Annotated in this window: 54 protein-coding genes (2 of these 54 only partly in view); 34 read left to right on the top strand and 20 right to left on the bottom strand. The window is 65.5% G+C overall.

Features of this window, described 5'->3' with window-relative positions; genetic code table 11:
• From AC1DP9_RS18915 to AC1DP9_RS18890, 6 genes are all read right to left on the bottom strand, one after another.
• On the bottom strand, positions 1-574 hold the 5' portion of the coding sequence (locus AC1DP9_RS18915; protein WP_441593495.1) for a glycerol-3-phosphate responsive antiterminator. 11 nt of this gene lie to the left of the window's left edge; the window shows 574 of its 585 coding nt (coding positions 1-574); its start codon is at positions 572-574; its stop codon lies beyond the left edge, outside the window.
• A gap of 4 nt (positions 575-578) precedes the next feature.
• Positions 579-2,129 carry an FAD-binding oxidoreductase gene (locus AC1DP9_RS18910; protein ID WP_477108194.1) on the bottom strand — a complete coding sequence of 517 codons (1,551 nt, stop codon included), beginning with the start codon at positions 2,127-2,129 and terminating at the stop codon, positions 579-581.
• Complete coding sequence (locus tag AC1DP9_RS18905; protein ID WP_477108193.1) at positions 2,126-3,805, bottom strand: glycerol-3-phosphate dehydrogenase/oxidase; 1,680 nt, start codon at positions 3,803-3,805, stop codon at positions 2,126-2,128. Before AC1DP9_RS18905 ends, AC1DP9_RS18910 begins: the two co-directional genes overlap by 4 nt.
• Before the next feature lie 18 nt (positions 3,806-3,823).
• The gene (locus AC1DP9_RS18900) at positions 3,824-5,347 is read right to left on the bottom strand and encodes an FGGY family carbohydrate kinase (protein WP_477108192.1); all 1,524 of its coding nucleotides are present in this window, start codon (positions 5,345-5,347) and stop codon (positions 3,824-3,826) included.
• Positions 5,344-6,807 (bottom strand): MFS transporter, encoded by a 1,464-nt coding sequence (locus AC1DP9_RS18895; protein ID WP_477108191.1) that lies wholly within the window; start codon positions 6,805-6,807, stop codon positions 5,344-5,346. The genes AC1DP9_RS18900 and AC1DP9_RS18895 overlap by 4 nt, the downstream gene beginning before the upstream one ends.
• A gap of 165 nt (positions 6,808-6,972) precedes the next feature.
• Positions 6,973-7,785: a thioesterase family protein gene (locus AC1DP9_RS18890; RefSeq protein WP_177219996.1), complete on the bottom strand. Its 813-nt coding sequence runs from the start codon at positions 7,783-7,785 to the stop codon at positions 6,973-6,975.
• Between the two features lie 374 nt (positions 7,786-8,159).
• Between AC1DP9_RS18890 and AC1DP9_RS18885 the strand changes: the two genes are divergently transcribed.
• The 5 genes from AC1DP9_RS18885 to pcaD are packed head-to-tail and all read left to right on the top strand — an operon-like array spanning position 8,160 to position 12,011.
• The gene (locus AC1DP9_RS18885) at positions 8,160-9,500 is read left to right on the top strand and encodes a short-chain fatty acid transporter (RefSeq protein WP_441593491.1); all 1,341 of its coding nucleotides are present in this window, start codon (positions 8,160-8,162) and stop codon (positions 9,498-9,500) included.
• A gap of 34 nt (positions 9,501-9,534) precedes the next feature.
• A complete protein-coding gene (locus tag AC1DP9_RS18880; RefSeq protein ID WP_477108190.1) occupies positions 9,535-9,831 on the top strand; it encodes a YciI family protein in 297 nt (98 codons plus the stop codon).
• Between the two features lie 14 nt (positions 9,832-9,845).
• Positions 9,846-10,904: a cyclase family protein gene (locus tag AC1DP9_RS18875; protein WP_477108189.1), complete on the top strand. Its 1,059-nt coding sequence runs from the start codon at positions 9,846-9,848 to the stop codon at positions 10,902-10,904.
• 27 nt (positions 10,905-10,931) lie between these two features.
• A complete protein-coding gene (gene catC / locus AC1DP9_RS18870; protein ID WP_092299568.1) occupies positions 10,932-11,216 on the top strand; it encodes a muconolactone Delta-isomerase in 285 nt (94 codons plus the stop codon).
• A gap of 15 nt (positions 11,217-11,231) precedes the next feature.
• Positions 11,232-12,011: a 3-oxoadipate enol-lactonase gene (gene pcaD, locus AC1DP9_RS18865; RefSeq protein ID WP_477108188.1), complete on the top strand. Its 780-nt coding sequence runs from the start codon at positions 11,232-11,234 to the stop codon at positions 12,009-12,011.
• Positions 12,012-12,067: 56 nt separating this feature from the next.
• Here the strand turns inward: pcaD and AC1DP9_RS18860 are convergent, their stop codons facing one another.
• Positions 12,068-12,565, bottom strand: a complete 498-nt coding sequence (locus tag AC1DP9_RS18860) for a hypothetical protein (RefSeq protein ID WP_092299574.1) — start codon at positions 12,563-12,565, stop codon at positions 12,068-12,070.
• Between the two features lie 214 nt (positions 12,566-12,779).
• On the opposite strand from AC1DP9_RS18860, the gene AC1DP9_RS18855 reads away from it, so the two are divergent.
• From AC1DP9_RS18855 to AC1DP9_RS18835, 5 genes are all read left to right on the top strand, one after another.
• Positions 12,780-13,136: a hypothetical protein gene (locus AC1DP9_RS18855; protein ID WP_092299577.1), complete on the top strand. Its 357-nt coding sequence runs from the start codon at positions 12,780-12,782 to the stop codon at positions 13,134-13,136.
• Positions 13,137-13,403: 267 nt separating this feature from the next.
• Complete coding sequence (locus AC1DP9_RS18850) at positions 13,404-13,607, top strand: cold-shock protein (RefSeq protein ID WP_092299580.1); 204 nt, start codon at positions 13,404-13,406, stop codon at positions 13,605-13,607.
• Positions 13,608-13,780: 173 nt separating this feature from the next.
• Entirely contained in the window at positions 13,781-14,158 is a 378-nt protein-coding gene (locus tag AC1DP9_RS18845) for a hypothetical protein (protein WP_092299583.1), read from the top strand.
• A 96-nt stretch (positions 14,159-14,254) separates the two neighbouring features.
• Positions 14,255-14,389 carry a hypothetical protein gene (locus AC1DP9_RS18840; protein ID WP_255370945.1) on the top strand — a complete coding sequence of 45 codons (135 nt, stop codon included), beginning with the start codon at positions 14,255-14,257 and terminating at the stop codon, positions 14,387-14,389.
• Between the two features lie 34 nt (positions 14,390-14,423).
• Entirely contained in the window at positions 14,424-14,741 is a 318-nt protein-coding gene (locus AC1DP9_RS18835; RefSeq protein WP_441593489.1) for a hypothetical protein, read from the top strand.
• Positions 14,742-14,748: 7 nt separating this feature from the next.
• On the opposite strand, the gene AC1DP9_RS18830 is transcribed toward AC1DP9_RS18835, so the two are convergent.
• The gene (locus tag AC1DP9_RS18830) at positions 14,749-15,609 is read right to left on the bottom strand and encodes a transglutaminase-like domain-containing protein (RefSeq protein WP_477108187.1); all 861 of its coding nucleotides are present in this window, start codon (positions 15,607-15,609) and stop codon (positions 14,749-14,751) included.
• Between the two features lie 197 nt (positions 15,610-15,806).
• On the opposite strand from AC1DP9_RS18830, the gene AC1DP9_RS18825 reads away from it, so the two are divergent.
• A complete protein-coding gene (locus tag AC1DP9_RS18825; RefSeq protein ID WP_477108186.1) occupies positions 15,807-16,316 on the top strand; it encodes a hypothetical protein in 510 nt (169 codons plus the stop codon).
• 31 nt (positions 16,317-16,347) lie between these two features.
• Here the strand turns inward: AC1DP9_RS18825 and AC1DP9_RS18820 are convergent, their stop codons facing one another.
• Complete coding sequence (locus AC1DP9_RS18820; protein WP_441593488.1) at positions 16,348-16,755, bottom strand: hypothetical protein; 408 nt, start codon at positions 16,753-16,755, stop codon at positions 16,348-16,350.
• A gap of 127 nt (positions 16,756-16,882) precedes the next feature.
• Here AC1DP9_RS18820 and AC1DP9_RS18815 point away from each other — a divergent pair, with 127 nt between their 5' ends.
• Complete coding sequence (locus AC1DP9_RS18815; protein WP_477108185.1) at positions 16,883-25,504, top strand: glycoside hydrolase family 94 protein; 8,622 nt, start codon at positions 16,883-16,885, stop codon at positions 25,502-25,504.
• Here the strand turns inward: AC1DP9_RS18815 and AC1DP9_RS18810 are convergent.
• A complete protein-coding gene (locus tag AC1DP9_RS18810; RefSeq protein ID WP_477108184.1) occupies positions 25,456-25,686 on the bottom strand; it encodes a hypothetical protein in 231 nt (76 codons plus the stop codon). The two genes, AC1DP9_RS18815 and AC1DP9_RS18810, sit on opposite strands and share 49 nt — an antisense overlap.
• Positions 25,687-26,171: 485 nt before the next feature.
• Between AC1DP9_RS18810 and AC1DP9_RS18805 the strand changes: the two genes are divergently transcribed.
• The 4 genes from AC1DP9_RS18805 to AC1DP9_RS18790 all read left to right on the top strand — a co-directional run bounded on the left by AC1DP9_RS18805 (position 26,172) and on the right by AC1DP9_RS18790 (position 30,188).
• A complete protein-coding gene (locus AC1DP9_RS18805) occupies positions 26,172-27,017 on the top strand; it encodes a TauD/TfdA dioxygenase family protein (protein WP_477108183.1) in 846 nt (281 codons plus the stop codon).
• 34 nt (positions 27,018-27,051) lie between these two features.
• A complete protein-coding gene (locus AC1DP9_RS18800; RefSeq protein WP_477108182.1) occupies positions 27,052-28,110 on the top strand; it encodes a beta-keto acid cleavage family enzyme in 1,059 nt (352 codons plus the stop codon).
• Positions 28,111-28,146: 36 nt separating this feature from the next.
• Positions 28,147-29,136 carry a Bug family tripartite tricarboxylate transporter substrate binding protein gene (locus AC1DP9_RS18795; protein ID WP_477108181.1) on the top strand — a complete coding sequence of 330 codons (990 nt, stop codon included), beginning with the start codon at positions 28,147-28,149 and terminating at the stop codon, positions 29,134-29,136.
• 77 nt (positions 29,137-29,213) lie between these two features.
• The gene (locus AC1DP9_RS18790; protein ID WP_477108180.1) at positions 29,214-30,188 is read left to right on the top strand and encodes a quinone oxidoreductase family protein; all 975 of its coding nucleotides are present in this window, start codon (positions 29,214-29,216) and stop codon (positions 30,186-30,188) included.
• Here AC1DP9_RS18790 and AC1DP9_RS18785 read toward each other — a convergent pair.
• A complete protein-coding gene (locus AC1DP9_RS18785; protein ID WP_477108179.1) occupies positions 30,175-31,248 on the bottom strand; it encodes an AraC family transcriptional regulator in 1,074 nt (357 codons plus the stop codon). The two genes, AC1DP9_RS18790 and AC1DP9_RS18785, sit on opposite strands and share 14 nt — an antisense overlap.
• 243 nt (positions 31,249-31,491) lie before the next feature.
• On the opposite strand from AC1DP9_RS18785, the gene AC1DP9_RS18780 reads away from it, so the two are divergent.
• The 9 genes from AC1DP9_RS18780 to AC1DP9_RS18740 all read left to right on the top strand — a co-directional run bounded on the left by AC1DP9_RS18780 (position 31,492) and on the right by AC1DP9_RS18740 (position 39,991).
• Positions 31,492-32,496 (top strand): hypothetical protein, encoded by a 1,005-nt coding sequence (locus AC1DP9_RS18780; RefSeq protein ID WP_477108178.1) that lies wholly within the window; start codon positions 31,492-31,494, stop codon positions 32,494-32,496.
• A gap of 194 nt (positions 32,497-32,690) precedes the next feature.
• On the top strand, positions 32,691-33,629 hold the full coding sequence (locus AC1DP9_RS18775) for an intradiol ring-cleavage dioxygenase (RefSeq protein WP_477108177.1): 939 nt from the start codon (positions 32,691-32,693) through the stop codon (positions 33,627-33,629).
• A 33-nt stretch (positions 33,630-33,662) separates the two neighbouring features.
• The gene (locus tag AC1DP9_RS18770) at positions 33,663-34,412 is read left to right on the top strand and encodes an SDR family NAD(P)-dependent oxidoreductase (RefSeq protein ID WP_477108176.1); all 750 of its coding nucleotides are present in this window, start codon (positions 33,663-33,665) and stop codon (positions 34,410-34,412) included.
• A 33-nt stretch (positions 34,413-34,445) separates the two neighbouring features.
• Positions 34,446-35,330 carry a beta-keto acid cleavage family enzyme gene (locus AC1DP9_RS18765; protein WP_092299616.1) on the top strand — a complete coding sequence of 295 codons (885 nt, stop codon included), beginning with the start codon at positions 34,446-34,448 and terminating at the stop codon, positions 35,328-35,330.
• 36 nt (positions 35,331-35,366) lie between these two features.
• The gene (locus tag AC1DP9_RS18760) at positions 35,367-36,344 is read left to right on the top strand and encodes a quinone oxidoreductase family protein (RefSeq protein WP_454757743.1); all 978 of its coding nucleotides are present in this window, start codon (positions 35,367-35,369) and stop codon (positions 36,342-36,344) included.
• The gene (locus AC1DP9_RS18755) at positions 36,341-36,697 is read left to right on the top strand and encodes a cupin domain-containing protein (RefSeq protein ID WP_092299623.1); all 357 of its coding nucleotides are present in this window, start codon (positions 36,341-36,343) and stop codon (positions 36,695-36,697) included. Before AC1DP9_RS18760 ends, AC1DP9_RS18755 begins: the two co-directional genes overlap by 4 nt.
• 109 nt (positions 36,698-36,806) lie before the next feature.
• Positions 36,807-37,871 (top strand): porin, encoded by a 1,065-nt coding sequence (locus AC1DP9_RS18750; protein ID WP_477108208.1) that lies wholly within the window; start codon positions 36,807-36,809, stop codon positions 37,869-37,871.
• 75 nt (positions 37,872-37,946) lie between these two features.
• A complete protein-coding gene (locus AC1DP9_RS18745; protein ID WP_477108207.1) occupies positions 37,947-38,891 on the top strand; it encodes a tripartite tricarboxylate transporter substrate binding protein in 945 nt (314 codons plus the stop codon).
• A 26-nt stretch (positions 38,892-38,917) separates the two neighbouring features.
• A complete protein-coding gene (locus AC1DP9_RS18740) occupies positions 38,918-39,991 on the top strand; it encodes a LacI family DNA-binding transcriptional regulator (RefSeq protein ID WP_477108175.1) in 1,074 nt (357 codons plus the stop codon).
• 4 nt (positions 39,992-39,995) lie between these two features.
• Here the strand turns inward: AC1DP9_RS18740 and AC1DP9_RS18735 are convergent, their stop codons facing one another.
• Both AC1DP9_RS18735 and AC1DP9_RS18730 read right to left on the bottom strand, forming a co-directional pair.
• On the bottom strand, positions 39,996-41,090 hold the full coding sequence (locus AC1DP9_RS18735; protein ID WP_477108174.1) for a maleylacetate reductase: 1,095 nt from the start codon (positions 41,088-41,090) through the stop codon (positions 39,996-39,998).
• Positions 41,091-41,101: 11 nt separating this feature from the next.
• Positions 41,102-42,100: a tripartite tricarboxylate transporter substrate binding protein gene (locus AC1DP9_RS18730; protein ID WP_092299637.1), complete on the bottom strand. Its 999-nt coding sequence runs from the start codon at positions 42,098-42,100 to the stop codon at positions 41,102-41,104.
• A gap of 165 nt (positions 42,101-42,265) precedes the next feature.
• Between AC1DP9_RS18730 and AC1DP9_RS18725 the strand changes: the two genes are divergently transcribed.
• From AC1DP9_RS18725 to AC1DP9_RS18705, 5 genes are all read left to right on the top strand, one after another.
• Complete coding sequence (locus tag AC1DP9_RS18725; RefSeq protein WP_477108173.1) at positions 42,266-43,222, top strand: LysR family transcriptional regulator; 957 nt, start codon at positions 42,266-42,268, stop codon at positions 43,220-43,222.
• Between the two features lie 257 nt (positions 43,223-43,479).
• Positions 43,480-44,160, top strand: a complete 681-nt coding sequence (locus AC1DP9_RS18720; protein ID WP_477108172.1) for a CsgG/HfaB family protein — start codon at positions 43,480-43,482, stop codon at positions 44,158-44,160.
• A 36-nt stretch (positions 44,161-44,196) separates the two neighbouring features.
• Complete coding sequence (locus AC1DP9_RS18715) at positions 44,197-44,619, top strand: DUF4810 domain-containing protein (protein ID WP_477108171.1); 423 nt, start codon at positions 44,197-44,199, stop codon at positions 44,617-44,619.
• Complete coding sequence (locus AC1DP9_RS18710) at positions 44,616-45,272, top strand: DUF799 domain-containing protein (RefSeq protein ID WP_477108170.1); 657 nt, start codon at positions 44,616-44,618, stop codon at positions 45,270-45,272. Before AC1DP9_RS18715 ends, AC1DP9_RS18710 begins: the two co-directional genes overlap by 4 nt.
• Before the next feature lie 298 nt (positions 45,273-45,570).
• Positions 45,571-46,188 carry a nitroreductase family protein gene (locus AC1DP9_RS18705; protein ID WP_477108169.1) on the top strand — a complete coding sequence of 206 codons (618 nt, stop codon included), beginning with the start codon at positions 45,571-45,573 and terminating at the stop codon, positions 46,186-46,188.
• Positions 46,189-46,416: 228 nt separating this feature from the next.
• Here the strand turns inward: AC1DP9_RS18705 and AC1DP9_RS18700 are convergent, their stop codons facing one another.
• Together AC1DP9_RS18700 and AC1DP9_RS18695 are read right to left on the bottom strand one after the other, a co-directional pair.
• Positions 46,417-47,991: an MFS transporter gene (locus AC1DP9_RS18700; RefSeq protein WP_477108206.1), complete on the bottom strand. Its 1,575-nt coding sequence runs from the start codon at positions 47,989-47,991 to the stop codon at positions 46,417-46,419.
• A gap of 106 nt (positions 47,992-48,097) precedes the next feature.
• A complete protein-coding gene (locus AC1DP9_RS18695; RefSeq protein ID WP_477108168.1) occupies positions 48,098-48,526 on the bottom strand; it encodes a RidA family protein in 429 nt (142 codons plus the stop codon).
• Between the two features lie 166 nt (positions 48,527-48,692).
• Between AC1DP9_RS18695 and soxR the strand changes: the two genes are divergently transcribed.
• The gene (gene soxR, locus AC1DP9_RS18690) at positions 48,693-49,145 is read left to right on the top strand and encodes a redox-sensitive transcriptional activator SoxR (protein WP_143093934.1); all 453 of its coding nucleotides are present in this window, start codon (positions 48,693-48,695) and stop codon (positions 49,143-49,145) included.
• A 272-nt stretch (positions 49,146-49,417) separates the two neighbouring features.
• Here soxR and AC1DP9_RS18685 read toward each other — a convergent pair whose 3' ends face one another.
• Positions 49,418-50,341, bottom strand: a complete 924-nt coding sequence (locus tag AC1DP9_RS18685; protein WP_092299665.1) for a LysR family transcriptional regulator — start codon at positions 50,339-50,341, stop codon at positions 49,418-49,420.
• Between the two features lie 107 nt (positions 50,342-50,448).
• On the opposite strand from AC1DP9_RS18685, the gene AC1DP9_RS18680 reads away from it, so the two are divergent.
• Positions 50,449-51,198 (top strand): SDR family oxidoreductase, encoded by a 750-nt coding sequence (locus AC1DP9_RS18680; protein ID WP_441593476.1) that lies wholly within the window; start codon positions 50,449-50,451, stop codon positions 51,196-51,198.
• 75 nt (positions 51,199-51,273) lie between these two features.
• Positions 51,274-51,705 (top strand): MarR family winged helix-turn-helix transcriptional regulator, encoded by a 432-nt coding sequence (locus AC1DP9_RS18675; RefSeq protein ID WP_092299953.1) that lies wholly within the window; start codon positions 51,274-51,276, stop codon positions 51,703-51,705.
• 33 nt (positions 51,706-51,738) lie between these two features.
• Here the strand turns inward: AC1DP9_RS18675 and AC1DP9_RS18670 are convergent, their stop codons facing one another.
• On the bottom strand, positions 51,739-52,518 hold the full coding sequence (locus tag AC1DP9_RS18670; RefSeq protein ID WP_477105882.1) for an enoyl-CoA hydratase: 780 nt from the start codon (positions 52,516-52,518) through the stop codon (positions 51,739-51,741).
• Between the two features lie 180 nt (positions 52,519-52,698).
• On the opposite strand from AC1DP9_RS18670, the gene AC1DP9_RS18665 reads away from it, so the two are divergent.
• Complete coding sequence (locus AC1DP9_RS18665) at positions 52,699-53,313, top strand: HD domain-containing protein (RefSeq protein WP_441593474.1); 615 nt, start codon at positions 52,699-52,701, stop codon at positions 53,311-53,313.
• Here AC1DP9_RS18665 and AC1DP9_RS18660 read toward each other — a convergent pair.
• The 3 genes from AC1DP9_RS18660 to AC1DP9_RS18650 form a co-directional block, all read right to left on the bottom strand.
• A complete protein-coding gene (locus tag AC1DP9_RS18660; protein WP_477105884.1) occupies positions 53,310-54,143 on the bottom strand; it encodes a class II aldolase/adducin family protein in 834 nt (277 codons plus the stop codon). The genes AC1DP9_RS18665 and AC1DP9_RS18660 overlap by 4 nt on opposite strands.
• A 73-nt stretch (positions 54,144-54,216) precedes the next feature.
• A complete protein-coding gene (locus tag AC1DP9_RS18655) occupies positions 54,217-54,978 on the bottom strand; it encodes a MetQ/NlpA family ABC transporter substrate-binding protein (RefSeq protein WP_477108205.1) in 762 nt (253 codons plus the stop codon).
• Between the two features lie 98 nt (positions 54,979-55,076).
• Positions 55,077-56,326 carry the 3' portion of an acyl-CoA dehydrogenase family protein gene (locus AC1DP9_RS18650; RefSeq protein ID WP_477108167.1) on the bottom strand. The gene runs 1 nt beyond the window's last position, so the window shows 1,250 of its 1,251 coding nt (coding positions 2-1,251); only part of the start codon is in view: it crosses the right edge, with 2 bases visible at positions 56,325-56,326; it ends in the stop codon at positions 55,077-55,079.

Here is a 56,326-nt window from a genome sequence, read left to right as displayed (position 1 = left end):
GCTTTTTCCCTTCCAGATTCCAGAGCTTGCGGTCGCTGGTCGAGACCGCCACCGCGCCATGCGCGAGCGCGCTGCGGATATCGGCCTCGTTGCAGACAAAGCCGGAAGTGACGATGGGCGGCAGCGCCTTGCGGTCCGCCTCGGGCAGGTGGGACAGCATTGGCGCCGGCATCAGCTGCACCAGGTTGGGGTCGCTCTGCTCCAGTGCCTTCACGCTGCGTGGCCACGTCGAGCGGTCGGTCACGAAGACCTTCTGCATCGTCACCATGCCGGCGCGGTTGGCGCGCTGGATGGTGGCCACGCGCGTGGACACCAGACTGGTCACCCCGATGTCCGCCAGGTAATCCACGCCACCCTTGTCCTGCGACAGCCCTTCGCAGCTATCGATGTTGACGATGACGTACTTGCCGGCGCGGGTCAGCGTGGCAATCACGGGCTGCAGCTTGCGCAGCTCCACGTTGGCCACGATCGAGACTTCGGCCTCGCTGTCGACAAACGCATCGACCTGCTCCGCGCCGTAGAGCGTGGCGATGACCGGGTGGCGCGTCAGGCGGGCGCCGAGGGACCTGTCCATGGGGTTACTTCGCTTCGTGGGAAAGCACGTCGCTCAGGCCGAGCTTCCCGGGGTTGAGGATGTTCTGCGGATCCAGCGCCTGCTTGACCGCCACCAGCACCGGGAACGCGGTGTCCAGCGACGGTGCCATATACGGCGCGCGCAGCAGCCCGATGCCGTGATGGTGGCTGAGGGCCGCATTGTATTGGATCAGCACCGCGTTGGCGGCATCCCAGGCGGCGCGATACCACGTCTGGCGGTCTTCCACCGCAACCTCGCCCCGCAGCGAGAAGTACAGGCAGGCGCCGTCCACGTAGGCGTGCGACTGGTGCGCGGAGCCGGCCAGCGTTCCCGGCACCGCGTTGATGGCGGCCACCACGTCGTCGTAGATCGCGGGCAGGTCGGCCCACGGCCCGGACATCTCGAGCGTATCGGCCACGAAGCCGGGGCTGCGCTTGAAGCCTTCGGCGCTCTTGCCGGTCAGGTAGCGCGTATCGAGCCAGCGTTCGAAGATGGCCTTGTCATCGAGCTTGTCGCCCAATTCCACGCAGACCCGCTCGCTGATCGCCATCACGGCATCGACCATATCCTGGGCGCCTTCGTCGGCCACCAGCAGCACGTTGGTGTCGGGCAGGCCGAACTGCACGCCGCTCTCCAGGGCGTCATAGAGCCGCAGCGCCGCCGGGTTGGCGCCGCGCTGCATGATCTCGCGGCACGCCTCCAGGCCGATGGCGAAGGTCTTGAAGCCATAGGCGATGGCTCGGCCGTAGTCGGGCAGGCGGTGCAGCTTCAGCCGCACGCGCACGATCACGCCCAGCGTGCCTTCCGAACCGATAAAGAGTTGCTGCAGGTCCGGCCCCAGCGCCGCGCGCGAGTAGCCGCCCACGGTGATGAGGCGGCCATCGGCCAGCACCACGTCCATGCCGAACACCATGTCCTCGATCTTGCCGTAGCGCGTGGAGAGCTGGCCCGCGCCCCGGCAGGCGACCCAGCCGCCCACGGTGCTGATGGCGTACGACGACGGCCAGTGGCCCATCGTCATGCCGTATTCCTGCTGGATGGTCTGCTCGAAGATGTCGCCGAACATGCCGGCCTCGACTTCCACGATCTGGCTGTTCTTGTCGAAGCCGAGCAGCTTGTTCAGCTCGCAGACGTCGAGCACGATGCCGCCGCGTACCGGCAGTGCGGCGCCGGTCACGTTGCTGCGACCGGCGGACACCGTGACCGGCACGGCGCTGGCGTGGGCGATGCGCATCACGGCCTGCACCTGCTCGACGGTGGACACGCGCACGATCACGCCGCGCGGCGTGGCGGGCTTGCCGCCGGTCTCGGTCATCATCGAGCCCGCCCACCAGTCGCGCGTCCACGTCACCACATCGCCGGTGCTGGTCAGGACGGCATCGGCCACCAGGCGCAGCGCCGCCAGCGTGGCGTCGCTGAGCGGCACGGCGTCGCGCTGCAGGCCGGAGGCGTCCGGGGTCTCGGTGATGGTGGCTGCGTAGCCCGGCGGCGTATGCGCGCCCACGACGTAGTTGCCACGGTTGTAACCGCGCTTGATGGCTTCCTTGCTGATCATGCTGCTTCTCCCATGAGGACGGATTTTTCGAGAGCCACGGCGGCCAGGTAGTCGCTGACCTGCCGGGCGACGGCCGACTCGGACAACCCGAGTTCGGCCTGGAGGATCTGGCCCACGCGCGGCGCGGCGTGGGCGGAGGCATCGCGCGCCATCAGGCGGGCACGCATGCGGCGCGACAGCACGTCATCCACGGTGCCGGCCAGCTCGTGGCGCACCGCGTAGACGACTTCCGCTTCGGTGTGGGGCAGGCCATCGACAATGGGCCGCGCGAGCGTGGCATCGGCCTGGAGGATGTCGCTGACGAAGCGCGCCTCCGTGCCGTACCGTTCGCCCAGGTGTGCCGACATCCCGCCCGACGCCACGATGGCCTGCGCGTCGTAGCCGGCGGCGCCGAGCAGGTAGGCGCTCTTGGTGCGGCACTTGCCGCGCTTGCCGATGACGCGCTGCGCGGCGTCGATGGTCTGCTCGGCCATATGGCGCGAGGTGGTCAGCTTGCCGCCGACGATGGTCACCAGCCCGTCATCGGCGATATGGATCTCGTGGTTGCGCTTGATTTCAAGCGTCTTGCCGCCCGGTGGCGCCACCAGCGGCCGGCATCCGGCGATGCTGCCCACCACGTCCTCGGGCTGAAGGTCTGTCTTCAGCGCCGAACGCGCCCCTTCGAGCAGGAAGTCGAGTTCCTGGCGGGTACACATCACGTTGTCGAGGTCGCCTTCGTAGTCCTCGTCGGTGGTCCCGAGGTAGGACACGTTGCCCCAGCGTGTGATGGTGGCGCGGCGGCTGCGCCCGGGCACGGGAATCGTCACCGTGCAGTCGTTGCGGATCTTGAGCCAGGGAACGGCCACGTGCACGCCCTTGGCGGGGCGGATGTGCAGCGTCTTCTGTTCGCCGCGCTTGCGGCCGGTCCAGTCGCGCAGCCAGACGCCGGTGGCCATGACGACCACGCCCGCACGCACGCGGATTTCCTGCTCGCCGGCGTGAACGATGGCGCCGTCGACCTTGCCGTGGCCGTCGCGCGTGATCTCCATGACCTGCGCGTGGTTGGCCACGGCGGCGCCATGGAAGGCGGCGGTGCGCGCGATGTTCAGCGTCAGTCGCGCATCATCGACGCGCGCATCGAAGTACAGGAAGCCGCCGGTCAGGTGCTCGGGGTTGAAGGTGGGGCAGTGCGACAGGACCTCGGCCTTGCTCAGCTTCTGGTGCAGGATGCCCTCGCGCCAGCCGCCGGCCAGGTCGTAGGTCCACAGCAGGCTTTCGAAGGCTTTGGCGAGCCGCTTGTCGAACACGCCGTCGCGCTCCATCACGGGGAACAGGAACGGCAGGCGCTGCACGAGGTGGCGCGCGTTGCGGCGCAGGCGCTGGCGCTCGAGCAGCGAATGGCGCACCAGGCTCAGGTTGCCCTGCTCGATGTAGCGCAGGCCGCCGTGCACCATCTTCGACGACTTGGACGAGGTGCCCGAGGCGAAGTCGTTCTTCTCGACCAGCGCCACGCGGTAGCCGCGCAGGCTGGCGTCCAGCGCCGCATAGGCGCCGGTGACCCCGCCGCCGACGATGAGGATGTCGAACGCCTCGCTGCCCAGACGGTCCAGTTGCGACCGGCGGTCGAGCCGCAGCGGCTCGGTGCTGGTCATGGCGGCGCGTTCGCGGCTCGCGCTTCGGGATGGCAGACCCATCATGTTGATCGCTTCTCCTGATTAATGCGACGCAAACGCGTCCACGTGATTGAGTTCGGACGCCACGCGGGCGTGCCAGAGCGCGCGCCGCGCGGCGCGCTCGTCATCGCCGATGGCCGGGGTGAACACGGCGTCCGGCGCGGTGGTGGTGCGGGCTTGCTGCAGGGAGTCCCACAGCAGGCCCGACGCGCCGGCCAGGAAGGCGATGCCGCGCAGGCTGGCGCGGTCCGTCTCCTGCATGCGATGGATCGGCAGGCCGGTGAGGTCGGCCTGCATCTGGAGCAGCGCGTCGCTGCCGGAGAGGCCGCCGCCCACCACGAGGCTGGAGACGGGCACGCCGGCGATGTCGCGGTTGGCCTCGATGCAGGACGCCACGGAATGGGCGATGCCGGCGAGGATGGCGTGGGCGATCTCGGCCTGCGTGGTGGCCATCGACACGCCGTTCAGTGCGGCGCGGGCCTCGGGCTGCATCTGCGGCACGCGCAGGCCGGTCAGGGCTGGGATGAACGTGACGCCGCCCGACGAGGGCACCGTGGCCGCCAGCGCGCTGATCTGCCGGGCGTCTTCGAACCAGTGCAGCTTGTTGCAGACCCAATTCAGCGCGGAGCCGGTGGTGGCCACGAAGGTCTCCACCGAGTAGTGGGAGACGCCCTGATGGCGGCGCGCGGTCATCGTCAGCGTGCTGTCCGATTCGCCGCTGCGCGCCGGCAGGGCGGGGCCGACCATCAGGTCCACGAAGCTGCCGGTGCCGTGCAGGCACATCGACTGCCCCGCATCGAGGCAGCCCAGCCCGATGGCGCCGGCAAGCTGGTCGCCGGCACAGGCGAGGATGGGCACGTCGATACCGATCAGGTCGGCGCGCGTGCGGCCGAAGTCATCGGCGTCCTGCCGCAGTTCGGGCAGCAGCTCGCGGGGGAAGCCGAGCGCATCGGTCCAGTCCGTGAGGTAGCGGTGCTCGCCGAGCATGTAGGCGCTGCACGAGGTGGCGTTCGTCGGCGTGGTCACGCAGGCGCGCTCGGTGGAGAGGTGCCAGAGCAGCCAGCTATCCACCGTGCCGAAGGCCAGCCGGCGCGCGGCCCATGCCTCGGCCACGGCAGGCGTCTCGCGCAGGTGCCGCGCCGCCCAGAGGTAGGGCGAACGCACGCCGGCAGGCCGGCCGACGACAGGACGCAGGCGCGGGTCCCACGTGGCCGCCAGTTCGTGCAGGTCCGGGGCGTAGCGCGTGTCCTGCCAGACCATGGCCGGCACCAGCGCGCGGCCGGTCTGCGTGTCCCACAGCACGGCCGTGGCGCGCTGCGTGGCGATGGCGAGCGCCACCACATTGAGGTGATCGCGCGCAGCCTGCGCCAGCGTGGCCCGGCACACCGCCAGCGTCTTCTCCAGCAGAACATTGGCGTCCTGCTCGACCACGCCGGGGCGCGGCGAATCCACTTGCAGCGTGGTGTATTCCAGGCATGAGACGTGGCCATCGGCGGCCACCACGGCGGCGCGGGTGCCGGACGTGCCCTCGTCGATGGCGAGGATGACGTTCCTGTTCTGGGTCATGACTGCGATTTCTCGATCACGGGTTGCAGGAAGCCGGCCCCCTCGCGCGCATCGCGTGCGAACTGCGGGGCATCGGCTTCGTTGTCAGGGTTGATGGTGGTACGCGTGGGGTCCCAGCGGATCGTGAAGCAGATGATGCTGGCGATGAGGGGCACCACGGAGAGGATCAGGAAGGTGGTTTCCAGCCCGTACTGGGCGCGGAACAGGGGGAACACCAGCAGGCCCAGCGCGGCGCCGATGGAGCCGAGCGCGCCGATGATGCCGTTGGCGCCCGCGCGCAGTTCGCTGCGGAAAGACAGCGAGGACAGGCTCTTGCCGTTCGCGCCGGGGCCGCCCGAGTGGAACAGGATGAACAGCGACGGCACGACCACGGCGACCCACATCGGCATCTTGCCGTTGAACAGGCCGAGCACCAGCAGCATCACGAAGACGGCGGCGAAGCCGAACGCCGAGGCACGGCGCAGGCCGAGCTTGCGGCCGATCAGCGGCGACAGGAAGCCGCCGAAGATGCCGCAGACATTGAACACGAGCGCGCCGATGGTGGCGTAGACGAAGTCCTTGCCGAACAGCGCGGCGCTGATCAGCGGCAGGTACCAGCCAATCGCAAAGTACTGGATCGACTGGCCGATCTGCACCGTGGAGGCGAGGATGGTGCGAGGCAGGTAGACGCCACGGAAGATCAGCAGCACGTTGGCCAGGCCGCGACGGGCCTGGTTGGTCACGGGAATGCGCTCGGACGGCGCGGCAGCCATGAAGGCGCGGCCATAGATGCGCGTCATGGCGCGCGCGGCGGCGTCCAGCCGTTCCTTGCGGGCCAGCCAGATCGGGCTTTCGACCAGGAACAGCAGTTGCAGCACCAGGATGAGGACGCCGAAGATGGCGGTGGCGGCCACCGAATAGCGCCAGATCGTATCGCCCACATTCCAGGAATGGAACAGCAGCGCCAGCAGCAGGTTGGAGCAGACCGCCGTGTACCACATGCCCTGCCAGGTATTGAGGCGGCTCTTGAGCTTGACCGGCGTGAATTCGGCCAGCACGGCCATGGCGATGGCGAAGTCGATGCCGTACGCCGCGCCGACGAAGAACCGGCCGACCAGGATTACATCGAAGCCGGGCGCGAACACCACCAGCAGCGCGCCCACCACGGCCAGCACCTTGGCCAGGATCAGCGGGCGCACGCGGCCCCAGCGGTCGGCCATCCAGCCGCCCAACGGGTTGAAGACGATGGCGACCCATGAGGCGAACGAGGTCAGCAGCGCCACCTGCGCCGGGGCGAGCTGCAAATTGCGCGTCATCGGCCCAAGGCCGGCGCTCAGTGCGGAATTGGAGAAAGCGTCAAGGAAGAGTCCGCCGAGGGCAAGCCACCACACCACGCCGGCGCGGCCACGTATGCCAGGACAGGAATCTATGAAGGCGATGACATCATCGATGCCACGAAGCTTGATGGCAGGGGTTTGCACGGCGGTCTCCTTTTTTTGGTTCTGTAAGAGGCCGCAGCAAACTGCACGCGCTAAGAGACCATCTTACAGATGGTCTCTTATCTAGATCTGCCCGGCCAATGTATGTCGCCGGGCAGGTCATGTCAACGGGGAAAACCCGATAGGGTGGAGCGGAGCCGGGCGCGACTAGCGCGCGTCGCGCGGCTTGAAGATCAGTCCCTGCTGCGCGACACCGATGACGCCGTGCTCGTCATGCAGCGTCGTGCGGGTCAGGCCGATGCCGCTCTCCTGCACCGTGGTCGTCGAGTCGGCCGCGACCCATTCCCCGCGTGGCAGCCGGTGCAGGTACATCGTCAGGTCGGCATTCGCGAACGCGAAGCGATCCAGCGGCACGGCCCAGCTGATGCCATTGCCGAAGTCCGCCGCAGCTACCGCGCGGGCTGCTGGCGTGACTGGCCAGTCGGCCACCAGCGGCACCGCCAGGCGGAACCATACGGCGGCAGGGCCGGGGGCCGTGACCGTGCCGGTCGCCACGCGGCTCTCCATGGCGGTGTAGTGGAACGAGGTCTGCGGCTGCATGCCCGGGATGAGGATGGGCGTGTGGCACGCATCGGGCGGGGGGAGGGACGGAGACTGGGGGGACGACTGGAGGTCGAGCGCACGTTCGCGGATATAGACCGCCGTGCCGTAGACGACCGGTACGCCCTCGTGCGACAGCGCCAGCCGCACGCGCCGCACCGACCCGCCCGGTTGCGGTTCGACCACCGCGCGCAACGGTGCCACGGGAACCGGCCGCACGAATTCGAGCGTGAGGCGAACCATCGACCAACCCGGCTCCTGCGCCATGGCGCGGTCCGCCATCGAGGCCAGCAACCCGCCCGGTGCGCCGCCGTGCTGGGCGCCGGGATGCCAGGGGCCGCGCGACAGTTCGGTAGGGACGACGGCATCGCCCGAGACTTCGAAAATGCTGTGGGGAATCGGCGCAGAAGCAGTAGCCAAGACGGTCTCCGTGATGCGGGCTGCGCTCCCGGACGCCGGGGCGCTATGGCCGCCAACGATACACCACGAGATGGCTTGTCTGCTGGCGCCACCGTTCTGTGCGGATACCGGCCATGAACCTTTCAGCCGTGAAAGACCATTGGTGCATTGCAATATGCGAAGCCCCTGCGCACAGGGCGCAACGACCTGTGAATTGGCGCGCGGATCTGCTGCGGTGCAATATCGAATTGTTGTGTTGGGGGCGGGTAATCGAGCAATTTATTGCGTTGACATTGCCAAAGACAAAGTCTTACCCTCCGATCCACGCTAACTAGACGTTCGCATATAGAACGCAAGTTCGATATGTGGTCATTTCGGATTTCAGGAGACTTGCCTTGAACAAGGTTGCCGGGTTCTTTACAGAACTGATGCGCCGGTATTTGCCGGACCCCTTCGTGTTTGCGATTGGCCTGACGCTGCTCTCCATGGTGATGGCGATGCTGGTCGAGGGACAGGCCGCCAACACGATCATCCTGAACTGGGGCAAGGGGTTCTGGAACCTGCTCTCGTTCACCACGCAGATGGCCGTGATCCTGGCCATGGGCTATGTGCTGGCCACCGCGCCGCTGGTCGATCGTTTCCTGAACAGCATCGTCGCGCGCGTGCATACGCCGCGCGGGGCCATCATCGTGGCGACGCTGGTCGGCGGTATCGGTAGCTACCTGAACTGGGGCTTTGGCCTCGTGATCGGTGGCATCATCGCCCGCAAGCTGGCGCTCAAGGTGAAGGGGGTGCACTACCCGCTGATCATCGCGTCGGCCTATAGCGGCTTCACGATGTACGGCCTGGGCTTGTCCGCCAGTATTCCCGTGCTGATCTCCACGCCGGGCCATCCCATGGAAAAGCTCATGGGCGTGGTGGCGCTCAAGGACACGATCTTCTCCCTGCCGATGCTGCTCACCAGCCTGGCCGTGATCATCACGCTGCCGCTGCTCAACGCGATGCTGCATCCGCGCGATGCCAAGGATGTGGTCGAGATCAAGGACGATGCGGAGGAGGGCCGCGCCGGCGCCGCCGGTGGCCACAGCATGGGCATCGAGAACACGCTGGCCGCGCGCATGAACAACAGCCGCCTGCTGAGCCTGGTCATCGGCCTGTGCGGCATGGCCTACGCGGTGCTGTACTTCACGCAGGGCGGCACGCTGGACCTGAACCTGATCAACTTCCTGATCCTGTTCATCGGGGTGCTGCTGCTGGGCACGCCGGCCAACTACGTCGCCAAGCTGAACGAGGGCATCAAGACGATTTCAGGCATCATCCTGCAATATCCGTTCTATGCCGGCATCATGGCGATCATGGCGGGCTCGGGGCTGGTGGATACCATTTCGCGCGTGTTCGTGGATATCGCCACGCCGCAGACGCTGCCGTTCTGGGGCCTGGTGAGTTCGTTCGTGATCAACTTCTTCGCGCCATCGGGTGGTGGCCACTGGGTGATTCAGGGGCCATTCATGATCGACGCGGCGAAGGCCATCGGCAGCTCGGTGGCGCAGACTTCGATGTCGGTGATGCTGGGCAACGCCTGGAACGACCTCGTGCAGCCGTTCTGGATCCTGCCGGCGCTGGCGCTGTCGAAGCTCAAGCTCAAGGACGTGATGGGCTATACCGTGATCATGATGTTCTGGGTCGGTGCCATCTACATCGTGGCGCTGCTGGCCTGGGGCATGCTGACGCACTGACCGATGTACTGACAACCAACGCGGAGAGAATCGCATGCCGTTCCTGATCGAGACGTTCGACAAGCCGAATCACCAGCATGTGCGGCAGGCCAACCGGCCCGTGCACCTGGAGTATCTGGAAGCCAACAAGGCGCTGCTGCTGGCCTGCGGCGCCAAGCTCAACGATGACGGCAGCGATGGCGGTGGCGGCCTGTATATCGTCGACGTGGAGACGCGCGAGGCTGCGCAGGCCTTTGTCGAAGCCGATCCGTTCCACAAGGCCGCGCTGTTCGCCGAGGTAAAGATCGTGCGGTGGCGCAAGGCCTATCTGGACGGCGTCCGTCATATCTGAACGAAGGCGTAGGTATGAAGCGATGGAAGCAACGGCCCGATGGCGCCAACTGGGGCGACTTCGGTGAGGACGACCAGCTCGGCCGCCTGAACCTGATCACGGCGGCGCGCGTGCGTGCCGCCGCGCAGGAGATTCAAAGCGGCCGGACGTTCTGCCTGTCCCTGCCGCTGGACCTCCCCGGCGGGAATGTGCTGAACCCGCGCCGGCATCCGCCCGTGCTGCGTCCCACTTTCCGTGACGACGTGGCCTACGTGAACTTCCCGCTGGCCAAGGTCGATCCGCGCGCGCTGGACGTGCTCAGCGACGACCAGGTGCTGCTATCCATGCAGTACTCCACGCAGTGGGATTCACTGGCCCACGTGGGCGCGCTGTTCGATGCCGATGGCGATGGGGTGGCCGAACGCGTCTACTACAACGGTTTCCGGCCGAATGCCGATATCGTCGGTCCGGTTGACTATGCTGAAGCCGACCACTTCGCGGCCCATCCCTGCGGGCACGACCACAGCCATGCCGACGCGCTCGGCATCGAGACCCTCGCGGCGCACGGCATTCAGGCGCGCGGCGTGCTGGTCGATCTGGCCGAACACTACGGCCGCGAATGCCGGACGGTCGGCTACGACGACCTGATGCGCGTGATCGACGCCGATGGCATCGAGGTTGGCAGTGGCGACATCCTCGTGCTTCGCACCGGATTCGCCGAGATGCTGGTCGAGATGGCTGGCGAGCCCGATGCCGAACTGTTGCATCAGAGCTGCTGCGCGCTGGACGGGCGCGACGACAAGCTGCTGCAGTGGATCACCGATTCCGGCATTGCCGCGATCGCGGCCGACAATTACGCCGTCGAGCGCTATCCGGCCCGGCCCGTGCCGGCGGAGCAGGGCCCCGTGCCGATGCTGCCGCTGCATCATCACTGCCTGTTCAAGCTCGGCCTGCCGCTCGGCGAACTCTGGTACCTGCGCGACCTGGCCGCCTGGCTGCGCGCCGAGGGTCGCCACCGGTTCTTCCTGTCGGCGCCGCCGCTGCGGCTGCCCGGCGCGATGGGGTCGCCCGTGACGCCCGTTGCCACTACCTGATTCCTCTCTCTTCACTAGGAGCCCACCATGCTGTTCATGGTCGAAATGACTGTTCGTATTCCCCAAACGCTCGACCCGGTTGTCGCCGACAAGATCAAGGCGGAAGAGAAGGCGTACTCCCAGCAACTGCAACGCGACGGCAAGTGGCGCCACCTGTGGCGCGTGGCTGGCCTCTACGCGAACGTGAGCATCTTTGACGTCAAGGATGCCGACGAACTGCACACGCTGCTGACTGGCCTGCCGCTGTATCCGTACATGGAAATGAAGGTGACCGCGCTGGCGCAGCACGCCTCTGCCATCGCCCAGAACTGAGCCCCGGAGACCGCCATGCCTTTTGCTGACCTTGCGGGCGTCAAGCTCCATTACCGGTTCGATGGCGATGAGAGCCTGCCCGTGCTGGTGCTGTCGAACTCCCTGGGTACCAGCCTCGATATGTGGCAGCCGCAGATCGCCGCGCTGACGCAGCGTTTCCGGGTGCTGCGCTACGACACGCGCGGCCACGGGCAGTCGTCCGTTACCGAGGGACCGTACAGCATCGCGCAACTGGGCGGCGACGTCATCGCGCTGCTCGACCATCTGGGCCTGCAACGCGTGCATTTCTGCGGGCTGTCGATGGGCGGCATCACGGGCATGTGGCTGGGCGTCCACCACGCTGACCGCCTTGACAAGCTGATCCTGTGCAATACGGCGGCCTATATCGGGCCGCCCGAGAACTGGACCAACCGTGCCGCCGCCGTGGAGCGTGACGGTGTGGCGTCGATTGCCGCCGCCGTAGTCGACAAATGGCTCACGCCGGACTTCGCGGCGCAGCAGGCGGATCTGGTGCAGACGTTGCGGACGATGTTGGGTGCCACCGACGCCCGCGGCTACGCGGCGAACTGCCTGGCCGTGCGCGATTCGGATCTGCGCAACGACGCGCAGCGCATCACCACGCCCACGCTGGTCATTGCCGGCACCGGCGATATCCCGACCCCGCCCGCCGATGGTCGGTATCTGGCGGAGAACATTCCGGGCGCCAGGTACGTGGAACTGTACGCCGCGCATCTCTCGAACCTGCAACAGGTGGAGGGGTTCAATCAGGCTGTGCTGGCGTTCCTGGATCGCTGACGCCTGAGGTGGGCTGCTACCCCCGCCGGACGCCCGGCGGGTAACCCGGCAGGGTTTCACCGGATCTTGCCGAATCCCCCGGCGGCCCACTGCGCGCCGCTTTCCCGCGTCAAGCGGAAATCTGGTCGCACTTTGACGGTAGCGAGCACGTCCCCGAACTGCCCGACTGCCGTGAGGGTGCCGAATGGCTCGTACTCGTCCGGCGTGATGACTAGCTGGATCGTTACCGCGTCCGAGCCGACTTCCACGGTCACCTGCTTGTTCAGTTGCGCGTGCAACTGCTGTTCGTGTCGACGGATGACTTCCGAAGCGGTCTTCACCAGGGTCTGATGCGCTGTCGCATCGAGCGGCTTCGGATCGACCTTGTTTCGGCCCATGGTCCAGGGGCCGACCAGCGCGGGCTCGGAACTGCCATCCCGGATCATCTCGACGGCCCAGCCGTCACCATCCTCGTTCTTGATGACCCGCGCGGTCCAGCCCTTGTCTCGCCAAAGCCTGGGTTCATGGATGGGGGAGGACTCGGCCTCCGAAGGGACGGTGTCGCTGTGATTCATGGATCTCGTATTCAATGCATGCGGCCTTCGCCGCTGGCGCGCGGCAGCCGCTGCCATGGTGGCGGCTAAACGCCGCATTGTAATGGGATCAGTGTCTCGACGAAATGGCGCCCGCTGCCTTTGCGGGCGGCAGGGTGGCCCATGGTCCAATACCGGCGTTTTCCACGGTTGAATATCTTGGTGGAGTAAGCGAACGTCCTATGGAGCCAACAACATGAAATACTCCCTGCTCGTTGTGTTGCTCGCAGCCGCCGGATGCGCCAGCCCACCGCCGCCCGCGCCCCTTCCCCCGCCGCCGCCGGCCAATGCCAGCAAGGTAGGCCAGAGCCAGATGGCGCCCAAGGCGGCCGCGCAGTGCATCGGATCGAAATGGACGCAACCGGGCGGACAGCCGGCCATGATCCAGTACGTGTACGCCAACGATACGGCATTCGATGTCTTTGTCCCCGGCCAGACCCCGCCCGCCGGAACGGCCGCTATGGTCAGGCCCGCTCCGACCGGCACAGGCTCAACGCTGTATTTCCGCGGCAACGACGCCGCGGCGTCCAGCGTCTTGAGCCAGTGTTCCTAGGCCTGCCGGGATAGCGAAGCGCGCGTCAGGGGTGGCCGATGGCTGGCTTTTCCCCTGGCACGCCTCGGAATGGACGTCATCGGTCTCCGGCCATCGATTCATTCGTAAGTTAGGTTGACCTGCCCGGGCATGACCTGTATAAGAGTCCTTGCAGGATCATCAAGCAGACCTCAGAGTTCATTGGCGAATCGCCACCTTCCTTGTTTCTTCCTTGAGTATCGTGCCTCGCCGGTATTTTCGTCGTGCGAGAATTTTTTAGGAATTGACATGGCAACAGGTACGGTAAAGTGGTTTAACGACGCCAAGGGCTTTGGTTTCATCACGCCGGAAGCAGGTGGAAATGATCTTTTCGCGCATTTCTCCGAGATCCAGGGCGATGGCTTCAAGTCGCTGCAAGAAGGACAGAAGGTGAATTACGTCGAAGGCAATGGCCCCAAGGGTCCGACCGCGACGAAGATTCAGCCCTCCTGAACTGACTCGACTGGCAACAGTCGTAGAAAAGCTCCGCAGATGCGGAGCTTTTTTTATTTGTGGCGGGTTTTTCCCTACGGAGAAATACACCCGCCGCGAGTGGGAGGGAAGGAGTAGAGTCGATAGGTAGTCGCAAATTCCGATACCTTCTCAATCAAGGGGGCGATTCCAGTATGCAAGGTGCCACTCTGCCATTCAGCTTCCTCTGCACATTAAACGCCGATGTCGAGCGCCTGGCCTACCATGTGGCGGTCAGTTTCCGGGATGGCAACCACCCGGCGGGCGTGCAATTTACAAGCTTCGTTGGCACCGGAAGGCGCTCCTTTTCGGTGCGCAGCCCAGACAGCGACCTCCAGCCCGCGACGGGTGAGACCTGCGAACAGCTATGCCGCATCGCCATTGGCCAGGTCCTGCGCGACCAGCTCTACAACAAGGCGGCCGACGGCGACCATGTGCTCGATCTCGACGTGTTGCCATGGGAGGGCGAACTGAAGCCCGTCGGCGCCGGCAATATCGCAAGGCGTCCTGCACGGCGATATTCGCCGGTTTAAGTCCGTCGGGCGGCTTTCCCCGATATATCCCTGAAGCGCACAGTAAGAGCGTATGCTGGTACTGCCAATCGGCAATCAATGCACCGGGAGCATCTCATGGCCAAGAGCCAACTACGCGGCAATCGCGAAGCAAAAAAACCCAAACAGCCCAAGAAGCCGGCCGTGCCGGCAAGCCCGATCGGAACGGTGCATTCTCGGATCGGCAACGACGGCGTCGGCAAGCGGAAGTAAATCGGCGGAAGCCGACCGATGAGGGAGGCGCATCATGATCCATCAGGACTTTAGCTCGACATTCCAGGGGCTGCCACTGACCGCCGAGCAGGAATCGGAAGTTCGTCACTACCTGAACAGGAAGGCCCGGCTCGGCCGGCCATGGGACACCGTGGAGTTGCGGGGAATGCTGGAAGACATGCTGCTGCCGCCCACGGCGGAAGATAGCGACGCCGGCGATACGCAACTGGAGCGTGTCGCCGCGGCGGAACGCGCGGCAGCGTTCGTCGACGACGCCATGGAACCGATCGAGGCGTACGAGGAATGGAACGCCGCCATGGAAACCGAGGGCATGAAAGGCGGCCAGCGCTGAAGGCTGGTTACCAGGTCGAGATGGCGCGGGGCGTGGCGAGCGGCATGCCAATGCCGGCAGCCGGATCGGTCAGTGCCTCGATTTCGATATAGGGCCGCTCCGACTGCACCTTCCCGAATATCGCCGCAAAAGGAACATCGGCGGCATCCCGGCCGGTGCCAATACGCAGCAGGCCGGTCGGAATCGATACCCCTGAGGGATCGAGCAGATACCAGCCGCCTGACAGGTACACCTCAACCACCGCGTGGAAATCCGGCGGTCCCATTGCCGGGTCCGCGCCATAGTCCAGGCTGCTGGAAATGCGGGCCGGCATACTCAGCGCGCGGCAAATGGCGATCATCAGGTGGGCGAAATCCCGACACACGCCGGTTCGCTCCACGATCGTATCGGTCGCCGACGTCCGTTCATTGGTGGAGTGCGAGAGAAAACGGATATGGTTGCGCGCCCATTCCCGGATCGCGTACACGCGCGGGTAGCCGGGGCGCATGCCGCCAAACTCACGCATCGCGAACTCCATCAGGCGGTCTGATTCGCAATAGCGGCTCGGCGTCAGGAAGGGCAGCACCTCAAAGGGCAGTTCGGCGACCGGGACCTGCCCTATCGATTCGCCATCGTCGAGTCGATGATCGATGTCCACCACACACTCATAGCGGATGGCCAGATGGCCCTTGTTCGCACGAATCCGCAGCATGCGGTTGCACAGGACCGGATCTGTGTAGCGCGTGGCGGGCACCTCCGGCGTGATGGCGAGGTGCTCGGAAACGATGGACTGGCGTCCCGTCCTTGCGGCTTCGATACGCAACAGAAAGTCCGCTGTGGGATCCAGGATCTCATAGGACAGGTTCACCAGGTACCGGATGCGATTCATCGTTGACCTTGCGCCGATGTGGGGGAGGGAGACGGCATTCAGAGTGTACTGCTACGACGCTGCGCCTGTATTGTAAGGACGCTCGCATTTGTCGTGCCTGGACCTCTAAACTAGAGCCATGACGCGCCTTAGCAGGGTTCCGCTCTCCGGCCGCCGATGGCCCAACAGATATGCGGAACAACAGTCGGAGGCGAGTCATGCGCACGCTCCTATATTTCATCCTCAATGATGTGGCCACCGCCAAGCTGGCACAGACCCGGCTGCACGCGCTCGTGGCTGGCCCTCAGGCGCCGGATGGTCCGTGGTTTGTACGTCGAGACCGGCAGCCCGTCGAGAGCCTGCCCGGCACCGACACGGGCCAGATTACCTACCGCGATGAAACCGCAATGGGCGGATTTGTCGCCGGCGCCATTGCCGGCGTCGCCATCACCGTTGCGTACGGCACATCGTTTGGTCCGGCCGAAAGCACGATCGCCGCACTGGGGGTTGCCATGCTCGGCGGCATGCTGGGCTGGCTGCTCGGGGCAAGACTCGGTGGCAAGTTCCTGCGCGTCGGCTTGACGGAACGCCGACTCCCCATGGCGCCGGGGCAGCTCGTGATGGTGGCAAGTTGCCACGGCGGTTCCTGCGCGCCGATGCGCAGCATCGTCAAGGAGTTGGGCGGCGTTTGCCTCGCCGGGACAGCGTACCGCGGCTGGCCCCGTTGACCATGCGATAACGACGGCCCCCGTCGACCATTCAGATCTGGGATTGCCTTTCCGTGGCCTGACAGTCCTTCTCCAGCATGGTGAGTACGTCGTAGAACACTTCATGCCAATCGGGGTGCGCGGGGTCGCCCACGTGTTGGTCATGGCCATCGGCAACCTTCGCGTGCAAGCCGTGACGCGTGAGTGTCATCACGACGGGCACCTCGGCGCTGTGCACCACGGCATCCCCTGCATCGAACGTGACGACGTAACGGAAGCCGTAGCTTTTCGGACCGGGCTCTCCGGTCGGCTTGACCGATATCAGCGCGGGCGGCGCCTGCAAATATGCAGCCAGCTTCTCACTCGTGGATCTGGCGACCGATTCCAGCAAGGCCCTGTGATCCTTTTCGCGCGTCGATGCCTCGAAGAATCGATCGCGTAACGCTTCATACGGGGACATCGCGCCTCCTCGCCCTGCTGTGGGACAAAAGACCATGCCTCTACTGTAGAACGCGCGCGCAACGTCCGTACGTATCGGTGATCCAGGTCGCAGGTTCGTGGGGTGCCATCCTCAACGAAGGAAATAGATGCTAGAGGCCATTCGCCACGCTTTTTCGTTTCTGCCCACGCCGTCGCCATGGCATGACAAGGCGCCGGTCCGGGGAGAACTGTTTGGCATCGAACGGCTGGAGCAGCATGCGCAGAGCCTGGCGGCCGCGCAGACCGTGACCGCCAGCCCGCCCAGGGTCCCCACGCTGCAGAGCCGCCTCAAGGACAATGCGGCGGTCTTGCTGCGCGCCTACCGGGCCGGTGCGTCCGAATTGGAGAAGGGGCGCAGCGTGGTGCCCGCCGCAGAGTGGTTGCTCGACAACTACCACCTCGTCGAAGCGCAGGTCCGGGAGATTCGCGACGCCTTGCCGCCCGGCTACTATCGCCAGCTGCCCAAGCTGAGCAACGGACCGTTCGCCGGCTACCCGCGCGTCTTTGGCATTGCCTGGGCGTTTGTCGCGCACACCGACAGCCATATCGATGCCATCGCGCTGCGGCGCTTTATCGCCGCCTATCAGCGCGTGACACCGCTGACCATCGGGGAACTGTGGGCCGTCGCCATTACGCTGCGCATTGTCCTGATCGAGAACCTGCGCCGGCTCGCTGACCAGATGACGGCGGGGCGCGCCGCCCGCGCCGACGCCGATGGCCTGGCGCGCCGTGTACTGGTCGAGGGATGCGGCCGATCGGCGCTGGAAGCCGATATTGCGGCGCGTTCCGTCCTGCCCTTGTCGGAGCTGTTTGCCGCGCAGCTGGCCAAGCGGCTGCGTGACCAGGACCCCGTGACCACGCCGATCCTTGGCTGGCTGGAGGCGCGGCTCGGGCGGCAGGGCGTTTCCGTCGATGACGTGGTACTGCATGCCCAACAGCGGCAAGGGGCATCCAATGTCACGGTCCGCAACGTCATTACCAGCTTGCGGTTGATCTCGGACCTCGACTGGACCGAGCTGTTCGAGGACGTCAGCCTCGTCAACCGGGTGTTGTGCGCGAACAGCACGTTCGCGCTCATGGACTTCCCGACGCGCAACCTTTACCGCAGCGCCATCGAGCGCCTGGCGCGGGGCGCGACGCTATCCGAGCTGGAGATCGCCGACCGCGCGGTAGGGGCCGCCCGTGCCGCGACTGGAATCGGGCACGATGCCGGCCGCGTCGAATGCGCGACGGACGCCGGCTACCACCTGATCGGTGACGGACTCGCTACCTTCGAGGCGTCGATCGGATACCGACCCACCGTCGCGCAGCAGCTCAGCCGCTTTCATCTCCGGCTCGGCATCGGCGGCTACCTCGGGGCGACGTTGCTGGTCACCGTCCTGCTGCTCGCTATCTCGTTGTGGCTTCCGGGAGTTCCGGCGCTGGCCGCAACGGGCGGATGGCCCATGCTGCTCGCGCTCGTTGTGCTGATCTGGCTGATCCCCGCCAGCGAAGTCGCCTTCGCGCTGATTAACCGGGCGATTGCGTGGCACTTCGGGGCCGTCATCCTGCCCGGTCTGGCGCTTTCTGCCGGCGTGCCGCGCTCCCTGCGGACCCTGATCGCCGTGCCGACGCTGTTGTCCGGCGAGCCCGAGCTGCGCGCCCAGATCGAGGGGCTGGAGGTGCACCATCTTTCCGGGGCCGGCGGCGACTTGAGTTTCGCCTTGCTGACCGATGGCGTAGACGCCGATCAGGAGGTCATGCCCGGCGACGCGCATCTGCTCGCAGTCGCCGCCGACGCCATCGCGCTACTCAACGAGCGCCATGGCCCAGGGCCAGCGGGAGACCGCTTTCTCCTGCTCCATCGGCGCCGCATCTTCAATGCGGGCGAGGGCGTCTGGATGGGGTGGGAGCGCAAGCGCGGCAAGCTGCACGAGCTGAACCGCCTGTTGCGGGGCGCCACCGACACCAGCTATGTGCCGGTGGACGGCGCGCCGCCGCGCGTACCGGCTGACGTCCGCTATGTCATTACGCTGGATGCGGACACGCGCCTGCCGCGAGACGCCGCGTTGCGGCTGATCGGCAAGATCGCGCATCCGTTGAACCGGCCCCGCTTCGACCCTGCGCTGCAGCGGGTCATCGGCGGCTATGYGGTCCTCCAGCCTCGGGTGACCCCGTCGCTGCCGGTTGGGCGGGAGGGATCGTTGTTCCAGCGCATCTTCTCCGCGCCGGGCGGCATCGATTCCTATGCCACCGCAGCATCCGATGTCTATCAGGACTTGTTCAACGAAGGGTCGTACGTCGGCAAGGGCATCTACGACGTCGACGCCTTCGAGGCGGCACTGTCCGGCCGGATCGCCGATAACACCGTGCTCAGCCACGACCTGCTCGAAGGCATGTTCGCGCGTACGGGCCTGGCGTCGGATATCGAGGTGGTCGAGGAATTTCCCGCGCGCCATGACGTGGCCGCCAAGCGGCAGCACCGCTGGACGCGCGGCGACTGGCAGCTCCTCGGCTGGATCTTCGGACACCATGCCGGGCGCGATGCGGTGCCCGCCGTAGGCCGCATGAAGATGTTCGACAACCTGCGCCGCTCGGTCCTGCCGCTCTGCCAGCTGGCGGCGCTCGCGACGAGCTGGCTCGCGCCCGCGCCGCTCAACCTGCATGCCACGCTGCTGGTGCTGGCCGCCATCAGCATCCCGATCCTGCTGCCGGGCCTGCTTTCGCTGCGCCCCCATCACACGGCGGTGCGATGGCGCAGCCACGCGGCGATGCGGCTGGCCGATCTGCGCACCGCCGCCATGCAGATCCTGTTCACCGTGGCGTTCCTGCCGGACCAGGCTTGGAGCACCGGCGACGCCATCGTCCGGACGCTGACGCGGTTGCTCCGCACGCGGCGCCACTTGCTCGAATGGACGACTGCCGCGCAGTCGAAGCGCAATCCCCGGCTCGATCTCGCGGGGTTCTACCGTCGCATGCTGGGCGGGGTCCTGCTGACCGCGGTGGTGGCTGCCATCACGATCGGTGTCGCGCCATCCGGCTGGCCGCTGGTGGCGCCGTTTGTCTTGCTGTGGCTCGCCGCGCCGGCCCTCGCGCTGTGGGCCAGCCGTGCGACGCGCGCTGCGCCCCGGCTTACGCTGTCCGAGGAGGAAGCGGGAGAACTGCGCCGGATCGCGCGTCGCACGTGGCGCTACTTCGAGGTCTTCGTCACGCCGGCGGACAACATGCTGCCCCCGGACAACGTGCAGGAGAGCCCCCGGCAGGTCGTGGCGAACCGGACTTCCCCGACCAATATCGGCCTGTACCTGCTGTCCGCCGTGGCCGCGCACGACTTTGGCTGGGCGGGGACGACCGAAACGGTGGCGCGGCTCGAGGCCACGTTTGACGCGCTGCGACGGCTGTCGCGCTATCGCGGACACTTCTTCAACTGGTATGGCACCCAGGACCTCCGTGCGCTCACGCCCGCCTATGTGTCGTCCGTCGACAGCGGCAATCTGGCCGGCCATCTCATCGTGCTGGCCAACGCCTGCGAAGGCTGGGCGCGCACGCCCGCCGCTGCGACGGAGGCGCCGGAGACACGCAAGGGCATGCAGGACAGCGTCACGCTGGCCCATGAGGCACTGGGGAGTTTGCTGCAGGCAGGCAGCGAGCAGGGCCGCGAGGTCGAGGCGTTGCTGAACGAGATCGACGATCATCTGCACGGCGCGCAGCGGATGGCCACGTTGATGCCCACGCTGCGCCGGCTGGCCGACCACGCCACGCGGCTCTGCGCGGACATGCGCCCGGCCGCCGGCAATGACGCGCTGGGTGACCTCTCTTTCTGGCTTGGCGCCCTGTCCAGGCGGGCCGTAGAACATGAGCGCGATGGCGCGGCGCTTGCGGCCGCATCGCCAGACGTGGCTGTCCGGCTTCTCGCGCTCGCCAGCGAGGCGCGCGAGATGGCGATGTCCATGGACTTCTCCTTCCTGTTCAACGGGGAACGCAAGCTGTTGTCGATCGGCTTTGCGATGGACGATAACCGGCTCGACACCAGCTGCTACGACCTGCTCGCCTCGGAGGCGCGACTGGCCAGCCTGTTCGCCATCGCAAAAGGGGATGTGCCCACGCGGCACTGGTTCCGCCTGGGCCGTGCCGCCACACCGCTCGGCAACGGTTCGGCGCTGATCTCGTGGTCCGGCTCCATGTTCGAATACCTGATGCCGTCACTGGTGATGCGTGCGCCGAAGGGCAGCCTGCTCGAACAGACCAGCTGGCTGGTGGTCGAGCGCCAGCGCACCTACGGTCGCTCGCTGAGCATTCCCTGGGGCATCTCGGAGTCCGCGTACAACGCGCGCGATCTCGAGTTCACGTACCAGTATTCGAACTTCGGCGTGCCAGGCCTCGGCCTGAAGCGGGGTCTTGCCGAGAACGTGGTGATTGCGCCGTACGCCGCCGCGCTCGCCGCCATGGTTGACCCGCCCGAAGCGCTGCGCAACTTCAGGGATCTCATGCGCATCGGCGCGCTGGCTCGGTACGGCTTCTACGAAGCCATCGACTTCACGCGTTCGCGCTTGCCGGAGAACCAGGATCACGCCATCGTGCGGGCCTTCATGGCCCACCACCAGGGCATGAGCATTGTCGCGCTCGCCAACACGCTGCTGCACGGCGTCATGCGCGAGCGCTTCCATCAGGAGCCGATGGTCCAGGCGACCGAACTGTTGCTGCAGGAGCGCATTCCGCGCAATGTGGCGATCGCGCCGCCGCGTGCCGAGGACGTCAAGGCTTCGGCGATTGCCCCCACGGTCCAGGATTCGACGGCCAGGCGGATGCCTGGTGCGGTCGTCGGGCCACCTGTCACCCATCTGCTCTCGAACGGGCGCTACACCGTCATGCTGACGGCAGCGGGGGCCGGCTACAGCCATTGGCGCGACCTGTCGGTCACCCGGTGGCGGGAGGACGCCACCTGCGATGAAGATGGGTCGTTTATCTTCCTGCGCGACAACGAGGACGGACGGGTCTGGTGCGCCGGCGCGTGGATCCCCGGCAGCGATGATGTTGGCGAGGACAACGAGGTGCTGTTCGTCGAGGACCGCGCGGCGTTCCATCGGCGCGATGGCGCGCTGACCACCACGCTCGACGTGCTGGTATCGGGCGAGGACGACGGCGAGGTGCGGCGTGCGTCGCTGTCCAACAGTGGTCGCCGAACCCGCGAGATCACGTTGACCTCCTACGCCGGGCTGGCGCTCTCGGCGCAGGCGGCGGACGTCGCGCATCCGGCGTTCTCCCGGCTGTTCATCCAGACCGAGTATCTGGCCGAGTTCGGCGCACTGATCGCGACCCGCCGGCCCCGCTCGCAAACCGATCCGCAGATCTGGGCCGCGCATTTCGCGGTGGTGGAGGGGGACGTCTGTGCCGACCCGGAGTATGAGTCCGACCGGGCGCGCTTCCTGGGGCGGGGTCGGACCATCATGACGGCGCGCGCAGTGCAGGACGGCGGGCCGCTCTCGAATACGACAGGCACGGTGCTGGATCCCATCTTTTCGCTGCGGCAGCAGGTGCGCATCGCCCCCGGTGGGGTGGCGCGCGTGGCGTTCTGGACCGTCGTGGCGGCGTCGCGCGCCGAGCTGCTCGATCTGATCGACAAGCACCACGATCGCAGCGCCTTCGACCGCGCCCGGACCCTCGCATGGACGCAGGCGCAGGTCCAGCTGCGTCATCTGGATATCAAGTCGAACGAGGCTGCGGACTTCCAGCGGCTGGCGGCAGCCATCCTGTACGCGGACCGCCGCCTCAGGGCGCCATCCGGGGCGATCGCGCGCGGCGCTGGCCTCCAGTCCGGGCTGTGGCCGCACGCCATCTCTGGCGACCTGCCGATCGTTCTGTTGCGTATCGACGAGATCGACGATATCGCGCAGGTTCGCCAGTTGCTGCGTGCGCATGAGTACTGGCGCATGAAGCGGCTCGGCGTCGATCTCGTTATCGTGAACGAGCATGCCTCGTCGTATGTGCAGGACCTGCAGGTCGCCATCGACACAGCGGTACGCAGCAGCCAGTCGCGGCCGCGTCTGGGCGAGGAGTTCGCCCAGGGGGCGGTCTACGCGCTGCGCGCCGACCTGATGACCGGCGAGGCGCGTGCGTTGCTGCAGTCCGTCGCACGCGTGGCGCTGATTGCACGCCGGGGCGCGATTGCCGACCAGCTTGCACGGGTTCCCGATCCGGCGTGGGCACCGCCGCCAACGTTGCCGCTTACGCCGCCGCCGTCCCGGTGGCCGCCTGCGGTTGCAAGTACCTCGTACGATCAGGCCTCGCTCGAGTTCTTCAACGGTTTGGGTGGCTTCGCCCGGGATGGCCGGGAGTACGTCGTGATCCTGGAGGACGGCTCCACCACGCCGGCGCCATGGATCAATGTCATTGCCAATGACGGCTTTGGCTTCCAGGTGTCGACCGAGGGCAGCGGCTATACGTGGTCCGTCAACAGCCGGGAGAACCAGTTGACGCCATGGTCCAACGACGCCGTCTCGGACCCGGCAGGGGAGGCCATCTACGTGCGCGACCTGGCGTCGGGCGAGGTCTGGACAGCCACCGCGCAGCCGGTGCGTGATGGCGGCAAGTACATCGCCTGTCATGGCTTTGGATACAGTCGATTTTCACACGTGGCGCACGGCATCGGGCTGGAGCTGCTGCAGTATGTGCCGGTCGATGACCCGGTGAAGATCTCGCGGATGACGCTGCGCAATCTCTCCGGGGAGCATCGGCAGCTGTCCGTGACGGCCTATGTCGATTGGGTCCTCGGCCTGTCGCGCGGCGCCTCGGGCCCTTACATCGTGACCGAGTTCGATGCGGAAAGCGGCGCGATGCTGGCACGGAACCCCTGGAATCTCGCGTTTCCCGGCCGGGTCGCGTTCGCCTGTCTGGTCGGGACCACGACGAGCTGGACAGCCGACCGAAGCGAGTTTATTGGCTATCGCGGCACGCTCGGCCGCCCGGCGGCGCTGGTCGCCCCCGCCGGCTCGGCATCGCTTTCCGGCGCGGCCGGCGCGGGGATGGATCCTTGTGCGGCCCTCCAGTGTCATGTCTCGCTCGCGCCGGGCGAATCCACCGAGGTGGTCGTGCTGCTCGGGCAATGCGCCGGCGCCGATGAGGCCCGCGACTTGATCGCCCGCTATCGCGCCGGGAATCTCGACAGCACGCTCGCGGCCGTGACGGCGCAGTGGACGGATCTGCTCGGCGCGCTGCAGGTCAAGACGCCGGATCGCGCGATGGACATCATGCTCAATGGATGGCTGCTCTACCAGACGCTCGCCTGTCGCGTCCGGGCCCGTTCGGCGTTTTATCAGGCCAGCGGCGCCTACGGGTTTCGCGACCAGTTGCAGGACACCATGGCGCTCACCTTCGCCCGCCCCGCCGAGACGCGGCGCCATCTGCTGCGCGCCGCCGCGCGGCAGTTCGAGCCAGGCGACGTCCAGCACTGGTGGCTACCGCATTCCGGGCAGGGCGTGCGCACGCGGATTTCGGACGACTGCGTCTGGCTGGCCTTCGCCACGGCGACCTATGTGATGGGGGCGGATGATGCCGCGGTGCTGGACGAGCACATCCCCTTCCTTGACGGGCCGGCACTGGCTGCCGGCGACCACGACCTGTTCTTCCAGCCCATGGTGGCTGAGGCCAGCGCGTCGCTGTTCGAGCACTGTGCGCGCGGCATTGACCGCTGCATCGGCCTGACAGGCGAGCACGGCCTGCCGCTGATCGGTGGAGGTGACTGGAACGACGGGATGAATCTGGTAGGCGCTGGCGGCAAGGGCGAGAGCGTCTGGCTGGGATGGTTGCTCGCCCGCACTATCGCGCTGTTCGCCCCGCTGGCTGACGCGCGCGATGCCGACCGTGCCGCCAGATGGCGGGCCCATGGGCTGGCACTGCGCGAGGCGCTGGAACAGCATGGCTGGGATGGCGCGTGGTACCGCCGGGCCACCTACGATAACGGCACGCCGCTGGGCTCGAAGGACAGCGAGGCCTGCCGGATCGATGCCATCGCCCAGTCCTGGTCGGTGCTGTCTGGCGTGGGCGACCCCGCCCGAAGCGCGATGGCCATGGCGTCGCTCGACCAGCGGCTTGTCCGCCGCGACGAAGGGCTAGCGCTGCTGTTCTCGCCGCCATTTGACGGGGGCGTGGACGACCCTGGCTATCTCCGGGCTTACCCGCCCGGTGTCCGCGAGAACGGTGGTCAGTACAGTCACGCCGCGATGTGGAGCGTCCTGGCCTTTGCGGAGCTGGGGGACGCGGACACTGCCGTCGAACTGTTCTCGATGCTCAACCCGATTCACCATGCGCTGACGCCGCAGGCAACGGACCGCTACAAGGTGGAGCCTTATGTGGTGGCGGCCGACGTCTATTCGGTCGCTCCCCACGTCGGCCGTGGCGGCTGGACGTGGTACACCGGGGCGGCGGGATGGATGGTGCGGGCAGGCGTCGAGGGCATCCTCGGCATCCGGCGGGAGGGCGCCTGGCTGCTAATCGCGCCACGGATTCCCGCAAGCTGGCCGGGCTTCCAGGCCACCATCGCACTGGGTGCCGGCCGCTACGATATTCGCGTGGAGCGAATGGGTGCCAACGATGCAGTGTCGGCCGCGATGCTGGATGACTTGCCCATCCCCTGTGTCAACGGCGCCGTGCGCGTGCAGTTGGAGGACGGGGAGCACCGTCTGGTCCTTCGCCTCGGCGACGTTCAGCTTCGGACGGCGCCGTCCTCGAACTTGGCAAATACGCGGGCCTGAACCGCTTCCATGATGGCGAGCGTGCTCTCGTCTGCTGGGGCGCTGGCCGTCACGCCGGTCGCGTCCTTCGGCTTGGCGCCGAGAGGGTAGAAGACAAACTCGGCGTCGACCTTGCCGGCCGTTTCCTTCTTCAGGCGTCGGTTGAGTGCTTTCAGGTACTGCTTCTTGTTGGTCTTTGACATGTTTTCCCGTTGACGTGCGGTTTGGCAAGTGGCGCCAGGGATTATGCGCCAGGCGAATCAGGCCGCCGATCGAGCGACGATTGCGGTGCGTATTTGCGCCTAAGGACTTCCAGCACTCTCTTCTCCGCGAAGAGTAGAACATAGTCCTTGAACTTCGCATCGGACAGCAATGCGTCCCATGTTGATACATGCGTTTTTACCACACCAAGTGTAGACGCTGCCTGTTTGGGTAGCCGTGCCAGATGCCGGCATCGCGGTGCGGTGCGTTCCCTATCGAACCACGTGCCTTTTTCGCCCAGCGGCCCGGCCCTGTCCGATGGATCGCTGGCGCATCTCGCGCCACGCTCGATGTCTGGGCGGCTGTCCCAAATTAGCAAATGAATGTCCCACATCGACAAGCGCCCGCCCCGGAAACGGCAGAAACTCGCTCCGAATTGATCCAACGATGAACCGGCCCAAGGTTCATCAGGCCGCAGGAGACGAGCATGAGAATCAGGCAAATCACTCCCGCCATCGGGGCGGAGATTTCGGGGGTCGACCTTGGAGAAGCGTCGCGCGACCCTGCGCTGTTCGCGGAGATCAAGGCCGCGCTGCTTGCGCACAAGGTGCTGTTTTTTCGCAATCAGGACATCACGCGGGCCGAGCACGTGAAGTTTGCGCGCGGCTTCGGCGAGCTGGAAGACCATCCCGTCGCCGGCAGTGACCCGGAGTACCCCGGCCTGGTGCGCATCTACCGTAGTGACAATCCGCACAGCTACGAGAACAACTACCACTGCGATGGCCTGTGGCGGCCCAATCCCGCCATGGGGGCGGTCCTGCGCTGCATGGAATGTCCCGAGATCGGTGGTGACACCATCTGGGTCAACATGGTCAAGGCGTACGAAGAGATCCCGGAAGAGATCAAGCAGAAGATCGATGGCCTGCGCGCCAGGGCCAGCATCGAACACAGCTTCGGCGCGGTCATGTCGCCCGAGGGCCGCGCCAAGCTGGTCGCGGAGCATCCGTCGGTGGAGCATCCGGTCGTGCGTATCCATCCGGAGACCGGGGAGAAGGTGCTGTTTGTCGGCGCAGGGTTCACTACGCACTTCACGAACTACAGCACGCCGGCCAATGTACGCCATGGCGTCGACAAGGCGCCGGGTGCCGCGTTGCTGCTGAACTATCTGATCAGCCGCGCCACCATTCCCGAGTATCAGGTGCGCTGGTCATGGCAGCAGGGCGACGTGGCCGTGTGGGACAACCGCTGCACGCAGCACTATGCGCTGAACGACTACTGGCCAGCGCCACGAAAAATGGAGCGCGCCGGCATCGTGGGCGACATCCCCAAGTAACCACACGTTCGCGTCTTCCCCACGGAGCATCATCATGAACTTTCTCGACGGCCATCTCTTCCCCGAGAACCAGCAGCCGCTGATTATCACCGCCGCACCCTACGCGCCAGGCTGGCTGCCTTCCGATTTCCCCGAGGACATTCCGGTCACGATGGAAGCACAGATCCAGAAGGCGGTGGACTGCTACAACGCCGGCGCGACCGTGCTGCATTTGCACGTGCGCGAACTCGACGGCAAGGGCAGCAAGCGCCTGTCCAAATTCAACGAGTTGATTGCCGGCGTCCGCAAGGCCGTGCCGGAGATGATCATCCAGGTAGGCGGCTCGATCTCCTTCGCCCCCGAGGACGAGGGCCAGGCCGCCAAGTGGCTGTCTGACGATACCCGGCACATGCTGGCCGACCTGGATCCGAAGCCGGATCAGGTGACGGTGACGGTCAACACTTCGCAGATGAACGTGACCGACCATGCCGAGGATGCGGACTTCCGGGGCACCTCGCGCCAGGACATGACGCTCTTCAACGCCTACAAGAACTTGACGGTGCCCGCCAATCCGGGCTGGGTCGAGGAGCACGTGCGCCGCCTGACGCTGGCCGGCATCCAGAGCGAGTTCCAGTGCTACAACGTCAACAGCCTCGAGTCAGTCGAGCGGCTGATGCGACGCGGCTTCTACCGGGGGCCGCTGAACCTGAACTGGGTGGCGATTGGCGGCGGGATGGATACGCCCAGCATCTACAGCCTGGCCAACTTCATGCGTGCCGTGCCGGATGGCGCCGTCGTAACCGTGGAAAGCAATGTGCGCAATGTGCTGCCCGTCAATACGATCGGCATCGCCATGGGCTTGCATGTGCGCTGCGGCACGGAGGATGTGCTGTGGAATCCGAGGCGCACGGCGAAGCAGAGCACTGTCGAGCAGATCGAGCAACTGGTGCGTATGTCGCGCGAACTGGGCCGGGACATCGCCACGGCCGGACAGGCGCGGGAGATCAGCAGGATCGGCGTGTTCTACGACACGGTGGAGGAATCCTTGAAAGCCAACGGATTCGCGCCCAACCGCAACGGCGGAACGCAGGGCTTCTTGCGGAAGACCCAGTAAGCGCCCGTCACTGGGCCCATAAGAAAGGAGACAGCCATGCATCACATCACCCGGACGGTGCGTCAGGTACTCGCGATCACGCTTGCCTGCGGCGCGCTGATCGCCACGCAGGGCGTCCAGGCCGCCGAATGGCCAACCAAGCCGGTGCGGATACTGGTGGGCGCCCCGCCGGGCGGCACGGCGGACACCCTGGCGCGGCTGTTCGCGCAGGCGCTGCAGGGGCCGCTCGGGCAGACCGTGATCGTCGACTACAAGGCCGGTGCGGCCGGGACCATCGCGGTGCAGGGCTTGTTGTCTGCACCGCGGGACGGCTACACCTTCATGTTGATCCAGAAGGGCATCGCCTCGGAGGTGCCGCACGCCATCAAGGTGCACTACGACCCCTTCAAGGACATCGTGCCGATCGTCCAGCTCACGCGGCAAGGGCTGATACTGGTCGGCAATCCGGGCCTGCCGGCGAAGAGCCTGCCGGAACTTGTCCGGTACATCAAGGCGCACCCCGGAAAGGTCGACGTTGCGAACTTCGGTATCGGCCTGCGCGGCCATACCATCGGCGTCCAGTTCAATCGACTGGCTGGGCTCGATACCGGTGCCGTGAGCTACAAGGGGTCTCCCCCGGCGTTGCAGGACATCATGGGCGGACAGGTTCCCCTTATGTTCGACGGCCCGGCCACCTCGCTGCCGTTTATCAAGGCCGGCAAGCTGACGGCCTTCGCCGTTGCCTTTCCTCAACGGCTCACGGCGCTTCCCGGTGTGCCCACTTTTACGGAGCTGGGCTATCCGGACCTCAACGAAGTGGGCTGGATGGGACTCTGGGCCGCGCCGGATGTACCCCAGGCCGTGATCGCCAGGATGCGCGACGCCATCCTCAACGCCATGCAATCGCCCACGCTGCGGCGAAAGATCGAAGACATGGGCATGGATGTTGGCACGCCCGCGACGCCCGAGGAGCTTTCCCGGGACGTGCGGGAGTCCTATGAGCGCCAGGGCAAGCTGCTGCGTTCGATCAACTTCACACCCCAATGACGTCGCGCGAGGTTCGCGCGCGGGCAGTCCATCCCGTGGCCATGCGTTGCAGGCGGGCGAGTTCAAGAGGAGGCAGGATGAAAGCAGTACGTGTGTTACCAGGCGCGGACGGCGGTTCGCTGGCGGTGCAGGAAATTCCGGTGCCGAAGCCGGGGCCCGGTGAGGTGCTGGTGCGCGTCCGCGCGTCGGGCATCAACTATGGCGAGATCAAGTACATGCGGGAGCATCGCACTGGATCGGCGATGACGGCGGGTGTCGAGTTTGCGGGCGAGGTCGCCAGCGTGGGCGAGCAGGTCAGCGGCTGGCGCGAAGGCGACCGCGTCATGGGGCATGGCCGGAACTGCCATGCCCAGTACGTGGTCGTCTCCCCGCTGGCGCTGATGCCGGTACCGGAGGATGTCTCGTGGATCGAGGCAGCAGTATTTCCCAACGTCTTCATCACCGCTCACGATGCCCTGATCACCAACGGCGAGTTGAAGGCCGGGGAGTCGGTGTTCATCAATGGCGCCTCGGGCGGGGTTGGCATGGCCGCGATCATGGTCGCGGCGGCGCTGGGCGCCCGGCCGGTGATTGCGTCATCGCGCTCGGACGAGAAGCTGATACGCCTTGCCGGCTATGGGGTCGACGTCGGCATCAATGCCTCGCGTGACGCGCAGGTCGAAGCCATCATGGCTGCCACCGACAGGCGCGGTGTCGACGTCATCCTGGACACGATTGGCGGCACGGTCTTCGAGGACCATGTCAGGAGCCTCGCCATCAAGGGTCGCCTGGTCAATCTCGCAAGACTGGGCGGGGCAAGCACCGCGCAGCTGGATCTCAACCTGCTGTGGCTGAATCGCCTGAAGCTGATGGGCGCCACGTTTCGCACGCGGAGCGAGCAGGAGCGGCTGGCGTGCATCCAGGCGTGCGCGCGCGACCTGCTGCCGCATTACCGGGAAGGCAAGCTCCGGCTGCCGATCGACCGCACGTTCCCCATGGATGCGATCGGCGATGCCTATGCCTATATCGAACGCAGCCAGCACATGGGCAAGATCGCGCTTATTGCGGACTGACGGCGGGAGCCGGGCGACGATGAGCCCGGCCGGCAGTGGGGCCGGCTGACGGATCGGCCTCATGCTTGCGCCAATCCGTGACGCTGCAGCCAAAGGCCGCACGAAACCAATGGCTGAAACTGCTCTGCGTGGCGAATCCCAGCAGGCTCGCGATCTCGCCGATCGGCTGGTCGCTTTCCCGCAAGTGCCGGATTACCAGGTTGCTGCGTGTCTCGTCAAGTAGGGCGGAGAAGGTCAGCCCTTCGACGATGAGGTGGCGGTGCAGCGTGCGCCGGTCGATGCCCAGGTGCCGGGCTACCTGCTGCGCCGTGCACCGGCCACTCGGGAGCAGCGCCAGGATCAGCTCGCTGCAGGAGGCGCGGATGCCTGTGCCGCGGCGCTTCAGCGCGGCGTCGAGGTGCCTCCGCGCCAGTTCCATGGCGCCGGAATGGTCGGGCGTGCGCGGCGCTTGCAGATCGGAAGCCGCGCAGACGATGCCGTTGAACGGCTGGTTGAAGCTCGGATTACGTCCGAAAAACGTGCGGTGGGCCGAGACATCGGCTGGCTGGCGGTGCGTGAAGCAGACCTGCAACGGCCGCCATTTCGGGCCGGTCAGCTCGCACAAGATGCGAAACATCATGGCCACCGACAGCTCCATTGCCTGGCGGGTAGCCGGACCGGGTGTCGGCAACAGATCCTCCCGGATGGTGACGGTCGGGCCGTCGTCCTCGATACGTATGACCAGTGCGGTGCTAACCAGTCGCAGGTAGCGGCACAGGGTAGCGAGCGCCTGTCGTGGTGACGGCTCTTCCTTCAGCACCAGGCTGATCGGTCCGAGATTCGAGAGGGAGCGACGCGCCGCCAGCCGGAGTGCAATGTCTTCCATGCCGGTTGCACTCGCCGTGGTCTCGAGCAACTCGCGCAGGGCATGGCTGGGAATGGGGGACTCGGGGTCCTTGAGCAGCCGCGTCGACAGGCCGACCTTGCGGAGGAAGATCCCCGGATCTAATCCAAGCGACTCCATCAGCTCGATGTAACCGTTCAGGCTGGCACTGCGAACAATTCGTCCGGTATATGGCATGGAGAGGGCTTGCTGGCATGCGGTGCAGGCGATTATGCCTCAGCACGGTGTCCTGTCAGGTGGCTGGCGGAGGCGGCAGAAGCCGCCGAAAAGACGTTGACCGTCATTGGCATGTGCCCCAAACCAAACATGCGACCAGGGTGTCGGGGCGGATCTGCACGGCGCGTCTGCTGCTTGCCTTGGGGGTTTTCATTTTCCGTTGCTAAGATAATTCGAGTTCACCCCTGCTCAAGGCGGAGATCGATGCCCCGCGCCCGTTGTCATTGGTTGACGCTCCTCGCCGCCGGACTACTGGCGCTGGCATCCTTTGCCGCACATGGGCAGGAGGTGCTGCTGCTCGGCGGCTTCTATACCAACCCGCCGATCCAGACCGAGGACGACCGTAGCTACGCCTATGCCTACGTCTATCAGCAAAATCTGACTGAGCACTGGTACGCCAGCTATACCTACCTGAACGAGGGCCATATCACCGGCCATCACCGCGACGGGCACAGCGCCCAACTCTGGTGGCGTTACCTGGCGCTGGACAGGCGGCTGGCGCTCTCGCTGGGCGCCGGCCCTTATCTCTATTTCGACACCACCAGCCACCAGCCCGATGGCAGCTACGAAAACAAGCACGGCGTCGGGGTGTTGGCCAGCGCGGCGGCCAGCTGGTACGTCGGTGGCCCCTGGATGTTGCAGGTACGCTTCAACCGGACGTGGCAGGCGTCGGGCTTCAATTCCAACACGGTTCTGCTGGGCGTGGGCTATCAACTCGACCGCGACAACCTGCCAGGGCCAGTCTTGGGTTCGGCTCACCGGGGCAAAGACGCCACGCCCAACGAACTGACCGTCATGCTGGGTGGCATCGTCGTCAATGATTTCGAGTCGGACATGGTCTTTGGCGGCGCGCTTGAATATCGGCACCAGCTTTGGCGCTACGTGGAAGGGACGGTCAGCTACCTCGACGAAGGAAGCGCCAGGTCGGTCCGGCGCCGCGGCGTGGCGACGCAGGCCTGGGTATCCGGGGCCTTCCTGGGAGACCGGCTGACGCTCGGTTTCGGTGCCGGTCCTTATTACGCTACCAGCCTCCATGTCAGCGGCCCCGGCGCGGACCCCTCACCGTCCCATTGGTCTGGCCTGTTTACGCTGTCGACAAGCTACCGGCTCGGCGATCACTGGCTGGCACGGCTGTCATGGAACCGAACCCTGACGGGATACAGCCGGGATACGGATATGTTCCTCGCGGGGCTCGGCTATCGCTTCTGACGGCGGCGCACCAGCCACCGCCGGAGGAGCCGTCCACACGCTAGGGTTACCACGGATCGACCCTCTATCCTCTTGATTTGCCTCGTTTTTCCTCCAATAAGTGATTTCTGGCTAACTCCCGTTCGCCCATCCGCGGCTTGTCATCCGCCTGAAACCGCCCATAATGCAAACGTTTGCATAAAGGAGAAGACGGCATGGAAACCCCACAGTCCACCCCAGCCCAGAAGCCCGTCGGCGCGTTGCGCCTGATCGATAATGAATCGTCGGTCACGGAAGTGGTCAGGCAGGCCATGGCCCAGACGGAAGACCCCCGCCTGCGGACGGTGATGGCAGCGCTGGTGAAGCACCTGCACGACTTCCTGCGCGAAGTCCGGCCGACCGACGCGGAGTTCGAGTTCGGGCTCGAATTCATCGCCGCGCTTGGGCACGCCACACACGCCACGAACAACGAAGTTGTGCTCGCGGCCGATGTGCTTGGCCTGTCCACGCTGGTCACCACGATGAACAACGGCACGACGGAAGGGCGCACGCCCGGCGCGTTGCTGGGCCCGTTCTATCGCGCTCACGCGCCGCACTACGCATGCGGCGACTGCGTGGTCCAGGATGATGCACCGGGCTTGCCGCTGTTTGTCAGCGGCACGGTTCGCGCCACGGATGGCTCGCCGATACCGGGCGCGATCGTGGAGGTCTGGCAAGCGTCGCCGGTTGGCCTCTACGACAACCAGGACCCGACGCAACCCGATCGCAACCTGCGCGGCCTGTTCCACACCGATGCCGACGGTGGCTACCACTTCCGCACGGTGCGGCCTGCGGGCTATCCGGTGCCGACCGATGGTCCTGTGGGCAAGCTGCTGGCCGCGCAGCACCGGCATCCCTACCGTCCCGCGCATATTCATTTCATCGTGGCCTCACCGGGCTATCGCACCCTGGTGACGCAGGTGTTTGCCGACGATTCCGACATCCTCGAAACCGATGTCACGTTCGGCGTGCATCGCCAACTCGTGGGCGCGTTCCGGCTGGTCGAAGCCGGCCGCAGCCCTTGGGGCGACCTGCCGGCGCCGTTCTACACGATGGCGTTCGATTTCGCGCTCGAGCCCGGCGAGCAAACGTTCCCGAAACCACCGATCGACTGACGACCCAATCCTCCCCCAACTCACAACCAAACCATGAAGACGTCATCTCTCTCCGGCAAGGTTGCCGTGATTATCGGCGGCACCGGCGGCATCGGATTCGCGGCGGGCAGTGCGCTGGCCGATATCGGTGCCAGTGTCGTGCTGACCGGGCGCGACATGGACCGCACGGCAAGCGCCGTGAAGGCGTTGCCTGCGGGCAACCATTTGGCGGCACGCGCGGAAGTCGGTGACAGCGCCACGCTGCGCCAGCTTGCCGAGGATGTGCATCACCACTACGGCCGCGCAGACATTCTCGTGAATACGTCAGGCTTCACGCGTGCGATTCCGCATGGGGATCTCGACGCCCTTGACGATGCCCTGATCGACGAGATGTTCGCCATCAACTGGCGCGGCCAGTTCGCGGCGATTCGGGCGTTCGCGCCGCTGCTGCGCGCTAATGGCGACGGCCTGATCGTCAACGTGGGATCGATCGCGGGGCGCACCGGACAAGGCAGCAACGTGGCGTACTGCGCCGTAAAGGCCGGACTGGATGTCATGGCGATGTCGCTCGGTCGCGCGTTGGCTCCGGCCATCCGCGTGCTCAACGTTTCCCCGGGCGTCGTCGAGACGGGCTTCGTGCCGGGCCGCGACAGCAGCTTCAATGACCGCGCGGCAAGCACCACGCCGCTGCGCCGTATCGGCCAGGCGCAGGACGTGGCGGACGCGATCGTCGCTTGCGCTACCTCGCTGCGTTTCGCTACAGGCACCACGATCGTCGTCGACGGTGGGCGCCAGCTCGGCTGATCTCCTTTCTCCCATCTATTTCCCAACTGACCCATGCACGCACGCAAGACGATCATCACCTGCGCTGTGACCGGCAACATCGTCACGCCCGAACAGCATCCGGGGCTTCCCGTCACGCCCGCCCAGATAGCCGATGCCGCGCTCGAAGCGGCGGAAGCGGGCGCCGCCGCCGCCCATATCCATGTGCGGGATCCGGAAACCGGCCGACCGTCGATGTCGCTCGACTACTACGCCGATGTCATCGACAGGATTCGCGCGAAGCACCGGAGCCTGATCATCAACCTCACCACAGGGCCCGGTGGCCGTTTCGTGCCCGATGAGAACGAGCCACGCGTGGCGGCCCCCGGCACGACGCTGCTGCATCCGCTCAAGCGGGTGGAACACATCGCGGCGCTGCGCCCGGATGTCTGTTCCCTCGACCTGAACACGATGAACTCGGGCGGCGACGTTGTCATGAATACGCCGGCCAACGTGCGCAAGATGGCCGGCGTGATCCGCAGCGCCGGCGTGATGCCGGAGCTGGAGATCTTCGATTCCGGCGATCTGAACATGGCGCTCGATTTCATCCGCGAGGGCGTGCTGGACGGCCCCGGCCTCTGGACCTTCGTGCTGGGCGTGAAGTACGGTTTCGCCCCGACCCCGGAAACCATCTTCTACGCCCGCAATATGCTGCCGCAGGGCGCGCACTGGTCTGCGTTCGGCATTGGCCGTGCCGAGTTCCCGATCGTCGCGCAGGCCTGGCTCGCGGGCGGCCATGTACGGGTGGGGCTTGAGGACAACATCTATCTGGAGAAGGGCGTACTCGCCCCGAACAATGCCGCGCTGGTGGCCAAGGCGCGCGACATCGTCAAGTCACTTGGAGGAGAAATCGCTTCTTCATCAGAGGCCCGCACCGTGCTGGGCCTGCGCGACGCCTGACATCACCATTCACCGCACACAGCATTCGATATCACCATGAATACCATCCAGGTTCATCAGAAAGCCCCCAGCATCGACACGCTCGAACTCGCATTGACCGGCCTGCCGCGCCCCGAGGCTGGCCCGGGCCAGTGCATCATCGAAGTCGCCAGCGCCGGGGTGAATCCCAGCGACGTGAAGGCCACGCTCGGGATGATGCCGCATGCCGTATGGCCGCGCACGCCGGGCCGGGACTACGCGGGCGTTGTGATCGACGGCCCTTCGGAATGGATTGGCCGGCAGGTCTGGGGCAGTGGCGGCGAGCTTGGCATCCGTCGCGACGGCACGCATGGCAAGTACTTGCGCATCGGCGTGAACGCCGTGCGCGAGAAGCCGGCGACGCTGTCGTTGCTGGAAGCCGGTGCCGTCGGTGTACCGTTCATCACCGCGTATGAGGGCCTGCGCCGCGCAGGGATGCCTGGCGCCGGCAGCACGGTGCTCGTTTGCGGCGGCAACGGCAAGGTCGGCCAGGCCACGATCCAGATCGCGACCGCGCTGGGCGCACGCGTGTTCGCTGTCGAGCGCGGCGCCGAGCCGTACCGTGGCCACACGAGCGGAACGGTGCGCATGATCGATGCCAGCCGGGAAACCATCTCAGCCGTCGTGCGTGAGGAAACCGACGGGCATGGCGCGGACATCGTCTACAACACGGTGGGCAGCCCCTATTTCGAGCAGGCGAACCTGGCCATGGCGATTGGCGCCACGCAGGTCTTCATCTCGACGATTGAAAAGCCGGTGCCGTTCGACATCTTCGCGTTCTATCGTGGCCAGCACACCTTTGTGGGCGTGGATACGCTGGCCCTGGATAGCGAAGCCTGCGCGAAGATCCTCGATGCGCTGGCGCCGATGTTCGCCTCCGGCGCGCTGAAGCCGTTCCCGGTGCTGCCCGACTACACGTACGCGCTGTCCAACGCACGGGACGCCTATCGCGCCGTGCTGCAAGGCGCCACCGAACGCGTGGTGCTGACGCCATGAATACGACCCGCTTCGCCCAGGCGCCGGCCTACCATCCGGCCAATCATCAAGGTATGCACTGTCTGCGGCTGCAAGGCCACGAGGCGGGGCCTTCCGATGCGCTGTGGATGGGCGTGTCGATCATCCTGCCGGGCGGCCATACGTCGCTCGACGCCTCGCCGATGGAGAAGCACTACGTCGTGCTGGAAGGCGAGGTCTGCATCCGCACGCCGGAGGAGACTGTGACGCTGGGGCAGTTCGATTCGGTCCGGCTGGCGCCTGGGGAGGCCCGCGAGGTGAGCAATCCGTCTAACCGGCCCGCGATGCTGTTGCTGGCCATGCCGTATCCGGCCACGGCCACCGCCAGGCCCTGATTTTTTGTTGCGCTTCTGCAAACGTTTGCAATCATCCACTTCATAACAACACGAGGAGACCCAGATGCAGAGAGTTTTCAGGCGACGTCATGTGATTCCGCTGGCCCTGATGTCCACCGTCATCGCCCGGGAAGCGATGGCGGAAGACAGCGTGACGATATACGGCCGGCTCAACACGGCCATCGAGTACTCGCGGGCCAGCACGGCGACGGACGGGACAAAGCTGGGCAGTACGGTGCGGCAGACCAACAACCGGTCGGTATTCGGCTTTCGGGGCGTGGAGCACCTGGGCGGCTCGCTCCAGGCCGTGTGGCAGATCGAGAGCAACGTCTCGCTGGACACCGGGCAGGGCCAGATCGCAGGCCGCAATACGCGCGTGGGCCTGCAGGGCGACTACGGGCTGCTGTTCATGGGCCACTGGCAGACGCCCTATACAGAGTCGACCGCTGGCTACGATCCGTACTACCCGACCACGGCCGGCTATATGGCGCTGATCGGCAATGGCTCGACCTCCAGCTCCGACAACGTCCAGGACACGAGTTCGTTCGACCGGCGCCAGAAGAACATCATCCAGTACCGCTCGCCGCAGCTGGGGGGTGCCAGCCTCTGGCTCGGCTGGGGATTGCCGGAAGAGAAGACGACGGTGCCGCGCAATCCGGCGCTGTACTCCGCCGCACTGGTCTACGAGCGCGGCCCGCTGGGGGCGACCGTCGCCTACGAAGTCCACTCGCACTACCAGGCGGCCGGGCGCAATGACGATGCGCTGAAGGTCGCGCTGGCCTACCAGCTGTTCCCGGGCACGCGCCTGGCCGCGCTCTATGAGCACCTGCACTACCGCACCGATACGGGCGACCTGCAGCGCAACGGGTACTACGCATCGCTGGTGCAGAAGCTTGGGACCGGCAGCGTGCGGGTGGGGGTGGCCTATGCCGCCAACGGCACGGGATCGTCCACGGACATGATCGGATTCTTCCGCAGCGGTTCGGAAACCAATGCCATGCAGTTCACGGTGGGCTACGACTATCCGCTATCGAAGCGCACCGCAATCTACGCGTACTACAGCCGCATCAATAACAAGAAAGACGCGATCTACGACTTCGCCATCAACGAGCTCGGTGTCAGCGCCGGTGCCGATCCGCAGACCTTTGCGCTCGGCATGCGGCACTTTTTCTGACATCCGCGCACGCCATTGCATCGTGAGGAGACAACCATGAGACGACAGTTTTTCCGCCCCATTGCGGCCCTTGGAATGATCGCGGCGCTTGGGCTGCCGTACACCGTCATCGCGCAACCCCAGTATCCCGTCAAGCCGATCCGGCTGATCGTGCCGTTCTCGGCGGGCAGTGCCACCGATATCCTGGCGCGCATTATCGGCGCAAAGATTGGGGAGGGCGGCCAATGGCAGGTGATGGTGGACAACCGGCCCGGCGCCGGCGGCACGCTGGGCGCCACCACGGTTGCCAAGTCGCCGCCCGATGGCTACACGCTGATCCTGGTCTCCGTGGGCCATGCCATCAACGCCACGCTCTATCCGAAGTTGGGCTACGACACGCTCAAGGACTTCGCGCCGGTGTCGCTGGTCGCCTCGGTGCCCAACGTGCTGGTGGTCAACGCCGCCAGTCCGTACAAGTCGATGCGCGATATCGTGGCTGCCGCGAAGGCCAAGCCGGGCACCCTGAACTTCGATTCCGCCGGTTCGGGCAGTTCCACGCACCTGAGTGGTGAGATGTTCAAAATGCAGGCGGGCATCGACATCGTGCACATTCCGTTCAAGGGTACCGGCGAAGCCCTGACCGACGTGATGGCGGGGCGCGGCGACATGATGTTCGCGCCGACTGTATCGGCCCTGCCGTTCGTCAAGCAAGGCAAGTTGCGTGCGCTGGCGGTGACCACGCCAGCACGCGCAGGCGCGTTGCCCGATGTGCCGACCGTGGCGGAGGCGGGGCTGCCCGGCTATGCGTTCGATTCGTGGTTCGGCGTCCTGGCGCCGGCCGGCACGCCGAAGGAGGTGATTCAGGCGGTGAATGCCGAGATCGGCAAGGCGCTGGCGTCTCCCGATGTGCGCGAGCGGCTGGCGGCCCAGGGGGCCGAGGCGCGCGCCAGCACGCCGCAGGAGTTTTCCAGCTATATCCAGGCCGAAATCGGCAAGCTGGCGCCTGTGGTGAAACAGTCCGGCGTGCGGGCAGGGGAATAAGCGGCGCCGGGGCGGCAGGCGCTAGAATGGCGCATTCCAACAGCCAACGTGGCGTCTGCCTGCCCATGTCCGAGCGCAAACGCGTGACCATCAAGGACCTCGCCGCCGAGGTCGATGTCCACTATTCGACGGTGTCTCGCGTGATGAATCCCGCCACGCGCCATCTGGTGGCCGAAGAAGTGGCCACACGGATCCTGAAGCTGGCCGAATTGCGCGGGTTCCGCCCGAACCGCATCGCGGCGGGGTTGCGCACGCAACGCTCGGGGCTGATCGGCGTGGTGCTGCCGGACATCGCGAATCCGGTGTTCCCGCCCATCCTGGCGGGGATCGAGGCCGTTCTTGGCCGGCACGGCTATGTGCCGATCGTCGTCAATGCCGGCGTGGAGCGCGTCAGGCAGCGTTTCGTGATCGATCAGTTGCTGGCCAGGCAGGTGGAAGGGCTGGTGCTGGCCACGGCGGAACGCGACGATCCCTTGCTCGACTACTGCTTCCAGCTCGGCATTCCGGTGGTCATGGTGAATCGCGGCGAGCATACCGGCCGGGCGTCCTGCGTGGTCAGCGACAGCCAGCTGGCGATGGCGCTGACGGTCGATCATCTGGTATCGCTCGGTCACCGCAGCATCGGTCACATTGCCGGTCCCGCGAGTACCTCCACGGGACAGTTGCGCCGGGAAGGCTTCATGCAGGCGGTCAAACGCCATCGGTTGCGGCGCGGCGCGTATGCCGTCGTCGAGGCGGAGAGCTATACCCGGGAGGCCGGCCGCAGGGCCTGTGACCAGTTGTTCGAATCGCTGCCCGACCTGACCGCCATTGCCGCCGGCAATGACCTCGTGGCCATGGGTTGCTACGACTTTCTGCGCGAGCGCGGCTTGCGCTGTCCGGAGAACGTCTCGGTGGTCGGCCACAACGACATGCCTTTTGTCGATGCACTGACGCCGCCGCTGACAACCATCCGCATCCCGGTCCATGACATGGGCGAACAGGCGGCCGAACTGCTGCTGCGCCGGATCGACAAGCCACAGACTGCCACCGTCGTCATCGAATTGCGGCCGGAACTGGTGGTACGCGGCTCGACGGCTGCGCCGCCAGCACAGGGTTAATCGTTCAGCTTCCCTGGGGAAGCGTCGGACGACTGCCCAGGAAGGCGTCGCGCAGGAGGGTACGGATGCCAGACGCTTCCAATGGTCGCGGATTCGGGTACTGATTCTGCAGGGCCAGTTCGCATGCCCGCTCCAGATCCTCTTCCTCCAGCCCGATCTCGCGCAGCGCGGTAGGGGCGCCGAGCGAGGCGGCGAGGTCGAAGACCGCCGCCGGCGCGTTGCCATCGGTGGCGCCCAGCGCACGAGCGATGGCCTCCATGGCGGCCGGCGCGGCAGGGGCGTTGTAGGCCAGCGCATGCGGCAGCACAATCGTATGGACTTCTGCATGCGGCAGGTTGAAGGTGCCGCCCAGCGTATGACACAGCTTGTGGTGCAACCCTGCCGTGACGCTGCCAAGCACGGCCCCGCACAGCCACGCCCCATAGAGCGCATCGCCACGTGCGGCGAGCCTTTCCGCACCGTCCTCACCACCTTCCCGCGCAATGACTGGCAGCGCACGACCCAGCGCCGCGATACCTTCGCGCGACATCCAGTCGCTGACCGGATTGCGATCGCCAGCATAGAGGCCTTCGGCTGCATGGGCGATGGCATTGATGCCGCTGGTCACGCTGACCATGCGCGGCAGGCGCAGTGACAACTCCGGATCGTAGATGACCGTGCGCGGCAGGACACGGGCATCGCGTCCGGTGCGCTTCAGGCCGGCGTCGGTCAGGCCGTAGATCGGCGTGGCCTCCGAGCCGGCGTAGGTGGTGGGCACAGCGATGACCGGCAGTGCGGACTCCAGCGCAATCGCCTTCCCGAGGCCGATCGTCGATCCTCCGCCGATGGCCAGCGCGCAGTCGGCGCCACACTCCGCCGCCACGGTGCGCGCCTTGCGGGCTTGTTCCACGGGCACGTGCATGACGGCGCCATCGAAGATGCCCGCGCTGCGGTCACCCAGCAACGCGCTGGCCCGCTCCGCGAGTGCCCGTTGCCCGGGCGTGCAGAGCACGAGCACGCGCTTGACGCCGAGCGCATCGGCTTCCTCAGGCAGTCGGGCCAGCGAGCCCGCGCCGAAGACCACGCGCTGCGGGCGGGACTGATAGACGAAAGGATTCATGACGGCGGCATCTATTCGAGTGTGATGTTGCGGGCCTTGATCAGGCGACCCCAGCGCGCGGACTCGTCCTGGATCAGCTTGTTGGTCTGGGCGGCATTGCCGGCCACGATCTCGAAGCCGCCGGCGCTCAACTGCTTGGCGATGGCCGGGTCGCGCAGCGTGGCGGTCACCGCCGCGGACAGTTTCTCCAGCACGGCGGGCGGGGTCTTGGCCGGCGCGATCATCGCCACCCACGAGTAGGCTTCGAAGCCCTTGTAGCGTTCCGCTACGGCGGGCACCTCGGGCAGACGGGCGTCGCGCTGCGGAGAGGTTACCGCCAGCGCGCGCAGCTTGCCGGCCTGCACGTAAGGCAGGATCAGCGGCAGGCTGGCGATCATCGAGTCCACGTGGGCGCCCAGCAGGTCGTTGATCGCGGGCCCGCCACCCTTGTAGGGGGTGTGAATGCCGCTGGTGCCGGCGGCTTCGAAGAACGCTTCCGCCACAAGTTGGTTCGAACTCCCGGCGCCCACCGACGCGTACGAGACCTTCTTCGGCGTACGCGTGGCGTTGACGTAATCCTGAAGGGTCTGGTAGGGCGAACTGGCCGGCACCACGAGCACCATCGGGGAGCGGACCATATACGACACGCCCGTCAGGTCACGCTTCGCGACATAGGGCAGTTTCGGATAGATGTGGGATTCGGTGGCGAAAGAATCGAACACCATGCCGAGCGTGTAGCCATCCGCAGGGCTCCGGGCAATCTGGCCGGTGCCGATGGTGCCGCCGGCGCCCGCGCGGTTATCCACCACGACGGTTTGCGCCAGGCGGGTGTGCAGGCCATCCTGCACCTGCCGTGCGACCTTGTCGACGGTGCCGCCCGCCGCATAGGGCACGATGATCGTGACCGTCTTGGCCGGCCAGTCGTCGGCCATGACGTGCCCGGTTGCGCACATGAGGAGCGCGGCGGCCAGCATGCGGCGGGGGCGCCCGCGCATCGAGCGCAGGGCGGCTGAGAGGTAAGTTGTCTCCATTGCGGTGCCTTCCAGTAGGGTTTCGACAATCCGGATGACGGAGGCTGCATGCTTTGCGCATTTCGCAAAGACTTGCCTCTCTGGTCTGGGATGTTGATACTATTCCTGTCGGTTTGCGGTGAAAAGTCAAGCCGGACGCGTAATGCCTTTGCGGGGAGCGCACAAATGGAATTCATTCGCTTTGCTGAGAACCTGGCCGTCTTCGTCGATGTGGCGCGCGAAGGGAGCTTCTCGGCCGTCGCGCGGCGGCGCGGGCAGGTGGCGTCGTCGGTATCGCGCCAGATCGATGTGCTGGAGCGGGAAATGGGCGTGGCGCTTTTCACGCGCTCCACGCGGGCGCTGGTCCGCACGGAGGCGGGCGATCTCCTCTACCAGCGGGCCGCGCGCATCCTCCAGGAACTCAACGAAACGCGCGATGCGGTGACGGCGCTGGAGCAGGGCGTTAGCGGCCGGCTGCGCGTGGCGTGCCTTCCGGCGTTTGCGCGGCGGCACGTCGTGCCGCACCTCGGCTCCCTCTACGCACAGTATCCGGACCTGACCGTGGAGCTGGAGCTGACCGAGCGCGTGGTCGATCCGGTGCTCGAACGGTTCGACGTTGTGGTGCGCGTCGGGCAACAGGCTGACAGCAACCTGATCGCCCAGCGCGTGGCCAGCCAACGATACGTGATCTGCGCCACGCCGGACTACCTGCGCGCGCATGGCAGGCCGGTGCACGCCGACGAGCTGCAGCACCACCGCCTGATCGACCGGGGCCACAGCACAAGCATGCGCGGCTGGCGCGAACTCCTGGAACCCACCCACGCCGCGCAGGCGCTGTTCGCAGTCGAGTGCGACGATTGCGATGCGCGGCGGCTGTCGGTATTGCAGGGGCTGGGCATCGCCCTGATGCCGGACTGGTCGGTCGGCGAGGACATCGGCGCGGGGCGGCTGGAAGAATTGCTGCTGGATGGCCTCCGCCCGCAGGCGCAAGGCGGCATCTACCTGCTACGCGCCCAGCCCCGCGCCTCGGCCAAGCTTCGGGCCTTCACCTCGCACCTGAACCAATGCATTGGGGCCCCCCCATCGTGGCAACTGGCGATGACGCGGACTGCTTCCTACGAGCCTGTTTTGGGTGGGACGTAGCCGGGCGTTGCTTGCGCCAAAGGTTCTCCCTTGTGATTCCCTGTGGAATCTTTATCGCTTCACTCATGACTCGCAGGCAAGTTCGCGGAACGACTTGGGAACTGTGCGTTGGTCTCCCTACCGAAGAGGGGATCCCGCGGATTTTGCCTTAATCCAGACTTGCGGCTGCCGATACCGTAGAGGGTTGAATGGGATCAATCCACACTCGGTCACGGCGTGATAGATGTGTCGTTTTGTTCCTTGTCTGGAGAAATGAATTGAAGAGTCTCAAGAACTACTGCCTGCTCGGTGCCGCCGCTGCCGCCGCCATCGGTCTGGCGGGATGCGCAACTGAATCGTCGACCGCGCTGCCGGTGCAAAAGGTGGAAAGCGCGAGCCGCCCCTATAACGGCGTGCGCACCCCCATTGCCGTAGGCAAGTTCGATAACCGTTCCAACTACATGCGCGGCGTGTTCTCCGACGGCATCGACCGTCTGAGCGGCCAGGCCAAGACCAGCCTGGTGACCCACCTGCAGCAGACCAACCGTTTCAGTGTGCTTGAGCGCGAGAACCTCGACGAGATCAAGCGCGAAGCCGCTATCAAGAATCAGGCGCAGAAGCTCAAGGGCGCCGACTTCGTGGTGACCGGCGATATCACCGAATTTGGCCGCAAGGAAGTGGGCGACGTGCAGCTTTTCGGTATTCTCGGCCGCGGCCGCGAGCAGGTCGCTTATGCCAAGGTGAACCTGAGCGTCGTCAACATCAGCACCTCTGAAGTGGTTTACGCCACGCAGGGCGCCGGCGAATTCAAGCTGTCGAACCGCGAGGTGATCGGGTTTGGCGGTACGGCCAGCTATGACTCCACGCTCAATGGCAAGGTGATGGACCTGGCCATGCGTGAAGCCGTGAACAACCTGGTCAGCGCGATCGAAAGCGGCGCATGGAAGCCGGCGCAGTAAACGCATAGGCCTATACCAACAAGAGCGAGAACAACAATGAAGTCATGGGTTACGCTGCGCAACGCGGCGTTTTTGTCGGCTGCCGGCCTGCTGGCCGGTTGTGCAGGTCCACAATCGATGTACCAATGGGAGGGGTATCAATCCCAGGTCTACGCGTACTTCAAGGGCGAATCGAAGGAAGCGCAGATCACCGCGCTGGAAAGTGGCCTGGAAAAGATCAAGGCGAAAGGCGGAAGCGTGCCACCTGGCTATCACGCCCAGCTTGGCATGCTGTATCTGAATGTCGGGAAGGGCGATCAGATGGTCAAGGAATTCCAGACAGAGAAGACGCTGTTCCCGGAGTCCACGCCTTACATGGATTTTCTGATGCGCAATGTGAAGACTGACGAGCGCAAGGATGTGACGGTGGGCGCTACGCCGCCCGCCAAGGCAGACACCACGGAAGGGAGCGTCAAATGATGCGTCGAATGCTGACCTACGTCGCCACGCTCGGCATCGTGATGTTGTTCGCAGGCTGTGCCGTACCCAGAAAACAGGTGGATTACGCTGCGTTCAAGGCCGCTCGCCCGCGTTCGGTCGTGGTGCTGCCGCCGCTGAACGAGTCGCCTGACATCAAGGCCACGTACGCCATGCTGTCGCAAGCCACGTATCCGCTGGCTGAGTCGGGTTACTACGTGCTGCCGGTGGCGCTGGTCGACGAAACGTTCCGGCAGAATGGCCTGACCGTGCCTGGTGACATCCACACGGCACCCGTGCCCAAGCTGCGCGAAATCTTCGGTGCGGATGCCGCGCTGTACGTGACCGTGACGGACTACGGCTCGCGTTACCAGGTACTGAGCAGCGTGACCCGCGTGGCCGCGAATGCGAAGCTGGTAGACCTGAAGACCGGCGACGTGTTGTGGAGCGGCACGGCAGTGGCAGCTAACGACAGTGGCAACAGCGGCGGCGGCCTAATCGGCATGCTGATCACCGCCGCCATCAACCAGGCGGTCAATCATCTGACCGACGCCAGCTATCCGGTGGCTGGCACGGCCAGTGTGCGTCTTTTGTCGGCCGGCATGCCGGGTGGCATCCTGTACGGCCCGCGCTCGCCGAAGTACCAGGCAGACTGATCTTCCTGGGTTCGGCTGCGCAAGAAAGAATGCCGCAGCACTGTCTCCTCGTCGGAGCGGTGTTGCGGCATTTTCACTTTGTCTGGGGGAAACGGCAGCTGCAAACGGCAATATCACATTGCATCGTTACCCGAAGCAACGGGAGGATTGGTGCCGGCAGGACAACGCTGTGAGCGCCTTCCCGGATCTACCGGCAGGCCGGCGGATTCCATAAGATTTGTTCTGCGCCGTGTTACTACGATCGCAACAGATCACCACCCGTGCCTCTCAACCCAGTCCTTCGACCATAGGAATCACCATGGCCAACGCTATCATCGAATCCCTTGTGAGCCGTCGTACCATCAGTCTGTACGACCCTGCCTTTACCGTGGGCGACGATCAGATCMGCGAGTTGGTAAGAGTCGCCACCACTGCGCCGACATCCTTCAACTTGCAGAACTGGCGCTTCATCGCAGTGCGCACGCCTGAAGCCAAGGCGCGCCTGCGGGCCGTTGCCTGGGACCAGCCCAAGATCACCGATGCCTCCGTTACCTTCATCATCTGCGGACAGTTGGCCGACCATCGGGTGTTGCCGAAGCGCCTGGCGCCAGCCGTGGAGGCGGGCATCATGCCGGCGAAGGTCGCCACGGGGTTCGAAGATGCTGCGCGCGGCCTGTACTTCGAACATCCGCAGCTCCAGCGCGACGAGGCGGTACGCACCGGTGCCATCGGCGCGACGGCGTTGATCTATGCTGCGCATGCGCTGGGCCTGGGTTCGTCGCCGATGATCGGTTTCGACGCCGAGGCGGTAGCAAGTGAGTTCGGGCTGGCCGAAGACGAAGTGCCCGTCATGCTGCTGTCCGTCGGGTCAGCCCTGCCCGAGAACTGGGCGCAAAAGCCGCGCCGCGCAGTAGCAGAGGTGCTTGACTTCGCGTAGGTCCCACACAGAGCCCTTCATCATGGATGCCGAAGGCAACTGCGCTTCGGCATCAATGATCAGTGGGCTTCTCAGGCACGATGAACTGCACAACGGCTCCCCGTGGCAGATTGGCACTCGCCCACAACCGGCCGCCATGCGCTTCGACAATCGTGCTGCATGGCATTTCGCCGTGGGATCTTGTAAAGGTGGATTTACGCTCGCCTTCTGCGGCCGACGCGAAGCACGTCACTTGCGGCGCTGGATGGTCGCCATCGCTACACCCGCTCCGGCAAACGCGCAGGCGGCGGCCACAAGCGCCACGGCGCGCAGGGCCTCAGCGATGGCTTCGGCCTCCGCCCGCGCCAAGGGGCCCTGAGGCGGTGTACGGGTGTCGGCTGCTGCCGCTCCGTCCGGCTCCAGCAATTGCCCGGTCTGGCGTGCATCCTGAGGAATATGCAGTGCATCCAGCCGCGCCGACAGCGCCGCTTCGTGCGACCACACGAACACGATGCCGAGCACCGCAACGGCCAGCAGGCTCGCCACCCGGGCAACCGCGTTGTTGATGCCGGAGGCGATGCCTACCTGGTCGCCCGGCACGGAGCCCATTACCGTCGCCGTGAGTGGCGCGACGGTGATCGTCATACCGAGCCCGAGCACGGCGAGTGCCGGGAAGAATCCGGTCCAATAGCCGCCATGCACGAACGGCAGCGCCAGCATCGCGAATCCGATGCCGGCCACGGCCGGGCCAGCGCTCAACAGTGCCCGTGAACCGAAGCGGCTTGTCAGGCTGCCGGTGAAGCGCGATAGCAAGCCGATGATGACCGGCACCGGTAGCAGCGCGGCGCCTGCTTCGGTTGCGGTGTAGGCATGTGCGCGTATCAGCGTGAACGGCAGGAAGAACAGTGCGCCGCCCAGACCGAAGTAGAGCAGTAGGGTGACGAGGTTGGCGCCGGTGAAATCGCGGGAGCGAAACACGTCGAGTGGCATCATGGGGTGACGGCTGTTCGCTTCGATCCTCGCGAATGCGGCGAGCACGAGCACGCCGGCGCCGATCGTGCCCAGTACGAGCGGATGCGCGAAGCCGCGCGCCGACACCTGGGTCAGGCCATAGGTGAGGGTGGCGAGCCCGGCCGCCGCGCTCAGCGCGCCGGGCCAGTCCAGTTGCTGAGGCGCATCGAGCTTGTGGCTATTCGGCACTGACGACATCGCCAGCGCAATTGTCAGCGCTGCAAGCGGTACGTTGAGGAAAAATATTGCGCGCCACGACAACGCGTCGACAAGCGCGCCGCCTGCCACCGGCCCCACCGCCGACGTGATCGCGCCGACGGCCGCCCAGGTGCCAATCGCCCGTCCGCGTGCTTCGCCTTCGAATACGGCGCCGATGATCGCGAGACTACTGGGGACAAAGAGCGCCGCGCCAATGCCCTGGACAGCGCGCGCGACGATCAGCGAACTCGCGTTTGGCGCGAGCCCGCAAGCGGCCGACGCCACCGTGAAGACCCCGACGCCGGCGATGAACACCGTGCGGCGGCCGAGCTTGTCGCCCATCGATCCGCCCACCAGCACGAGGGACCCGAGAAAGAGCAGGTAGGCGTTAATGATCCACTGCATTGCCGCAACGCTCGCGCCGAGCTCGCTCTGCATGGCGGGCAGCGCAACATTGACGACGGAGCCGTCGATGAACGCCATGCTTGAGCCGAGGATCGTCGCGGCGAGCGCCATACGTTTGCGCCGGCACGGACGATCGACCGCGTTGGGCTGCGTACGGATGACGAGTTCGTCACAAGGGCTGGCTTGCGCAGCGACGACGCGCGCGGCCATTGGGTCGCGATCGAGAAGATCCGGATTGGCCAAGCTCGCTCCCGTGCCGGTCGATGGTGACTAGCATAGTAAATGGAGTCGCCCGGTTTGGAATGGTCCAGACCTGTTATTCCGGCAGCACCGCCACCGCCTCGATCTCGAACAGCATGCCGTCGATCGCCAGCCTTGGCACGGGAATCAGCGTGCAGGCGGGGGCCGGCCAGTCGCCCAGCAGGGCCTGCCAGGCGCGGCTGAAGATGGCCAGCCGTTCCATCGAATGATCGACGATCAGCACCGTGATCTTGGCCACATCTGGGATATCCGCACCGCCGGCCTGCAGCGCCACGCGCAGGTTGGACAGTGCACGGTTGACCTGCGCCGTGAAGTCGGCCAGCAGGCCGCCGCACATGTCCTCGCCACCCTGGCCCGCCGCGAAGATGATCTTCGCGGGCCGGTTCACCACCGCGACATGTGAATAGCCGTTCAGGCGCGGGTCGTAGAGGTCGGGCGGGTTCATGAACTGGAGGTACGGGGCGCGCGGCGATTCGAGCAGCATGGCAGGGTCCTGGATGGAGAAGGGATGCCAGTGTCAAACTTCAAGTGCACTTGAGGTCAAGCTTCGATGCGATACCATGCGCGCTGCAAGGGCTTTCCTTGTCCTCCATGGTCCTGTCATGAGCCGCCCCCCGAAGAACGCTCCGTTGGAGCCCCCGGTGCGCCCGATGCGCGCCCGCGATCCGCTGACCATTGGCGAAGTGGTCGAGCGCAGCGGCGTGGCCGCGTCCGCGCTCCATTTCTACGAATCGAAGGGATTGATTTCGAGCACGCGCAGCGCTGGCAACCAGCGCCGCTATCCGCGCGGCATCCTCCGTCGGCTGGCTGTTTTACGCATTGCCCAGCGCATGGGCGTGCCGCTCGCGGTCATTGCCGACGCATTCGCGCGTTTGCCGGCAGGCAAGGCACCGACCGTGGCCGACTGGCGCCGGCTGTCAGCGTCCTGGCGGGAAGATCTCGACGCCCGCATTCGTGCGTTGACGTTGCTCCGCGATCAACTCGACGGCTGCATCGGCTGCGGCTGCCTGTCGCTGAAGGCGTGTCCGTTGCGCAATCCGCAGGACGTGATGGCGAGACAGGGGCCAGGCGCCCACGTGGGCGAGGGCGATTCGCGATTGTGACTGTCATGTGTTTGCCATAGCAGTTTCCCATCGTGATCGGCGGTGTCGTGCCCGTGTTCCACCTGGATGGCGTCCGCCCGGGGCAGTTGCGCATGACCGGTGCGCTGCTCACGGAGATCTACCAGGGAAGAATCGTCAACTGGAACGATCCGGCCATTGCGGCGGAAAATCCTGGCCTGCTGCTGGCCAGATATGAAGATCGTGGTCGTCCATCGGAGCGACAGCTCTGGCACCACGTTCAACTGGAGCCGCGTTATTCGTCTTGCATGGCCTCAGCGGCTATCGAAACGCGCAGCCAGGCGCTGTTCGCGGAACGCATCGACTACGAAATCGATGAACGCACGCGTCCTGAGCGGCAGCTGCTGCTTGTTCGGGTAATAGAGGCAGATCGGCCCGATATCCGCGTACCAGCCGGGCAGCAACCGGATGAGGTCGCCGCTGAGCAGCCAGCGGGAAGCGTGCGGCATCGGCAGCATGGCCACGCCGTGGCCAAGCATCGCCGCGTGCGCCATGGCTTCCGGGTCGTCGAAAATAAGGCGGGTGCGGCACTCGGCCAGGGCCTTCTCACCAAACGGATTGCGCAGGGTCCATGCGTACTGGCGGCCGGTGGCGACCGAGCGCCGGGCGATGCCATCGAACTGGGCCAACTCCGAGGGGTGCCTCGGCATGCGCCGGGTCGCCATATAGGCCGGCGATGCCGCGACGATCACGTGCGCGGGAGCCAATTCCCGGGCGATGACCCCCTGGCTCAGTTCGATGCCACCCCCAATCGCCGCATCGAAGCCGCCGCCGATCAGGTCGACGGGCCGGTTATCGAAATGCCAGTCCGGCACGACTTCCGGATAGCGGCCCAGGAATTCGCCAAGCATCGGCACCAGGTATTCCCGCCCGAACGCGACCCCCAAGCTCACTTTCAGCATCCCCGACGGCGCGCCGCTGCGCTCCGCCGCGTGGGAAAAGGCGTCCTGCAAGTCCGCGTAGGGCGCGGTCACCTCGTGCAGAAAGCGCTCGCCGTCGGCCGTGAGGGTCAGATTGCGCGTGCTGCGATGGAACAGCCGCAGTCCGAGCCGCGCTTCCAGGCGCGCGACGTTCTTGCTGAGCGCAGCGGGCGTGACGCCCAGACGCCGCGCGGCCCCCGAGAAGCTGCCCGTTTGGGCGCTCAGGATGAAGGATTCGAGAAGACTCAGGCCTTCCATCGTCAGATCCGATACTTTTGGTTGAAATTGATGATCCGGATTATGGGCTATTCGCGCGGCAATCGTGTGTGGATACTTCACTCACCCTAACCCGATGGAGTTTCGACATGACCACCCCCACCACCTTTGCCGGCAAGGTTGCTTTCGTTACTGGCGGCGCCCGCGGCATTGGCGCCGCGATCGTCCAGCGTCTGGCGCAGGACGGCGCAGCCGTGGCATTTACCTACAAGGGCTCGACCGCCAACGCCAACGCACTGGTGGCCAGCGTGGAAGCCGCTGGCGGCCGCGCACTGGCCATCCAGTCGGACGCAGGCGATGCGGCCTCGCTCACGCGCGCCATCGACGACGCCGCGCGGCACTTTGGCAAGATCGACATCCTCGTGAACAATGCCGGCGTGCTGCTGATGGGCGGGATCGATACCTTCTCGCTGGAAGACTTCGACAAGACCCTGGAAGTGAATGTGCGCGCCGTCTTCGTCGCGTCGAAGGCGGTCTTGCCGCACATGGGGCAGGGCGGTCGCATCATCAATATCGGCAGCTGCAATGCCGAGCGCATGCCGTTCCCGGGCGGCGCGGCTTACGCGATGAGCAAGTCGGCGCTGCAAGGGCTCGTGCAAGGCATGGCGCGCGACCTCGGGCCGAAGGGCATCACGGTCAACAATGTCCAACCCGGTCCGACCAATACCGATATGAATCCGGAGTCCGGCGATTTCGGCGGCGCCCTCCATGCCCTGATGGCCCTGGAGCGTCACGCACATCCGGCCGAGATCGCAGGCATGGTTGCCTACGTGGCGAGCCCGGAGGCTGGTTTCGTTACTGGTGCAAGCCTGACGATCGACGGCGGTTTCAACGCCTGAGCGGACGGGTTCAAGGCGATGTGCGTGATATGATTCACATGCGAACTAAATCACGACAACTCTTGCCTCAGGAAGATGCAGCATCGCCTTGTATATCTATTGAACGTTGGCCAGCGTCGACTGCAACGATGGCAGACGCGCGCAGCCGGTGGCGGGGTGACAGCGGCTCAGTCCGGGCTGCTGTTCTTCCTGGGCACGCACGACGGTGCACTGATGAGCGAGGCGGCTGCCGCGCTCGATCTGGGCGCGCCGGGCATCAGCGGTCTGGCTGACCGGACCGAAAAAGCTGGATTGATCGAGCGCCGGGCCGATGAGACCGACGGCCGGGCATCGCGCTTGTGGCTGACGGATGCAGGGCGTGCCGCGCGCCAGCGTTCCAAGACGCGCATGAAGGACCTTAATGCAAAGTTGACCGAGGGCTTCACGGAGGCGGAAGTCGACGTGGTGGCGCGGTGGCTCGCCAGCCTGCAGGAAAAGTTTCCCGTCGCCGACGACGGGGACGCGTAACCTGGGCTGCGGCTGGGGCCGCAGCGTGCACGCTTACTGCTGCGTCACCTTCGAGAAATCCGGCTTGCGTTTTTCGGCGAAGGCGGCAAACGCCTCCCTGGCCTCGGCGCTCGTCAGCCGTTCCTGGAACTTGGCGCTCTCGCTATCCATCTGGGCCACCAGCGCCTCGGCTTTACGCATCAGCGCCTTCATCGCGCTGAGGGAACCGGCCGGCTTGGCGGCGATGCGCTCGGCCATGCGGCGCGCTTCCGCACGAAGTTGATCGTTGTTGCAGACCCTGTTGGCGATGCCCCACGCCACGGCAGTCTGGGCGTCCAGCGGCTCACCCATCGCAAACATCTCGAATGCCCGGGCGTGGCCGATGCACAGCGGCATCAGGTAGCTCGAGGCCGCCTCAGGCACGAGCGCGAGATTCACGAAAGGCGTGATCAGTTGCGCATCCTGCGCCAGCAGCACGTAGTCGCAATGCAGCAGCATGGTGGTGCCAACGCCGACGGCCTTGCCGTGGACCGCTGCAACGATGGGCACCGTCGCCTTGGCCAAGGCATGCAGAAAGCGGTGCACATGACGCTCGGCAGGACCCTTTCCCACCGCGATCGCTGCGAACTCGCTCACATCATTCCCTGCAGTGAACATGTCCCCATCCCCTTGCACCAGCAATACGCGGATGTTGCGATCGTGCTCGGCGCGCTCGATGGTATCAGCCAGCGTGCCGTACATCTGATTCGTGAGGGCGTTCTTCTTGTCCGGTCTGGCTAGCGTGATGGTCAGCACGCCGTCAGTCAGGTCGGTGCGAATTTCCGGGGTGGTCATGTCGGTCTCCATGGGTTTAAGTTCGTATGCGAAGTATATTGATACTTTGCATGCGAAGTAAAGTCCCTGCGGGTCGACGGCAAGCGGTCTTCTGTCCACTGGCGGGGGTAGCGCCTGAAGCACGCGAAGGTGGCTGCTAGACTTCTTCCTTCCAGTGATTCTTATCGCCTCGTGTTCACCATGGACCTTTCCCACCTGGAGCGGCAGCTCGCCTTCCTGAGAGAGATTGATCGACTGAAGAGCGTCGTAAGGATGTCGCCGCTGATCGATCGCTCGCGTCGAGAAAACAGTGCCGAGCATTCCTGGCATCTCGCCATGTATGCGCTCGTGCTGTCGGAGCACGCGGCGGCGCCTGTCGACGTGGTCCGCGTCGTGAAGATGCTCCTCCTCCACGATATTGTGGAGATCGATGCCGGCGATACACCGTTCCATGATCCGTCGATGCAGGCCGATCAGGTGGAACGGGAGCGCCAGGCGGCGGAGCGGATCTTTTCCTTGTTGCCGGATGCGCAAGCCGCCGAGTTTCGCGGTCTTTGGACCGAATTCGAGGCGGCGGAGAGCGACGACGCGAAGTTCGCCAAGGCGTTGGACCGCTTCCAGCCGCTACTTCACAACGTGGCAACGGACGGCGGCACCTGGGTCGCGCCTCAGGTCAGTGAGGAGCAGGTCTTCGCGCGTTACGGGCCGACCATCGAAAGTGGCGCACCCGCCCTCTGGGAGGTGGCCGCCCAGCTCGTACGGGAACACTTCAGCGATCCGCTGGCCGGGAAAGCCGATCTTGACGGGCGTGTCTAATCAAGCAGATCGGGTTCTGCATCCACCAACCCCGCGAAGAGGCTCTCGAACGCGTGCAACGAGCCTTCATTGCCGCCCACCTGGCCATGTGTGTGCCGCGCCGTGGCAGTGTCGATCAGTTGTGGTGTGCCGGCGGCTTCGGCAAGCAGTTGCGTGTGTGCGGCATTCTCCAGTGCGATGTACCACCAGGCTGTGGCTTCCACGGTAGGACCCGCCGTCAGGATGCCGTGGTTCTTCAGGATCGCTCCCTTGTGCGTCTGGCCGTTGCCCTTGTCCAGGGCCTGCGCAATGCGATCGCCCTCTGAACTATCTACGACCATACCGGTGAAATCATCGAACAGCACGTGGTCTTCAAAGAACGAGCACGCATCCTGCGTCAGAGGATCGAGCTTGCGGCCCAGCGTGGACCAGGCCTTGCCGTAGGTGGAATGCGTATGCGCGGCTGCTACGACGTGCGGGTGTGCCTCATGAATGGCCGCGTGGATGGCAAAGGCCGCCTTGTTCAGCGGGCGGTTGCCGACCACTGTTTCACCGCGGGCGTTCACGAGCAACAGGTCGGAGACGCGGATGCGCGAGAAATGCACGCCGAGCGGGTTGACCCAGAAATGATCGGGAAACTCGGGGTCCCGCGCGGTGATGTGCCCGGCAAGGCCGAGCGCGAAGCCCTGGCGTGCAAAGAGGCGGAAAGCGCCGGCAAGACGCTCCTGACGGTGCCGACGCTCGGCCGCCACGCTGGGGCGCTCAGGTAGCGGGTCGAACCAGAATTTCTGCCGCGGTTCTGGGTTGGGCGTGAAAGACGCCCGGTGTTCGAACGGAAAGACGGAGTTCATCGTTGGACCTTTGCGGCGATTCCCGCAGGCAATTCGTTGTCATTCACGCAGATGTCGCTGCGCGACTTCGGGATCAGAATGCAGGGATGATCGACCCCTTGAACTGGGTGTTGATGAAGTTGCGCACCTCGTCGGACTGGTAGGCCTTGACCAGTCTGGCCACCCATGGCTTTTCCTTGTCCTGCGGGCGCGTGGCAATCAGATTCGCGTAGGGGCCGCGTGCATCCTCGATCGCAATGGTGTCCTTCTGCAAGGACAGTCCGGCCTGGTAGGCATAGTCGTTGTTGATCGATGCCGCCGCGAGGTCAGGCAGCGCACGCGGCAACTGCGCGGCGTCGAGTTCCACCAGCTTGAGCTTGCGCGGATTCTCCACCACATCGAGCGGCGTCGCGTTGACACCGTTCTGGCCTACCCCCGCCTTCAGCTTGATCAGGCCCGCCCTTTGCAACAGCAGCAACGCGCGATTGCCGTTCGACGGGTCGTTCTGGATGCCGATGCGCGCGCCTTCCGGCAGTTGATCAATGCTGTGGTACTTCTTGGAGTAGATGCCGAGCGGCGCCGTGATCGTCAGGCCAGCCGGCACGATCTTGTAGCCACGCGTCTTGATCTGGCTATCGAGGAATGGCTTGTGCTGGAACGCGTTCGCATCGAGATCGCCAGACGCGAGCGCCTCGTTGGGCTGCAGGTAGTCGTTGAATACTACGACGTCGATCGTCAGGCCGTCCCGGGCGGCCACTTTCTTGACCACATCGAAGATCTGCTCCTGGTTGCCGGCGGAAATGCCTACCTTGATCTTCGATTTGTCCGGTGCGTCCTGCGCCGAGGCAGATCCCATGCCCCCGACCGCGCCGATGCCAACCCCAAGCGCCACGATGAGGGCGCGCGTCCATGTTTTCATTGTGAGAGTCCCTGATTGATGTGAGTTGCGAGGTGCTAAAACAGACCCGTGGTAGGTGGGGGCTGATCCTTGAGCAGCCAGGCGCCTACGGCAGCGGCTTTCCACTGGCGCGGATTGTGATTCGCCACGGTGCGTGCATTGCGCCAATGCCGATCGAGGTTGTAGGTACGATCACACGCCGATGCGCCCCCGACGTCGAACACGTACTCGGCACTCTTCAATGCGGCGCCCACGGCGAAGTACTGCGCCTGGGCCACATCGATGGACGCCCGCGTGAGCGAGGCATCGCTGAGGTGGGCGGCCCAGGCGGCGTCAATGGCGTCGGCGGCGCGCAGCGTGGCCGCTTCGGCCGCGTAGACTTCGGCGGCAATCTGGCCGATGGTCTCCTGCACATAGGGGTCATCCACCGAGTGCTCAGCCGAACTGTGCTTGATGGGCCGCGCCTTGTTGCGCGCGAACCAGATCGCATCGTTCAACGCGTTGCGTGCGATGCCGGCCTCGGTAGCGGCGAGGAAGAGCTGGAACACGGGCGTGACGGGATTCCGGCGGTCCCGCGGAACATGACTGCGGCGGACTTCGTCCGGCTCCACTCGCATGTCCGTAAAGCGCGTAGTGCCGCTGGCGGTGAGGCGTTGTCCGATGGTGTCGAAGTCATCGACGAGTTCCATGCCCGCGCGTTGGCGTGGCACCGTGAAATGAGTTTCCTGCCCGGTCTCGTCCAGGGCGATGGACGTGACCCAGTCCGCGTACAGTGCCCCGGTGCTGTAGTACTTCGTGCCGTTGACGACGTGATGGTCGTCGTTCCGCACGATGGTCGCCCTGACTTCGCCCTGCTTGCCACCGCGTTCGATGCCGCCATTCCCGATGATCTGGCCAGACAGTAAGCGGTTGAACCAGCGGTCGCGTTCGGCTTCGTTGTCCTGTCCTGCCAATATCCCTTCCACGAGGCCGAAGTTCGGCCGCAGAGATTGAGCGAGATTGGCGTCGACCGCCGCGAGGTCGATGACGAACTGGATCGTGTCCCGAATGCTGCCACCCGGGCCGCCATATGCCTTGGGTATCCTGAACGTCAGCAGGCCAGCGTTCGCGATCTTTCGGGCGAGCGCAAAGGGCAGCTCGCGCCGGGACTCACGCGCGCTGGCCTCGGCCGCGATCTCGGGCAGTAATGCCCTCGCGCGCTCGCGCAGCACGGCGACTTCCCCGGCCGGCGGTAGCGCTTCGCCGCGCGGGGCAGGGTGCGGGTTGACGGCCGCGTCGCGCGGCGCCAGCGTATCGATAGTTCCCA

This window comes from Cupriavidus sp. 01L43 (assembly GCF_056399925.1).
This window is presented reverse-complemented; position numbering and strand designations above follow the sequence as displayed.

Excerpts from the sequence above, each read along its gene's own strand:
- AC1DP9_RS18655 (WP_477108205.1), bottom strand. The coding sequence starts at position 54,978 with ATGGGATCTGCCTCGGCGCAGGACGCACCGGACAAATCGAAGATCAAG.
- AC1DP9_RS18665 (WP_441593474.1), top strand. The coding sequence starts at position 52,699 with ATGGACCTTTCCCACCTGGAGCGGCAGCTCGCCTTCCTGAGAGAGATT.
- AC1DP9_RS18855 (WP_092299577.1), top strand. The coding sequence starts at position 12,780 with ATGAAATACTCCCTGCTCGTTGTGTTGCTCGCAGCCGCCGGATGCGCC.
- AC1DP9_RS18910 (WP_477108194.1), bottom strand. The coding sequence starts at position 2,129 with ATGATCAGCAAGGAAGCCATCAAGCGCGGTTACAACCGTGGCAACTAC.
- soxR (WP_143093934.1), top strand. The coding sequence starts at position 48,693 with ATGCGCGCCCGCGATCCGCTGACCATTGGCGAAGTGGTCGAGCGCAGC.
- AC1DP9_RS18700 (WP_477108206.1), bottom strand. The coding sequence starts at position 47,991 with ATGGCCGCGCGCGTCGTCGCTGCGCAAGCCAGCCCTTGTGACGAACTC.
- AC1DP9_RS18785 (WP_477108179.1), bottom strand. The coding sequence starts at position 31,248 with ATGCCATATACCGGACGAATTGTTCGCAGTGCCAGCCTGAACGGTTAC.
- AC1DP9_RS18670 (WP_477105882.1), bottom strand. The coding sequence starts at position 52,518 with ATGACCACCCCGGAAATTCGCACCGACCTGACTGACGGCGTGCTGACC.
- AC1DP9_RS18780 (WP_477108178.1), top strand. The coding sequence starts at position 31,492 with ATGCCCCGCGCCCGTTGTCATTGGTTGACGCTCCTCGCCGCCGGACTA.
- AC1DP9_RS18680 (WP_441593476.1), top strand. The coding sequence starts at position 50,449 with ATGACCACCCCCACCACCTTTGCCGGCAAGGTTGCTTTCGTTACTGGC.
- AC1DP9_RS18695 (WP_477108168.1), bottom strand. The coding sequence starts at position 48,526 with ATGCTGCTCGAATCGCCGCGCGCCCCGTACCTCCAGTTCATGAACCCG.
- AC1DP9_RS18900 (WP_477108192.1), bottom strand. The coding sequence starts at position 5,347 with ATGACCCAGAACAGGAACGTCATCCTCGCCATCGACGAGGGCACGTCC.
- AC1DP9_RS18765 (WP_092299616.1), top strand. The coding sequence starts at position 34,446 with ATGCACGCACGCAAGACGATCATCACCTGCGCTGTGACCGGCAACATC.
- AC1DP9_RS18795 (WP_477108181.1), top strand. The coding sequence starts at position 28,147 with ATGCATCACATCACCCGGACGGTGCGTCAGGTACTCGCGATCACGCTT.
- AC1DP9_RS18710 (WP_477108170.1), top strand. The coding sequence starts at position 44,616 with ATGATGCGTCGAATGCTGACCTACGTCGCCACGCTCGGCATCGTGATG.
- AC1DP9_RS18740 (WP_477108175.1), top strand. The coding sequence starts at position 38,918 with ATGGCGCATTCCAACAGCCAACGTGGCGTCTGCCTGCCCATGTCCGAG.
- AC1DP9_RS18825 (WP_477108186.1), top strand. The coding sequence starts at position 15,807 with ATGCGCACGCTCCTATATTTCATCCTCAATGATGTGGCCACCGCCAAG.
- AC1DP9_RS18860 (WP_092299574.1), bottom strand. The coding sequence starts at position 12,565 with ATGAATCACAGCGACACCGTCCCTTCGGAGGCCGAGTCCTCCCCCATC.
- AC1DP9_RS18715 (WP_477108171.1), top strand. The coding sequence starts at position 44,197 with ATGAAGTCATGGGTTACGCTGCGCAACGCGGCGTTTTTGTCGGCTGCC.
- AC1DP9_RS18810 (WP_477108184.1), bottom strand. The coding sequence starts at position 25,686 with ATGTCAAAGACCAACAAGAAGCAGTACCTGAAAGCACTCAACCGACGC.
- AC1DP9_RS18880 (WP_477108190.1), top strand. The coding sequence starts at position 9,535 with ATGCCGTTCCTGATCGAGACGTTCGACAAGCCGAATCACCAGCATGTG.
- AC1DP9_RS18675 (WP_092299953.1), top strand. The coding sequence starts at position 51,274 with ATGCAGCATCGCCTTGTATATCTATTGAACGTTGGCCAGCGTCGACTG.
- AC1DP9_RS18660 (WP_477105884.1), bottom strand. The coding sequence starts at position 54,143 with ATGAACTCCGTCTTTCCGTTCGAACACCGGGCGTCTTTCACGCCCAAC.
- AC1DP9_RS18775 (WP_477108177.1), top strand. The coding sequence starts at position 32,691 with ATGGAAACCCCACAGTCCACCCCAGCCCAGAAGCCCGTCGGCGCGTTG.
- AC1DP9_RS18755 (WP_092299623.1), top strand. The coding sequence starts at position 36,341 with ATGAATACGACCCGCTTCGCCCAGGCGCCGGCCTACCATCCGGCCAAT.
- AC1DP9_RS18750 (WP_477108208.1), top strand. The coding sequence starts at position 36,807 with ATGTCCACCGTCATCGCCCGGGAAGCGATGGCGGAAGACAGCGTGACG.
- catC (WP_092299568.1), top strand. The coding sequence starts at position 10,932 with ATGCTGTTCATGGTCGAAATGACTGTTCGTATTCCCCAAACGCTCGAC.
- AC1DP9_RS18735 (WP_477108174.1), bottom strand. The coding sequence starts at position 41,090 with ATGAATCCTTTCGTCTATCAGTCCCGCCCGCAGCGCGTGGTCTTCGGC.
- AC1DP9_RS18730 (WP_092299637.1), bottom strand. The coding sequence starts at position 42,100 with ATGGAGACAACTTACCTCTCAGCCGCCCTGCGCTCGATGCGCGGGCGC.
- AC1DP9_RS18820 (WP_441593488.1), bottom strand. The coding sequence starts at position 16,755 with ATGTCCCCGTATGAAGCGTTACGCGATCGATTCTTCGAGGCATCGACG.
- AC1DP9_RS18805 (WP_477108183.1), top strand. The coding sequence starts at position 26,172 with ATGAGAATCAGGCAAATCACTCCCGCCATCGGGGCGGAGATTTCGGGG.
- AC1DP9_RS18725 (WP_477108173.1), top strand. The coding sequence starts at position 42,266 with ATGGAATTCATTCGCTTTGCTGAGAACCTGGCCGTCTTCGTCGATGTG.
- AC1DP9_RS18760 (WP_454757743.1), top strand. The coding sequence starts at position 35,367 with ATGAATACCATCCAGGTTCATCAGAAAGCCCCCAGCATCGACACGCTC.
- AC1DP9_RS18830 (WP_477108187.1), bottom strand. The coding sequence starts at position 15,609 with ATGAATCGCATCCGGTACCTGGTGAACCTGTCCTATGAGATCCTGGAT.
- AC1DP9_RS18845 (WP_092299583.1), top strand. The coding sequence starts at position 13,781 with ATGCAAGGTGCCACTCTGCCATTCAGCTTCCTCTGCACATTAAACGCC.
- AC1DP9_RS18905 (WP_477108193.1), bottom strand. The coding sequence starts at position 3,805 with ATGATGGGTCTGCCATCCCGAAGCGCGAGCCGCGAACGCGCCGCCATG.
- pcaD (WP_477108188.1), top strand. The coding sequence starts at position 11,232 with ATGCCTTTTGCTGACCTTGCGGGCGTCAAGCTCCATTACCGGTTCGAT.
- AC1DP9_RS18685 (WP_092299665.1), bottom strand. The coding sequence starts at position 50,341 with ATGGAAGGCCTGAGTCTTCTCGAATCCTTCATCCTGAGCGCCCAAACG.
- AC1DP9_RS18875 (WP_477108189.1), top strand. The coding sequence starts at position 9,846 with ATGAAGCGATGGAAGCAACGGCCCGATGGCGCCAACTGGGGCGACTTC.
- AC1DP9_RS18840 (WP_255370945.1), top strand. The coding sequence starts at position 14,255 with ATGGCCAAGAGCCAACTACGCGGCAATCGCGAAGCAAAAAAACCCAAA.
- AC1DP9_RS18790 (WP_477108180.1), top strand. The coding sequence starts at position 29,214 with ATGAAAGCAGTACGTGTGTTACCAGGCGCGGACGGCGGTTCGCTGGCG.
- AC1DP9_RS18800 (WP_477108182.1), top strand. The coding sequence starts at position 27,052 with ATGAACTTTCTCGACGGCCATCTCTTCCCCGAGAACCAGCAGCCGCTG.
- AC1DP9_RS18770 (WP_477108176.1), top strand. The coding sequence starts at position 33,663 with ATGAAGACGTCATCTCTCTCCGGCAAGGTTGCCGTGATTATCGGCGGC.
- AC1DP9_RS18835 (WP_441593489.1), top strand. The coding sequence starts at position 14,424 with ATGATCCATCAGGACTTTAGCTCGACATTCCAGGGGCTGCCACTGACC.
- AC1DP9_RS18850 (WP_092299580.1), top strand. The coding sequence starts at position 13,404 with ATGGCAACAGGTACGGTAAAGTGGTTTAACGACGCCAAGGGCTTTGGT.
- AC1DP9_RS18745 (WP_477108207.1), top strand. The coding sequence starts at position 37,947 with ATGATCGCGGCGCTTGGGCTGCCGTACACCGTCATCGCGCAACCCCAG.